Origin of the sequence: Streptomyces actuosus (genome assembly GCF_016921115.1) — a bacterium.
Classification (GTDB): domain Bacteria; phylum Actinomycetota; class Actinomycetes; order Streptomycetales; family Streptomycetaceae; genus Streptomyces; species Streptomyces actuosus_A.
On record NZ_JAFFZS010000051.1, the window covers coordinates 1 to 41720 of the forward strand.

Genomic DNA, 41720 nt, shown 5'->3' on the forward strand with positions numbered 1-41720 from the left:
ACCGCGGGAAGAACTCGTACCACGCGCCGTACAGCGCCCGCTCCCGCTCCACCAGCAACCCCAACGGCGCCGACGCCGTCACCAGCTCCCGCAACGGATGCCGCTCCAGCACCGCACCCACCTCCGGAGTGAGCGCCCCCGCCAGCCGGGCGGCGGCCGGCCGCGTCTCGTCCCGCAGCGCCGCCACGGCACCCAGCACGACCTCGCGCCGCCCGCCGTCGCGGGGCACTCCCGCCGCGGCCCGCTCGTACAGCCGGGCGCCCTCCTCCAGGACCAGGTCCGTGTCCATCCCCGCCGGGATCTTGATCTCGGCGTGGTGCCGCCAGGTCGTGATCGGATCGGCCCACGCCTCGACCAGGTACGTCCACCGGCCGGGAGCCCCCGCGGTGACCGCTGCGCCCCAGCGGTCGGTGCCGGGCGCGAGCTCCCGCATAGGTGTCCAAGGACCCGCACGGCCCTCGGGATCGCGCAGGACCACGTTGGCGGACACGGCGTCGTGCCCCTCGCGGAACACCGTGGCGGAGATCTCGAACGTCTCGCCCGTCACCGCCTTCGCGGGGCGGCGGCCGTGCTGCACCACCGGGCGGACATCGAGGACGGGTACGCGCCCGACGGCCGTGGTGCCCGGCGTGGAGGGTGGCTCCGGCGCGGGCGCGCGGGCCGCGGACGGGGGTACGGCAGCTGCGTCGGGCGTGCGTGTCGGGGGTGCTGACGAGTGGTGCGTGGCGGGCATGACCGCTCCTGTCCGCGTCAGACGTATGTGGGCGGATGTCTATGGGGAGGTGGGTCCTGCTGTGTGTGCCCGGAGGGGTACCCCCGGGCTACCGGAGGAGCCTTCCCACCCTATTCCGGTGGGCAATCCGGCACTTTGTTAACTACTCACGCGTATGTCTACACACAAGACCGGCCCCGTTCCACCGGAACGGTGCCGGTGCCGTCGGTCGGCCGTCGGAACGGCCGCTCCCGGAGGAGTTCGTTCGGCGAGCCGGGCTCTTCGCCGGACACCTTCCCGCGCGCGGAGCGCCCGGCGCGCGCCCCGGCGGTCGGTTCCGGTGCGTCCTTCGGGTGACCGCCGACGTTCCCGCAGGCCGAAACCGTGTGGGTCCGGCCCTGACGGGTACGGGAAACTTGCGGTGTTTTCCGGACGGAAACGGGAGAGTGCGGGACCGTTCCGGTCGAAAGAGGGGCCTGCTCGCCGAGCCCCCGGCGCAGTGGACACCGACGCCGGTACCGTCGTAGAAGACGACGCACCAAGGCTGTCCGCCGCCGCACCGAAGAGGTGGAATGTGAAGGCGATCCGTCGTTTCACCGTCCGTCCCGTCCTCCCCGAGCCCCTCCGGCCCCTGAGCGACCTGGCCCGCAATCTGCGCTGGTCCTGGCATGCCGAGACCCGTGACCTGTTCGCGTCCGTCGATCCCGAGTGCTGGGCCGCCTCGGGGGGCGACCCCATAAAGCTCCTCGGCAGCGTGCCCCCCGCCCGGCTCGCGGAACTGGCCGAGGACCACCGCTTCCTGCGCCGCCTCACCGGCATCGCCGGCGACCTGGAGGACTACGTCGGCGGCCCCCGCTGGTATCAGGCCCAGTCCGGGGACCTGCCCGCCGCGATCGCCTACTTCTCGCCGGAGTTCGGCATCACGGCGGCTCTGCCCCAGTACTCCGGCGGCCTCGGCATCCTCGCCGGCGACCATCTGAAGGCGGCCAGCGACCTCGGTGCGCCCCTGATCGGCGTGGGCCTGCTCTACCGGCACGGCTACTTCCGGCAGTCCCTGTCCCGGGACGGCTGGCAGCAGGAGCACTACCCCGTCCTCGATCCCAACGAGCTGCCCGTCGTCCTCCTCGAGGAGGACGACGGTGCCCCCGCCCAGGTCACCCTGGCACTGCCCGGCGACCGGCAGTTGCGGGCGCGGATCTGGCTGGCCCAGGTCGGACGGGTGCCGCTGCTGCTGCTCGACTCCGACGTCGAGGAGAACGACCTCGGCGAGCGCGGCGTGACCGACCGGCTGTACGGCGGCGGCAGCGAGCACCGCCTGCTCCAGGAGATGCTGCTCGGCATAGGAGGTGTCCGGGCGGTACGCACCTACTGCCGGCTCACGGGCCACCCCGAGCCGGAGGTCTTCCACACCAACGAGGGCCACGCCGGATTCCTGGGCCTGGAGCGCATCGCCGAGCTGTGCGACGGCGGGCTGGACTTCTCCGCGGCGCTGGAGGCGGTCCGGGCGGGCACCGTCTTCACCACGCACACCCCCGTCCCGGCCGGCATCGACCGCTTCGACCGCGAACTGGTCGCCCGCCACTTCGGTCCCGGTGCCGAACTGCCGCGCCTCGACGCCGACCACGTCCTGCGGCTCGGCATGGAGACGTACCCGGGCGGTGAGCCGAACCTGTTCAACATGGCCGTGATGGGCCTCAGGCTGGCCCAGCGGGCCAACGGTGTGTCCCTGCTGCACGGCCAGGTCAGCCGCGAGATGTTCGCCGGCCTGTGGCCCGGCTTCGACCCGGAGGAGGTGCCGATCACCTCGGTGACCAACGGCGTCCACGCCCCGACCTGGGTCGCCCCGGAGGTCTTCCGGCTCGGCGCCCGCCAGATCGGCGCCCAGCGCACCGAGGACGCGCTGACCGTCGGCGCCTCCGACCGCTGGGACGCGGTCGCCGACATCGCCGACCAGGACATCTGGGAGCTGCGCCGCGGCCTGCGCGAGCAGCTGGTCACCGAGGTGCGCGAGCGGCTGCGCACCTCATGGCGGCAGCGCGGCGCCGGCGCGGCCGAGCTCGGCTGGACCGACCAGGTCCTCGACCCGGACGTGCTCACCATCGGCTTCGCCCGCCGGGTCCCGTCGTACAAGCGGCTGACGCTGATGCTGCGCGACCGCGACCGGCTGATGGAGCTGCTCCTGCACCCGGAGCACCCGATCCAGATCGTGGTCGCGGGCAAGGCCCACCCGGCGGACGACGGCGGCAAGCGCCTGGTGCAGGAGCTGGTCCGGTTCGCCGACGACCCGCGGGTGCGCCACCGCATCGTCTTCCTGCCCGACTACGGCATGGCGATGGCGCAGAAGCTCTACCCGGGCTGCGACATCTGGCTGAACAATCCGCTGCGGCCGCTGGAGGCGTGCGGCACCTCCGGCATGAAGGCGGCGCTCAACGGCTGCCTGAACCTGTCGGTCCTCGACGGCTGGTGGGACGAGTGGTTCCGCCCGGACTTCGGCTGGGCGATCCCCACGGCCGACGGCGACGCCACGGATGCCGACCGCCGCGACGACCTGGAGGCGGCAGCACTGTACGACCTGCTGGAGAAGCGGATCGCCCCGAGCTTCTACGAGCGCGGCGCCGACGGGCTGCCCGAGCGGTGGATCGAGATGGTCCGCCAGACCCTCACCCACCTGGGGCCCAAGGTGCTGGCCGGGCGCATGGTCCGCGAGTACGTCGGCCGCCTGTACGCGCCCGCGGCCCACGCCCACCGGGAACTGACCCCTGCGGCGGCCCGCGAGCTGGCGGCCTGGAAGGCACGGGTGCGCGGTGCCTGGCCCGCGGTGACCGTCGACCATGTGGAGACGTCGGCGACCACGGCCACCGCCGAACTCGGCGGCACCCTGACGCTGCGGGTGCGCGTGGGCCTGGGCGAGCTGGCCCCCGACGACGTCGAGGTGCAGGCCGTATCCGGCCGTGTGGACGCCGAGGACCGCATCACCGATGCGACGGCCGTGCCGCTGAAGCCGGTCGGGGGGCCCGACCTGGAGGGCCGCTGGTCCTACGAGGGCCCGCTGTCCCTGGACCGCACGGGCCCCTACGGTTACACGGTCCGCATCCTCCCCGACCATCACCTCCTCGCGTCCGGGGCCGAGCTGGGCCTGGTGTCCGTGCCGGCGGAGGACGTCGTCGAGGGAGCCGGGGTGCTGCTGCGTTAGGCAGGACCCCTCGGGTGGTTCGACCACGGCCGGCGTCCGTTGCGGGCGCCGGCCGTGGCGCGGTACCGGCCCTCGGGGGGTGCCGGAACGGCGATGAGCGGTACCCGCCGACGCGGCCGGCTGTGTTCTTGTCCCCGCGGTGATGCGGGCCCTCGCTCGGTCGTTCAGCGGTTGCCGTGCGGTGAGGGCGAGCCTGGCCCGGATCGGTCCGCCGGGTTCGGCGAGCCGGATGCCCAGAGCCGCTCCGATCCGATCGAGTCGGCGGGCGACGGTGCGACGATCTGCTCACCGTGATCGCCGGTGCCGAGCGCGGGCCGCGGCGATTCGTCCTGCGTGCGTCAGGCATGGCCCCCCGCGCGCGCAGGCTGCCCTTTCCCGCCACCAGCGTCTACGAGGTGGACCGGCCTGGACCCCCGCGCCTGAAGGCCACGTCGCCGGCGGACGCGCACGAGCCCGTCCGCCGCCGGGTCGCGGTCGGCGCCCACCTCGCGGGCGACCGGCCGAGATCGTCGGCGCGGGAGGGCTTCCGGGCCGGGTCGCCCACGTGCCGGGTCGGTCCGGTCCCGGTCACCGGGACGCGCGCCCGTGCCCCTCCGCGCGGTTCCCGAGGCGCGCCCCCGCGGCGACCGGAAGCACAGGGGGCCCACAGGAAAGACACGGTTGGATCACAAAAACCGTGCCGTCCGGCGATCAGTTCATGATCTTTCTGCATTTGTCTCTTGTTGTGTCTCCGTAGCTTCCTGTTGGTCATATTCGTTGACCATGGCTTGTCAAAAGGGGAATCAAGAGCGTGAACGAGAAGACATCTCGGCCGTGGGGCAGGCACCCGTTGCCGTCCCGCACGCGGCTGAGACGCATAGCCCTGCTGGCGGCGCTGACGCTGTCCGCCGGGCTGGTCGAGGCGGGCGCCGCCGTCGCCGCGCCGCCTCGGGCCGCGGCAGAGCAGCCGAAGAAGCCGCTGGGCCCGGCCGAGGCCGAGGACGCGGCGTCGGCGCTGCTGATGGCGCGGCTGCAGAACCGCCGGATCGAGGTCACCGGGGAGCGCACGGACTCCACGACGACCTGGGCCGACCCGGACGGCACCACCACGGTGGACACCTACACCGGACCCATCCGGGTGCGGGACGAGCACGGCACCTGGCGGCCGGTCGACACCACCCTGGTCGAGGGCGGCGGCGTGGTCGCGCCGAAGCAGGCGGCGGCCGATGTGACGTTGTCCGACGGCGGCAGCAACGAGACCCTCGTCGAGGTCGAGCGCGGCAGGCACTCCCTGGGCGTCGGCTGGAAGGGCGCGCTGCCCAAGCCCGTCCTCAACGGCTCGACGGCCACCTACCGGGGCGCCGTCGAGGGCGGCGACCTGGTGGTCACGGCCCTTCGGGAGGGCTTCACGCACAACGTGGTGCTGCGTGAGCGTCCGGACGGACCGGTGGAGTACCGGCTCCCGGTGGACGCCACCGGGCTCCGGCTGAAGGAGACCTCCGACAAGCGGCTCGCCTGGCAGGACACCAAGGGCAACACCGCGGCGGGCGCTCCCGCCCCGGTGATGTGGGACGCCACGCACGACAAGGTCTCCGGGGAACCGCAGCACCTGGCGGCGGTCGACGTCGACATCGTCGACGCCCACGACGGCAAGGGCCAGGAACTGGTGCTCAGGCCGAGCGCCGCCTTCCTCGCCGACCCGCACGTGAAGTACCCGGTGACGATCGACCCGACGGACTCGCTGATGGGCCCGGTCACCGACACCTGGGTGCAGTACGACAACTACCTCACCTCCCAGCGCGGTTCCACCGAGCTGAAGGCGGGCACGTACGACGGGAGCCACAAGGCCCGGTCGTTCCTGAAGTTCAACGTCTCCAAGTACACCGGCAAGCACATCCTCGACGCCAAGCTGCGCCTGTACTCCTACTACTCCTCCACGTGCAGCACCTCGGGTGCGGGCGTGGAGGTGCGGCGGATCACGACGGACTGGGACCCGTCGGCGATCACCTGGTCGGCGCAGCCGTCGACGACGTCCAGCGGCGCGGTCGTCGTGAAGGACGCCAAGGGCTACAACTCCTCCTGCCCGGCGGGCTACAGCACCTGGGACGTCGACGGTATCGCGCAGGCGTGGGCGGCCGGGCAGGCCAACTACGGTCTGCGTATGGCGGCGGTCAGCGAGAGCGATCCGCTGACCTGGCGCCGCTACCGGTCGGCGAACTACGTCAGCGGCTCCCACGACCCGTCTTCCGAGCCGTCGCTGACGGTGCAGTACAACACCAAGCCGGGTGCGGCCGTGCCGCTGTCCCCACTCACCGGCGCGGCGACCAACGACACCACGCCCACCTTGTCGGCGAAGGCGACGGACGCCGACGGCAACACCGTCCGGCTGACGTTCGAGATCTGGAAGTCGGACGGCACCGCCGCGCTCCAGTCCGGCAAGTCGGTGTACGTGGCATCCGGCTCGGCGGCCACCTGGACCCCGGGCACCGCGCTGGCCGAGGGCTCCTACAAGTGGCGGGCCGCGGTCTACGACGGCACCGACTGGAACGGCACCTGGTCGGCGTGGCAGACGTTCACCGTCGACACCACCAAGCCGGGCGCACCGTACGTGTCGTCCACGGACTACCCGCAGGACGGCCTGTGGCACGGCGGCGCCGGCACCCCGGGCACGTTCACCCTCACCCCCGCCTCGGGCACCGGCGACCTGGCCGGCTACGTGTACTCGCTGGACGGGGCCGCGGCCACGACGGTCACCACGACCGGCTCGTCGACCGTGACCCTCACGCCGCCCGCCGACGGCCACCGCACCCTGCGCGTACAGGCCAAGGACAAGGCGGGCAACGTCTCCACGGCGGTGTCCTACGACTTCCTCGTCGGCCAGGGCGCCATGGTGCAGCCCGCCGAGGGCGCGGTCAGCGCCCGCCGGGTGAAGCTGGAACTGGACGCCCAGCCCAAGTACACGCGCGCAACCTTCCAGTGGCGGCGCGGACCGGGCGCCTCGGTGTACGACGTGCCGCTGGCGAACCTCACCAAGGCGGACAACACCCCCTTCACCGCGCAGAAGACCGCGCTGTCGGACATGGGCGCGCACGCCAACTGGTCGGTCCTGGAGACCCTCGGCCAGATCGGCGGCGTCGTCCAGGTGCGGGCGCTGCTCTACACGGACAGCGACGCCGACGCCGCCTACATCAGCGAGTGGCGCGGCTTCACCGTCGATCCCGACGCCGACGGCGCCGCCTCCGACGAGATCGGCCCCGGATCGGTGAACCTGCTCACCGGCGACTACTCCGTCGACGTCACCGACGCGGACGAGTTCGGCCTGTCCTCCACCCGCACCGCCTCCTCCCGCGGCACCGACCGCGGCTGGATGCCGCAGGGCGAGCGGCTGACCGCCAACGAGCGGGACGTCTCCACCGACACCACCGGCTTCTCCGCGACCACCGCGACCGTCAGCCGGGACACCACCCTCGGCCAGGACGGCTCGACCGACTCGCTGAAGGTCGTGCCCACCACCAACACCAGCGGCGACTCCTTCGCCATGGTCGGCGGCGACCAGTACGCCATGCGGCTCGGCATGCAGCCGGGCAGGACGTACCGCTTCACCGCCTGGGCCTACGTCCCGTCGGCCACCGGCCTGTCGCCGCAGCACGAACGCGGCCTGCGCCTGTACGCCGGCTTCAAGACCCCGGCCGGGTACGTGGAGACGACCTCCCGCAAGGTGCCCTACACCGACGCCTGGGCCGAGCTGACGCTGGACTTCACCGTCCCGGCGGACGCCACCTCGGCGTTCCTGCGGCTGTACAACGGCTTCGGCGCCAACTCCGGCAAGGCGGTCTGGTTCGACCACCTCTCCGTGCGCGAACTGGTCGCGCCGTTCGGCCCGGAGTGGGCGGGCGGCGTCTCGGGCGGCATCACCGACAACGAGTACTTCTCGCTGACCTTCCCGGGCAAGGACGTCGCGGTCCTCACCGCCTACGACGACACCACCGTCACCTTCGCCAAGAGCTCGGACGGTTCCTTCAGTCCCGAGCCCGGCGCCGAGGGCCTGCTCCTGCAGCAGTCCGGCGGCAGCTACCTGCTGACCGACGACGACGGCACGATCACCACGTTCAGCCGGCAGTCCGGCTCGGACGTCTACGTGGTCGCCTCCGTCTCCGGCACGGACGCGGCCTCCACCAGCCGGTACGTCTACGACACCACCGACAGCCGCGTCCTGGTCAAGCGGGTCATCAGCGAGGTCGAGCCGGGCATCGACGACACCGCGCAGTGCACCGGCGCCACGCCGGCCCGCGGCTGTGAGGTGCTGGAGTACGTCTACGCCACCGCCACCACGGCCACCCTCGGCACGCCCGGCGACGTCGTCGACCGGGTGAAGGCAGTGCGCGTCTGGTCGTGGGACCCGGCTGCCGGTGCGGAGACCGCGGTCGACGTGGCCACCTACCGGTACGACCTGACGGGCCGTCTGGTGGAGGCGTGGGACCCCCGCAAGGGCTCCACCGGCGACACGACGGTCTTCAGGACCGCGTACACCTACGACGGCGCGGGCCGCCTGACGTCGATCGACACCACCGGCGAACTGCCGTGGTACTTCGACTACGGCCCCGCGGGCGCCGACCAGGACCCCGGCCGGCTGCTGAAGGTCCGCCGTCCGGCGCTCCAGCCGGGCAGCAAGGACGTCGTCGAGGGCGAGACCGCCTCCCAGGTGGTCTACGAGGTGCCGCTCACCCGCGCGACCGGCGGCCCGTACGACATGGCCGGCGCGGACGTGGCCACGTGGGGCCAGGCGGACGCGCCGACGGACGCCACCGCGATCTTCGACGTGGAGTCCGACCCGGGCACCCACACCGCCACGGCCGGCGTGCCGGGCGCGGACGGATACCGGCAGGCCGGTCTCCACTACCTCAACGCCTCGGCGCAGGAGGTGAACTCCGCCACCTGGTCGCCCACCGGTGTCGGTGACGTCGACACCACCGAGTACGACCGGTTCGGCAACACCGTCCGCACCCTGGACGCCACCGGCCGCCTGCTGGCCCTCGGCAAGCTCGACGGCTCGGACGAGAAGGCGGCCGAGCTGGAACTGCCGGACGACTCGGCGGCCCGCGCCGCCCTGCTCGACAGCCGCAGCGTCTACAGCCGCGACGGCATGGACCTGCTGGAGGAGTTCGGCCCCGTCCACCGGGCCCGGCTCGACGAGGACGTCCCGGCACAGACGGACCCGCCGATGCCGGCCCTGAAGTCCGGTGACTCGGCGGTCGTCCGCTCGCACACGGTCCACGTCTACGACGAGGGCAAGCCCGACGGCGCGGCCTACCACCTGGAGACCACCACGCGCGACGGCGCCCGGATCGAGGGCTACACCGACGATGTCGAGGTGCGTGTCACGAGGACCGGCTACGACACCCCCCTCGGCGGCACCTCCGGCTGGACGCTGCGCGCCGAGACGTCGGTGACCACCGACGCCGTCGCCGGCGGCGCGAACCTCACCTCGACGATCAGGTACGACGCGTCGGGGCGCGCGATCGAGTCCCGCCGGCCCGGGTCCGACGGCGCGGACACCGGCACGGTGAGGACCGTCTTCTACACCGCCGGCGCCAACCCGGACGACGCGGCCTGCGGCAACCGGCCCGAGTGGGCGGGCAACCCGTGCGTGACGCTGCCGGGCGGCAAGGTCACCGGTGCGGACACCGCCCGCATGCCCGACACCCTGCCCGTCAAGCGGATCACCCGCTACTCCCGCTTCGGCGACATCGAGGAGGTCACCGAGACCAACGCGGGCAGGACCCGCAAGACCGTCACCACCTACGACGCGGCCGACCGGATCCTGTCCACGGAGATCACCTCCGACGTGGGCCAGGCCCTGCCGAAGGTGACCACCGAGTTCGACCCGGTCACCGGCAACGCCGTCAGGACGGTCGCGGGCAACAAGACCATCACCCGTGTCTTCGACGCCCTCGACCGCCTGCTGTCCTACACGGACGCCGACGGCGGCACCACCACCACCGAATTCGACAAGTACAGCAAGCCGGTCAAGGTCAGCGACAGCACCGGCTGGACGACGTACACCTACGACCGGGCGCAGGAGCCCCGTGGTTTCGTCACCTCGGTGACCGACAGCGTGGCCGGCACGTTCACCGCCAAGTACGGGCCCGACGGCCAACTGGTCGAACAGGCCTACCCGGGCGGCTACGTCCGCAAGGACACCTTCGACGCCACGGGCGCGGCCACCGGCCGCACCTACACCCGCGCCTCGGACGGCGAGATCGTCTACGGCCAGCACATCGAGCTGACCACCCAGGGCGCGATCGCCTCCGACACCTCCTCCACCGACAGCAAGGAGTACACCTACGACCGGCTGGGCCGCCTGACCAAGGCCGTCCAGTCCACCACCGCCGAGGGCTGCGTCACCCGCTCCTACGGCTTCGACGAGTCCGGCCGCAGCATCGCCGGCCGCATGAACCGCACCTCGAAGACGGTCGTCCCGGCCGCCGAGGACGGCTCCTGCGCCACGACCGGCGGCACCACCACGGCAAGCTCCTACGACAGCGCCGACCGGCTGCTGACCGCCGGCTACACCTACGACGCCTTCGGCCGCACCACGGCCACCGGCACCGGCTCGGCCGACACGTACTGGGCCAACGACCTCGTGGCCACGCAGACCGCGGGTGACACCCGGCAGAACTGGACCGTCGACCCCGCCCTGCGCTTCGAGGCGTTCACCACCGAGAAGAAGCAGGCCGACGGCTCCTGGGCCAACGCCACCAGCAAGCTCAACCACTACGGGGACGACTCCGACGAGCCGCGCTGGATCATCGAGGACACCACCCAGGGCACCCTGACCCGGAACGTGTCGGGTCCCGACGGCGACCTGGTGGCCACCACGTCCGCCACCAGCGACGTGGAGCTGCAGTTCGCCGACCTCCACGGTGACGTCTCCGTCGTCCTCGACACGGCGACGACGACGCCGAAGGTGCTGCTCTACGACGAGTTCGGGGTGCCCACCGGCGGGCAGGCGCCGCAGCGCTACGGCTGGCTCGGCGCCAAGCAGCGCTCCGGCGAGGCGCTGGACGGCGTCATCCTCATGGGTGCGCGTCTGTACAGCCCGGCCCTGGGCCGGTTCCTGCAGACCGACCCCGACCCCGGCGGCAACGCCAACACCTACGACTACTGCTCCGGCGACCCGGTCAACTGCGTCGACCTCGACGGGCACTGGGGCTTCAGTTTCAAGAAGGTGTTCCGCAAGGTCGCCAAGGTGGCGGAGATCGCCTCCTACATCCCGGGGCCGATCGGCAACGTCGCCTCCGCCGTGGGCGCCATCTCGTACGCGGCCACCGGCAACTGGCGCAAGGCCGCCGAGATGGGCGTGGGTGTCGCCTTCGGCTCGGCCGGCCGCCTCGCGGTCAAGGGCTTCAAGGCGGCCCGTGCGATCCGCAAGGCGAGCCGGGTCAGGCGCGCGTTCTCCCGCGCCAGGACAGTGTTCCGGCGCTCCAGGTGCAACTCCTTCACACCGGACACACAGGTGCTGATGGCCGACGGCGGCTACCTGCCGATCGGCGCCGTCGAGATCGGCGACCGGGTGGCCGCCGTCGACCCCGGCACCGGCGAGACCTACGCCGAGCCGGTCCTGGATGTCTTCGAGGGCTACGGCCTCAAGCACCTGGTCGAGATCGAGACCGACCACGACCCGGCGACCGGCCCGCTCCGGGCCACGGCGGACCACCCGCTGTGGGTCGTCGGCAAGGGCTGGGTGAAGGCGGCGGACGTCGCTCCCGGCGACCGCCTCCTGTCGTCCGACGGCACGACGAGGCCGGTCACCCGGACCGTCGACCGCGGCGAGGCCGACGACACCCTGGTCGTCAACCTCAACGTCGGTGACGTCCACACGTATGTGGTCGCGTCCGAGGGCGGCGACCTGGTCGTCCACAACAGCAGCTGCTCGATCTCCAAGGGCCGCTGGCACCACATCTGGGATCGCCACGTCAACACGAGCAAGCCCAAGTACGCTCACAAGAGCAAGTTCCATACGCGGAACAAGGCGAAGATCCACCGGATGATCCGGCACACGGTCAAGCACGGCCACCGCACGGGCTCGAGAGGCTCCCACGTCTACGAGCACGGCTTCGGTCACGTGATCGGCCGGGACCACCACGGATACCCTGCCCACCGGCTGAGGGTCGTGGTCCGGCGCGGCAAGGTGATCACAGCCTTCCCCGTCTACTGATCCCTCGTCCGACGGCCGGGAGGGGCTGCCGCCCCTCCCGGCCTTCCGCACTCTTCCCCCACCGGAACGGCCGACTCATGGGCTTCACCATCCAACTCGCCAGGAACACACCGGCTCCGGCGACGGACAGCACGGCGAGGAAGGGCACCCACAAGGCGCGGCGGAAGGCCGCGGTGGAGGTGCTCGACACCCTGATCGAGGACGGGGAGATCACCCGCGTCGTCGACCGCGAGGGACCCGACCGCCTGCCCGTCCTCGCCCGCCTCGACCCCTACGCCGACCACGTCCTCGACGCCTACTGGTGCGAGCTGCTGCTCGCGGAGCTCGGCCGGATCGACGACGCCGCGCTCACCCCGTCCGAGGCCTCGGTGCTCGACACGCTGAAGTCCTGGGCGCAGCGCTGCGCCCAGGCACCCGACGGCGGCCACACGATCCGCTTCACCGGCGACTGAAGCGACCGGCCCCCGAGGGCCCGCACGACCGGCGGCACCGGGGCCGCGACCCGCGGCCCCGGCAGCCGGTCACACCTCGGACGCGTCGCTGCACATCCGGCGCAGCACCGTCCCGCACCGGCGGGCGTAGGCCTGCTGCAGCCCGCGTGTCGCCGGGCCGCCGGCCTTCGCGTACCACTTCGCCGGGCGGCTGAACGCGGCGATGGTGAGCCAGACCGTGCCGTCCCCGGTCCGGTCCACGACGAACACCTCCTCGCCGCACTCGGGGTGGCCGGGCAGCGTGCCGTAGGCCCAGCCCGCCCGGCGGGTCTCCTCCACCGCCCAGACGACGCGGCACGGCGCCTTGATCACGCCGGCCAGGGTGACGGTGACATCGACGCCCTCGGACGCCCGGGGCGCGCTCGCATCGACACCGACGCCCAGCGCCCGGTGCATCTCCCAGGTGAGGACCGCCTCCGCGGCCCGGCGGAACAGCGCCACGCCCTCGCCGAGGCGGGTGCGGACGTACAGCGGGCGGAAGCCGGGCGGGCAGGCGGCGATGTCCTCGCGGGTCGCGCCGACGGCCTCGTACGTGAAGGACATGGGGCCCAAGGGTAGAGCGGCCACCGGGGCCGCCGTGGCTCCGGGGGCTGATTCGGGGACCGCTCTCACGCCGAACGAAGGGCTTTTCAGGTCACGTTGACCCCAGACCAGGCTGCCGCGACCGCCGAGTACTCCCGGCTGCCGGAGCCGTACAGCGCCGACGCCGCGCGCAGGGTCGCCGTACGGGCGCCCTTGTAGTTCGTCGTCGACGTCATGTACGTGGTCAGGGCCTTGTACCAGATCTGGAGGGCCTTGTCCCGGCCGATGCCGGTGACGGCAGCGCCGTCGTACGTGGGGGAGTTGTAGCGCACGCCGTTGATGGTCTTGGCGCCGCTGCCCTCCGACAGGAGGTAGAAGAAGTGGTTGGCGACGCCCGAGGAGTAGTGGACGTCCTTGTTGCCGACACCGGAGTACCAGTAGTCGGCGGAGCCGCCGTCCTTGCTGGGCTTGTCCATGTAGCGCAGCGGGGTGCCGTCGCCGTTGATGTCGATCTTCTCGCCGATGAGGTAGTCACCGACGTCGGAGGAGTTGTCGGCGTAGAACTCCACGCCGGTGCCGAAGATGTCGGAGGTGGCCTCGTTCAGGCCGCCCGACTCGCCGGAGTAGTTGAGTCCGGCGGTGTTGGAGGTGACGCCGTGGCTCATCTCGTGGCCGGCCACGTCCAGCGACGTCAGCGGGTGGGTGTTGCCGGAGCCGTCGCCGTAGGTCATGCAGAAGCAGCCGTCGTCCCAGAAGGCGTTGACGTAGTTGTTGCCGTAGTGGACGCGGGAGTAGGCGGCCTTGCCGTTGTTCTTGATGCCGGAGCGGCCGAAGGTGTTCTTGTAGAAGTCCCAGGTCACCTGAGCGCCGTAGGCGGCGTCGACGGCAGCGGTCTGGTCGGAGGAGGAACTGGAGGCGGTGCCGGTGCCCCAGGTGTCGTCCGCGTCGGTGAACAGGCGGCCGGTGCCGGAGGTGCGGTGCGCGAGGTTGTACGTCTTGTGGCCGCCGCGTGTGGTGTCGTACAGCTGGTAGGCCTTGCTCGCCTTGCGCGTGCTCAGGCCGACGGTGCCGGAGTACAGGCTTCTGCCGGTGCCGGTCTCGATGCCCTGGTACTCGTAGATTTTCTGGCCGGTGGCCGCGTCGGTGATGACGTGGAGCTCGTTGGGGGTGCCGTCGTCCTGGAGACCGCCGACGACCGTCTCGTAGGCGAGGACGGGCTTGCCGGTCGCCGCCCAGATCACCTTGCGGGGGGCCGAGCCGGCGGCTGTCTGCCCCGAGCCGGCAGCCCGGGCCGAGGCCAGCGCCTGCTTCTGCGCCGTCGCCACCGTGATACGCGGAGTCAGAGAGGCCACGCGAATGGTTGCCCCGACCGCCTTGGTCACCCCCTCGGCCGCGCCGGAGGGCGCCTGGTGGACGACGAGGTCGCCGCCGAGGACGGGCAGACCGGCGTAGGTGCGCTCGTAGCGGGTGTGGACGGTGCCGTCGGTGTCCTTGACGACGTCCCTGACGACCAGCGTCTCCTGGGTGCCGAGGCCTATCTCGCGGGCCGTCGCGCCGGCGTCGGCCTGCTGCTGCCGGACCAGGGAGGTCCGGGCGTCGGCCGAGAGCTGGACGGGGGCGGCGGCAGACACGGTCGCGGCGGCCTCCGCCGGGGTCTGCGCGGCGGCGGAACCTCCGGTCAGACCGGTGGCGAGCACGGCTCCGGCCGCGACCGCGGTGGCGACGGCCGTTGTGCTGCGCCGGTGACGCAGGGAGAGGGGGGACACACGAACTCCTTCTGTGGGGGGCGGTCGGGTGTGGGGCAGCCGACCGGTGTGGGGGTGAAGTTGTGCGGCGGGTGAGAGAAGCGTGGCATTGAAGTCGTGTGCATGTCAGGTCTCCCGGTGGTGTTGACCGGAAAGCGACTGCCCGGTGAACGCCTCCGGAACGCGGAAAACGGGCGCCGCCCCGGGGAGTCGAACCACCGGGGCGGCACCCTGTTCACGAGTCCGCGCTGCGTGCGGGACGGTCGGCCTACGGGAAGGTCAGCTTCCAGTCGTCGATGTAGCCCGTGTCGTACGACGCCACGTCCTGGACCTTCAGCTTCCAGGTGCCGTTCGCCGTCTCGCTGGAGGCGTTGACGGTGTAGGTCTCGTGGACGTCGTCCGCCGAGTCCCAGTAGCTGGAGTTCTTCAGGCGGTACGCCGTGCCGTCCGGGGCCACCAGGTCGATCACCAGGTCACCGCGCCACGTGTGCACGATGTCGACCGAGACCTGGAGGTCGGACGGGGCGTTGCCGGACACGCCGGACACCGTGATCGACGACGTGACGGCCGGGCCGTTGTCCGGGATGGACACGTTGCTGCCGTTCTCGAACGACGTGCCGTCGCCGCCACCGCCGCCGCCGGAGCGCGAGCCGACGTTCACGGCCGCCCACGCGTCCTGCACCGCCGCGTACTCGGCGCTGCTCGTGCCGTACAGTTCACCGGCCGCCGCGAGGGTGCCGGTGCGGGCGCCCGCGTAGTTGGTGGTCGAGGTGAACTTCGTGGTCAGGGCCTTGTACCAGATCTGGAGGGCCTTGTCCCGGCCGATGCCGGTGACCGGGAGCCCGTCCGAGGTCGGCGAGTTGTAGCTCACGCCGTTGATGACCTTGGCGCCGCTGCCCTCCGACAGGAGGTAGAAGAAGTGGTTGGCGACGCCCGAGGAGTAGTGGACGTCCTTGTTGCCGACACCGGAGTACCAGTAGTCGGCGGAGCCACCGTCCTTGCTGGGCTTGTCCATGTAGCGCAGCGGGGTGCCGTCGCCGTTGATGTCGATCTTCTCGCCGATGAGGTAGTCACCGACGTCGGAGGAGTTGTTGGCGTAGAACTCCACGCCGGTGCCGAAGATGTCGGAGGTGGCCTCGTTCAGGCCGCCCGACTCGCCGGAGTAGTTGAGTCCGGCGGTGTTGGAGGTGACGCCGTGGCTCATCTCGTGGCCGGCCACGTCCAGCGACGTCAGCGGGTCGGCGTTGCCGGAGCCGTCGCCGTAGGTCATGCAGAAGCAGCCGTCGTCCCAGAACGCGTTGACGTACGCGTTGCCGTAGTGGACCCGGGAGTACGCGCCCACCCCGTCGTTCCTGATGCCGGAGCGGCCGAAGGTGTTCTTGTAGAAGTCCCAGGTGGTCGCGGCGCCGTAGTGCGCGTCGGCGCCCGCGGTCGCGGCGTTGGACGTGCTGCCGTTGCCCCAGGTGTTGCTGGACTGCGAGAACAGCGAGCCGGTGCCGGACGTGCCGTGGTTCAGGTTGTACGTCTTGTGGCCGCCGCGCGCACCGTCGTTCAGCGTGTACGTCGAACCCGACTGGGTCGTCGTCAGGGAGACCTGGCCGCTGTACTGGGTGTTGCCGACGCCGGTGGCGTTCTCGATGCCCTGGTACTCGTAGAGCTTCTGGCCGGTGGCCGCGTCGGTGATGACGTGGAGCTCATTGGGGGTGCCGTCGTCCTGGAGACCGCCGACGACCGTCTCGTAGGCGAGGACGGGCTTGCCGGTCGCCGCCCAGATCACCTTGCGCGAGGAGTCGGCGGCCGACTTGGAGCTGCCGAGGGCCTTGGCGCGGGCCACGGCCTTCTGCTCGGCGGCGGCCTTGCTGACGTCCGGGGTGAGGTCGGGGACCTTCAGGGACGCGTTCGTCGCCCTGATCACACGCTGGGTCGCGCCCGACTTCGCGGTGTCGACGATCAGGTCGCCGCCGAGGACGGGCAGGCCGGCGTAGGTGCGCTCGTAGCGGGTGTGGACGGTGCCGTCGGCGTCCTTGACGACGTCCCTGACGACCAGCTTCTCCTGCGTGCCCAGGCCTATCGCGGCAGCCGTGCCGGAGGCATCGGCCGAGGCGTCGCGCATCAGCTCGGCGCGCTGGGAGGGGGAGAGCTTGAGGGCCGCGTGGGCCGGGTTCACCCGGCCTGCGGGCGCGTCGGCCGGGGCGGCGCTCGCGGCGCCCGCCTGGACGGCCGCGGCGAGGAGCGCGGCAACGCCCGCGAGGGCGACACCGGCCGCGCGACGGTGCGGGGTGTGGGAGGTGCGTCTGCGCGAGGAACTGCTGCTCAACACTGACTCCTTCTGCATGGCCGCGGGTCGCGCGGCCAGGGGAGACCGGACGGGGGGATGCGCCGACCGGGCAGAACTCGGGGTGGTACGCCGAACCACGTGCGGCAGTGCGGGTTCACGGCACAGCGATGGAACGGTGGGGTTGCTGTGACGTGGCCGTGGGAAGAGTGGCAGGTGATCACGACTTCTGTCAGGAGCGCGTCAGAAACTTGGCCGGAAATCGTTCGTTGTCCGGGTGTTCACGTCCGGTATACGGACATGTGGCCTGAGTGTGCGCTGTGGTGGGTGTGCTGGATATGCCGAGGATGTCGAACAGGCGCACCGAATGCCGGGGTGCGAAACGGTGGAAAGCGCCCCGGAACGGCGAAGGGGGACGGGGTATGCACATGGCGACTGAGGGCACCGGCGGCACCAGCCACCCCGCTCGCACCACGAGCACCGTGCTGCGAGCGGGGCTTGTTCCGGTGGCACTCCTGGCATGCCTCGCGGTGGGCTGCGGAACGCAGCGCACGGACGGCGACGCCGCGGCGGACGGCCGCGGACCCGGGCCGGCGGCGACGGCCCGCTCGGCGCCGGCCCGGCCCTCCGACGTGCCGTGCCCCCACGAGAGCACCGAGCCCGCCCCCGTGAGCGCGCCGGGGCTGCCGACCCCCACCAGAACCCCCGGCCCCTCGGGGCCGGCCGTGCCCGTCCCCGACCACTACGCCGAGAACCACGGCTTCATGCAACCCCTTCCGCTGCACGGGCAGGCCCGCTGCGACGGATTGGCCGAAGCCGCTCGCATCCGGCAGGCCCTGGAACCGCTCCGCGAACGCGGCGACTTCAGCCCCGCCGGCACCGCGGACGCCCTCGCGGCCCTGGGGCACACCGCGCCCGGGACCCGGACCGAGTCCCTCGGCCCCACCGGGGTCGCCTTCCTCGTCGACGCGGGGCGCGTGTGTATCGAGGGCCGGATGTACGACGGCGGCATCGACGTCGACGCGTTCGGCGGCTACCCCGACCACCCGGGCTGCGAGCGTCCCAGCGGCGGGCACTGACCGCCGCACCCCCGGCCGCCCGCGGCGGCCCCCGCGGGTGGACCGGCCGCCGCGCTCCCGGCGGGCGGGGGCGCGCACGCGCGGACGGCGCGCATACCGCTGAGCCGGTCCCGGGGGGACGGGAGTTGTGGCGCCGGTCCGCGGTGCAGTCGGCGGGGACGCCCTCCGCCTGGCCCCGGGGGAGCCGCCCGGCCACCCGCCCCCGGCCGGCCCGTCGGGGTCGCTCCGTCGGGTTCCTCGGCGCCCCCGCAGCCACAGCCGTCCGACGGCCCCGTCCTCCCGGCCCCGGTCGGTGCCCCGGCCCGTCGCGCCTTCCAGTGCCGCTTCAGGCAATGTTCGCCCGTCGAGGAGCGGCGTCCGGTGCGTGCTCCCGGTGTGCCGGCCGGAAGCCCTCGTACTGGATGTACTCGGGCTTTCGTCCGGTGCAGCGAGCGTGCGTGCCGGGCGTCGCGACGGGGCGAACGTTGCCTGATGCGGCACTAGTCGCCGGGTGCCCCGTCCCCGTGCCACGTCCGCCACAGCGCCGCGTACGCCCCGCCCGCCGCCACCAGTTCGTCGTGCGTGCCCAGTTCGGTGAGCCGGCCCTCCTCCATCACGGCCACCCGGTCCGCGTCGTGCGCGGTGTGCAGCCGGTGCGCGACCGCGATGACGGTGCGTCCCCGGAGCACGGCGGCCAGGGCCCGCTCCGCGTGGCGTGCGGTGGCCGGATCGAGCAGGGCGGTCGCCTCGTCGAGGATCACGGTGTGCGGGTCGGCCAGCACCACGCGGGCCAGGGCGAGCTGCTGGGCCTGCGGGCCGTCGGTCCCGAAGCCCCCGTCGCCCAGCACGGTGTCGAGGCCGGCCGGCAGCTCGCACACCCACGGGGCCGCCCCGACCGCGGTGAGCGCGTCCCACAACGCCTCGTCCCCGGCGGCCGGTTCGGCGATGCGCAGGTTGTCGCGGACGGAGCCGAGGAAGACGTGGTGCTCCTGGGTGACCAGGACGACCTGACGGCGCAGCCGTTCCGGCGAGAGCGAGGCCACCGGCACCCCGCCGACCGTGACGGCCCCCGCACCCGGCGCGTCGACGCCCGCGATCAGCCGGCTCAGTGTCGTCTTGCCCGCCCCCGACGGCCCCACCACCGCCAGCCGTTCCCCGGGGCGGACGCTCAGGTCGACGCCGCGCAGCACCTCACCACCGCGGTCGTAGGAGTGCCGGACCCCCGTGACGTCGATGCGGTCGCCCGCCGGGACCACCTCCCGGGCCCCCGCCGCCCGCGGAGTCTGCGCCAGGCCCTCCACACGGGCGAACGACGCGCCGCTGCTCTGGAGTTGCTCGACCCGCATCAGGATCTCGTCCAGCGGAGAGCCCAGCTGCTGCAGGTACACCGCGGCCGCCACCACCGAACCCGGACTCAGTGTCCCGTGCGCGTGCAGCACCCCGCCGGCCAGCAGCACCCCGGCCACGGGCAGGAGGTGCGACATCTCCACCACGGGGAAGAACACCGTCCGCAGCCGCAGTGTGTACAGGCGCCGCCGCCGGGACACGTCCAGCGCCTCACCGCAGGCTGCGTTCCGCCGCCGCTGCAGTCCGAACGCCTCCACCGTGCGCGCTCCGGCCGCGGTCGCCGCGAGCACCTCCGCGACGTCCGAGTCGGCTGCCCCCTGAGCCAGGTAGCCGTCCCGGGCCCGGCGCAGATACCAGCGCAGCACCACGGCGATCGGGACCAGGCCGCAGGTGCCGAGGAAGCCCAGCCGCGGGTCGACGGTGAAGACCGCCCCCAGGAGGAACAGCGCCTGCACGGTACTGATCATCAGCTCGGGACCGGCGTCGCGCAGCGTGGTGCCGACCGCGGCCACGTCCGCCGTACCCCGCGCCGTCAGATCGCCGGTGCCCGCCCGCTCCACCACCGACGCCGGCAATGCCAGCGCCCGGTCGACGAACTCCTCGCGCACCCGGGCCAGCGTCCGCTCCCCGAACCGGTGCCCCGCGTACCGTGCCCAGCGCGCCAGCAGCAGCTGCGCCACCGCGCAGGCGAGGAGGGCGAGCGCGGCCCGGTCCACCGCGTCGACGCCGGCCCCGGCCCGTACCCGGTCGATGATCCGGCCCAGCAGCCACGGCCCGATCAGCCCGGCTCCGGCGGCTGCCGCGTTCAGCGCCAGAACCCCGAGAAACGCGCGCCCGTCGGCCCGCACCAGGCGCAGGGAGGCCCGGCGCACCGCGCGGCGACCCGCGACGGGAAGGCGACCCCCGCTCATCCGACGGTCTCCTCGACGGTGGTCCCGGTGCTCCCGGCGGTCTTCTCGACGTCCCTGGCCACCAGCGCGCGGTAGCCGGGCTCCTCGGCCAGCAGCCGGGCATGGGTCCCGCTCGCGGCGACCTTCCCGTCGACGAGGTAGTGGACGGTGTCCGCCCGGTCGAGCACGAGCGGGGAGGTCGTGGTCACCACCGTCGTACGGCCGGCGCGCACCTCCCGCAGCCGGTCCGCGATCGCCGCCTCGGTGTGCGCGTCCAGCGCCGAGGTCGGCTCCACGGCCAGCAGCACCTCCGGGTCGGCGAGCAGTGCCCGCACCAGCCGGACCCGCTGCCGCTGCCCGCCGGAGAGGTTGCGGCCCTGTGCGTCGACGGCCGAGCCGAGCCCGTCCGGCAGCCCGTGCACGACGTCCTCGGCCGCCGCGGCCCGCACCGCCCGCCGGATCGCGTCGTCCCCGTGCTCCCCACGTCCCCCGACCAGTTCCCGCAGAGGCCCGGCGAACAGGTCCGCCTCGTGGTCGGCGACCAGGATGCGCGCCCGTACCTGCGCCAGGGGGATGTCGTCCAGGCGTACTCCGCCCCAGGTCGCCGCCGACGGCTCGTACCTGCCGAGCCGGTCCACCACCGACGCCGCGTGCGCGGGACGCCGGGCCACCAGCGCGGTCAGTCCGCCGGGCGGCACCCGCACCCCGGAGTCCGGGTCGTGCAGCGCGGAGGGCTCCGCGGGCGCCTGCGCGGTGCCGGTGTCCGCCACGGGCGACAGCCGTAGCAGACCGACGACCCGACGGGCGGCCACCACCCCCCGGCCGAGCAGGTCACCGCACTCCAGGAGGAACGCCACCGGGCGCACGAGGACCGCCACATACCCGTACACGGCCACCAACTCACCCACGGTGATGGCTCCCTGGGCGGCCGATCGGGCCGCGAGCCAGGTCACCACCGCCAGGAACAGCGTCGGCAGGCCCGTCCCCAGCGCCTGCATCCAACTGGTCACCGCCCCGACCCGGTACCCCTGCTCGCGCAGCCGCTCCGAGTCGTGGCGGAACGCCTGCGCGAACAGCCCCTTGCCCCCGAGCCCGTTGAGGACCCGCAGCCCGCCGGTGAGGTCGCCGATCCGGGCGGTCAGCACCCCCTGCCGCTGCCGGTACTCCGCCTCCGTGCTCTGGAGCCGCCCCAACAGCGACCCGACGACGGCCGTCACCAGCGGCACTCCGAGCAGCACCACCGCGGCCAGCTGCCCGGACACCGACAGCAGCAGGCCCGCGACCACGCCGTAGGCGACGATCGCGCCGACGCCGGGACCGACGATGGTGAGCGCCGTGCCGATCTGCTGCACGTCCCCCACTCCGATCGTCACGACCTCCCCCGCGCCGACACGCCGCGGCAGCGCGGCCCCGAGCCGTACCGTGTGCCCGACGACGACCTTCACCGTGCGGAAGTTGGCGTCCATCCGCACCCGGGTCATCGTCCGGTGCCGCATGACGCTCAGCCAGGCGTTCACCGCTCCCACGGCCACCATCAGCGACGTCCACCGAGCCAGTGCCCCCAGGTCGCCGTGCTCCAGGCCGTCGTCCACCGCCCGGGCCATCAGCCAGGGCGTCGCCGACAGCAGCACCATCCAGGCGCTGCCCAGCAGCGCCCCGGCCGCCGCCCGCCCCGGCTGCCGTGCCACCAGCCACCACAGGTAGCGCGGGCCGCTGCGGCGGTCGGGCGCGCCGGGGTCCTCGTACGCGTCGATCACCTGGGACAGTCTCCGTCCTCCGTGCGGTCTTCCGGTCCGCGTTCGCGCGCACCGCCTGACGATCGAACCACTCGGCCCTCGCAGCCCGTTCGGCGACCCGGCCGGTGCGGCCCGCGGTGCGGCGTTGCTCCGCGGACCCCGCCCGTCACCCGGCGCCCGGGCCGCCGAGGGGAACGACGCGGGACCCGCGCCGAGCGGCACCGGGCGACAGGGCGGATGTGGTCCGGGGGCGCCCAGGGATCCCGGGAGGCCGGCCGGCCCCGTCAGACCAGGCTGTCCCGCCAGGCCCGGTGCAGGTCCGAGAACCGGCCCGTCCCGGCGATCAGTTCGGCCGGGCCGCCGTCCTCCACGATCCGCCCGTGCTCCATCACCAGCACCCGGTCGGCGATCTCCACCGTCGACAGCCGGTGCGCGATCACCACCGCGGTACGGCCGTGCAGCACCGTCGCCATCGCCCGCTGCACCGCCCGCTCTCCGGGGATGTCCAGGGAACTGGTCGCCTCGTCCAGGATGAGCACCGCCGGATCGGCGAGCAGCGCCCGCGCGAACGCCACGAGCTGCCGTTGCCCGGCGGAGATGCGACCGCCGCGCTTGCGCACGTCGGTGTCGTAGCCGTCGGGCAGCGCGCTGATGAACTCGTGCGCCCCGATCGCCTTCGCCGCCCGCTCGATCTCCTCGCGGGTGGCCTCGGGCCGGCCGAGGGCGATGTTGTCGGCGACCGTGCCGGAGAACAGGAACGCCTCCTGCGTCACCATCACCACACCCCGCCGCAGCTCGGCCACGGCCAGCTCGCGCAGGTCCACCCCGTCGAGCAGCACCCGCCCGTCGGAGGGGTCGTAGAACCGGGCCAGCAGCTTGGCGAGCGTCGACTTGCCGGCGCCGGTGGAGCCGACGACCGCGACCGTCCGGCCGGCCGGCAGCGTCAGGTCGAAGCGGGGCAGGATCTCCCCGCCCGTGCGGTAGGCGAAGCGGACGCCCTCGAAGACGACCTCGCGGCCGGGCAGTTCACCCTGCGGTGCGGGCAGCTCCCGCGGGACGGACGGCTCCGGCACCGACGGCGTCTGGGCCAGCAGCCCGGCGATCTTCTCCAGTGACGCCGCCGCCGACTGGTAGGAATTGAGGAACATGCCGAGCCGGTCGATGGGGTCGTACAGGCGCCGCAGGTAGAGCACGGCCGCGGCCAGCACGCCCAGCGCCAGTGAACCGTCCGCCACCCGGTAGGCACCCCACAGCACGATCATCGCGACGGCCGTGTTGGCGACCAGCCGGGAGCCGACGACGTAGCGGGCCATCTCCAGCAGCGCGTCACCGTTGCTGCGCTCGTGGCGCCGGTTGAGCACCCGGAACTCGTCGTCGTTGGCGTTCTCCCGGCGGAAGGCCCGCACCGGCCGGATGCCGTTCATCGTCTCCACGAACTTCACGATCACCGCCGCGATCGCCGTGGACCGCAACCGGTACACCTCGCCCGCCCGCCGCTGGTAGACCCGCACGAGCAGGTACAGCGGCACGAAGGACGCCACCGCCACGGCTCCGAGCCCCAGGTCCAGCCACAGCAGCATCGCCGAGATGAAGACGAAGGACAGCACGACCGTCACGAGCTCCTGCAGGCCCTCGCTGAGCAGTTCCCGGAGCGACTCGACGTCCGTGGTGGACCGGGAGATCAGCCGGCCCGAGGTGTAGCGCTCGTGGAAGTCGACGCTCAGTGCCTGCGCATGGCGGAAGATGCGGCCGCGCAGATCGAGCAGGACGTCCTGGTTCACCCGCGCGGAGGCGGTGATGAACGCGTACTGCAGCGCCCCGCCGGCCGCCGCGCTCAGCAGGTAGCCGACGGCCACCGCGATCAGCGGGCCGCGGTCGTGGTCACGGAACGCCGGCACGGCGTGGTCGATGGCGTACGCCACCAGCAGCGGGCCCGCCTGTACGGCCGCCTGCTGGAGCAGCAGCAGGACGGTCGTCAGGGCCACCCGTGCCTTCATCGGCGCCAGCAGCGACCGCAGCAGGGCGGCCGTCGCGCCGGGCGGCGTGGGCAGGACGTCCCGGTCGAACGGGTCGCCGGAGTCCGCGCCGCGGGGCAGGTCCTCCTCGTCGGAGGGGGCGACGGACGTCGTGGTGGGGGCCGTCATCGATGGTCCTCCTCGTGGCCCGCGCCGTCGGCGTGGCTCTCGTGGTCCTCTCCGCCGTCGTGGCCCGACATGAGATGGGCGTACTCGGCGTTGGTGCGCAGGAGTTCGTGATGGGTGCCCACGGCGGTGATCCGGCCGCCCGACAGCAGGGCGACCCGGTCGGCGAGCAGCACGGTGGACGGGCGGTGCGCCACGATCAGCGCGGTGGTGTCGGCGAGGACCTGCCGCAGCGCCGCCTCCACGGCGGCCTCCGTGTGCACGTCCAGCGCGGACAGCGGGTCGTCGAGCACGAGGAACCTGGGCTGTCCCACGACCGCCCGGGCCAGTGCCAGCCGCTGCCGCTGCCCGCCGGACAGGCTCAGGCCCTGCTCGCCGACCTGCGTGTCGGTGCCCTGCGGCAGGGCGTGCGCGAAGTCGGCCTGGGCGACGGCCAGGGCGCGGTCCAGATCCTCTCGGCCGGCGTCCTGCGCGGCGCCCATGAGCACGTTCTCGCCGACGCTCGCCGAGAACAGCGTCGGCTCCTCGAAGGCCACGGCGACCATCGCGCGCAGCTCCTCGCGGCTCATCGCGGTGATGTCCTGGCCGTCCAGGGTGATCCGGCCCTCGGTGACCTCGTGCAGGCGGGGGACGAGCGCGGTCAGGGTCGTCTTGCCGCTGCCGGTCGCGCCGACCAGGGCCATGGACTCGCCGGAGCGGATGTGGAGGTCGATGCGGTCCAGGAGGGGCGGGGACCCGGACAGGGCGTCCGGGTAACGGAAGCGGACGTTGTCGAAGCGAAGGCCCGCCCCGTTCGCCGTCCCGTTCGCCGCGCCGGCGGCCGCCGCGGCCGGATCCTCCGGGGTCTCGTCCAGCACCTCGAAGTACCGCTCCGTCGCCGTGGCCGCCTCCTGGCTCATCGCCAGCAGGAAGCCGATCGACTCGATGGGCCACCGCAGCGCGAGCGCGGTCGACAGGAAGGCCACCAGGGTGCCCGCGGACAGGTCGCCGTCGGCGACCTGCACCGCCCCGACCACCAGCGCGGCGCCGACCGCGACCTCCGGCAGGGACACGATGACCGCCCAGATCGTCGCCAGCAGCCGCGCCTTGCCCAGCTCCGTGCCGCGCAGGGTCCTGGACAGCTCGCGGAAGGCGCGCGCCTGGCTGCGGTGCCGTCCGAAGCCCTTGATGATGCGGATGCCGAGGACGCTCTCCTCGACGACCGTGGTCAGGTCGCCGACCTGGTCCTGGGCGAGCCGGGCGACTCGGGCGTACCGCTTCTCGAACATCATGCACATGACGATCACGGGAGCGGCGGGGCCGAGGACGACCAGTCCCAGGGTCCAGTCCTGCGCCAGCATGATGCACACGCCGACGATGATCGTCACTCCGTTGACCAGCAGGAACGTCAATGGGAAGGCGAGGAACATGCGCAGCAGCATCAGGTCGGTCGTCCCCCGGGACAGCAGTTGCCCCGAGGCCCACCGGTCGTGGAAGGCGACCGGCAGGCGCTGCAGATGCCGGTACAGGTCGGCCCGCATCTCGGCTTCGACGTGCGACAGCGGCCGGGCCACCAGCCACCGCCGGAACCCGAACAGCAGGGCCTCGGCCACGCCCAGCAGCAGCAGATACAGGGCGCCGAGCCACACTCCCGCCGGATCCCGGTCGGCGACCGGGCCGTCCACCATCCACTTCAGCACGAGCGGGATGACCAGCCCCGTGCACGAGGCGATGATCGCGACGAACGCGGCGATCGACAGCCGGGCCCGCACCGGCCGCACGTAGGGCCACAGGCGCAGCAGCGAGCGCACGGCGGAGCGCCGAGCGGGTTCCAGGGCGGTCTCAGGTGTCGTGGACATCAGCAGTGAGCCTACGGTTCGCCACTGACATCGCCCACCGAGTTTTGGCCGGACCCCTCTCCGCCGATGGTCCTACGACCTGCGTGTTCGGTCCTGCGGTCGCCCGGCTCTCCCCGGGGCCGCGGTGCCGGGTCGACCGATCGGGCGATGCGGGGGCGAGCCGGACGGGCGATGCCACGTTCCCGGGCCGGCCCGGGAACCCGGGGACAGGCCGGCGTCCCGCAGGCCGGACTCACCGTGCGGGAGGTCCTGGAGTCGTACGCCTCCTTCCGCCCGCGTCCCCCGGACCGCCGGTCACCCGGTCGAGCGGTCGGGGCTCACCGGCCGGTTCGCCACCTGCCTCGTCCGGCTCTCCGGCGGCCGGAAACAGCGCCCGTTCGTCGCGCTCGCCCTCATCGGGGACCGCGCCGTCGTCGTCCTCGACCAGCCGACCACCCCCCGGACCCGTGCGCCCGCCGCGACACGTGGCGGATCGCGGACGAGGTCCGGGCGAGCGGAGCGACCGGTCAGGACGCGTCGTCGGCCGTCTCCGCGCGGCTCTCCACATTCTCGATGCCGGTCGGGCGGCCCGCCCGCACCCAGCGGGCGTACAGGGCCCCCGCGATCAGCAGCGTGGCCAGCAGCGACAGCATCGGCCACCCGCGCAGCAGGTTGACGACCAGGGTGAAGGCGACGGCGACGGCGGCCAGGCCGTTGAGCCAGACCAGCGCCGGCGTGCGCTCGCTGCGGGCGAAGCGGGCCATCGCCACCAGGCCCACCAGGAAGCTGACGAACACGGCGACGGCGTAGAACAGCACCAGCTTCTGCTCCTCGCCCGCCGCGGCCACGATGATCAGCGCGGCGGCGGCCAGGTAGACCACGACCGACCAGAACGGCGTGTGGTGCCGGTTGGTGCGGCCCAGCACCGGCGGCAGGACGCCCGGCGCGTCCATGGTCCCGGCCAGCGCCTTCAGCAGACCCGGCCCGGCCTGGAAGGAGGAGCTGGCCGCGGCGAGCAGCAGCAGGGAACTGGTCAGCTGGAAGGCGCCGTACAGCCAGCCGGGGCCGGCCGCGGCGTGCGCGATGTCGGCGATCTGGGTGGAGTCGGCGGCGGGGACGCCGATGTGCAGGCGTACCGCGAGCACGGTGAGCGCGAGGGTCAGCCCGCCGACGATCACCAGCAGCAGGGCGAGGGTGCCCCGGCCGAAGCGGCGGCGCCGGGTGTCGTCGAGCTGGCCCAGCTGGGCTATCGCCGTCGACGGCGCCTCCACCCCGGTGGCCAGCGCCATCGCCACCGGGAAGGCCAGCACCACGGCGATCGCGGCGGCGTGGCCCGGGGCATGGCCGGTGACGGCGTGGCCGGTCGTGTGTGGGGCGGCGAAGCCCAGCACGAGGACCGCCACCGACACCGCGACGAACAACACCGTCATCACCGCGAACAGCAGCCGTCCGCCGTGCCCGAACCAGGTCAGCCCGGCCACCACCAGCAGCAGGAGCAGTGCCAGCGGCACGCGCTCCGGTGCCAGGCCCGGGAAGAGCGCGATCACCGCGCTGGCTGCCGCGGAGATCGAGATGCCGATGGTGAGGACGAAGTCGACGACCAGCGCGCCGATCGGGAGGAACGTCCAGCGGGCCCCGAACGCGCGGCCCGCGGCCGCCGCGGCACCGCCGCCCTGCGGGAAGCGGCGCACCAGCTGCCAGTAGTTGGCGGTGACCACCACGACCAGACCGATCACCAGCGACATGGTGGGGATCAGCAGGGCCAGGTCGCCGTCCAGGGCGCGCAGCGCCGCCTCGATGGCGTAGGCGACGGAGGACACCGGGTCGGCGATGACCGCGAAGGCGAAGGCGAAGAAGAGGACCGCGCCACGCGGCGACCGTACGGTCGCCGGCACGGCAGCAGGACGAACCTGCCCGGTGGTGAGCATCATGGGCCCTTCGGCGAGGGACGCGGTGGAGACTGCGCGTCGTGACTGGAACAGTTCGCCGACCAGGCTTCCCGGCACACCAAGGACAAGATTACGTCGCAGGGGTTCACGGCGGCGTCAAGAAGTCGTCAAATCGGGGGCGTCGGCGCCGGTCACGCGCAGCAGCAGCACCGAGCGTCCGGGGACGGCGATCTCGGTCCCCGCCGGGTGCACGGCGCCCGGTGCCTCGGCCTGCTCCTCCCGCGAGGTGTCGACGACCAGCTCGTAGCCGTCCGCCCACGGCGGTCCCGGCAGTGCGAAGCGCACCGGTTCCTCCCCGGCGTGCAGCACGGCGAGGAAGCTGTCGTCGACGATCGGGGCGCCGCGGGCGTCGCGGCCCGGAATGTCCCGCCCGGACAGGTACATGCCGAGCGTGGCCGCGGGGGCGTACCAGTCGCCCTCCGTCATCTCCGTGCCCCGCGCGGTGAACCAGGCCAGGTCCCGCAGCCCGTCCGCCGAGTGCGCCCGCCCGGAGAAGAACGCCCGGCGGCGCAGCACCGGATGCCGGTGGCGCAGGGCGATCAGCCGTGAGGTGAGGTCGAGCAGGGCCCGCCAGCCGGCGTCGGACGGCAGGCTCCAGTCCAGCCAGCTGATCTCGTTGTCCTGGCAGTAGGCGTTGTTGTTGCCGCCCTGGGTGCGGCCCATCTCGTCCCCCGCGACCAGCATCGGCACGCCGGTGGACAGCAGCAGTGTGGTCAGCAGGTTCCGCAGCTGGCGGCGCCTGAGCGCCCGTACCTCCGCGTCGTCGGTCTCGCCCTCGACCCCGCAGTTCCAGGCCCGGTTGTCGTGCGTGCCGTCCCGGTTGCCCTCGCCGTTGGCCTCGTTGTGCTTGCGCTCGTACGACACCAGGTCGCGCAGGGTGAAGCCGTCGTGCGCGGTGACGAAGTTGACCGAGGCGTACGGCCTGCGCCCGCCCCAGGCATACACGTCGCTCGACCCCGACAGGCGGTAGCCCATCTCCCGGACATCGGGCAGGGCATGCCGCCAGAAGTCGCGGACGGTGTCGCGGTAGCGGTCGTTCCACTCCGTCCACAGGGGTGGGAAGGCGCCCACCTGGTAGCCGCCGGAACCGACGTCCCACGGTTCGGCGATCAGCTTCACCCGCCGCAGGACCGGGTCCTGGGCGATCACCGCCAGGAAGGGCGAGAGCATGTCGACGTCGTGCATCGAGCGGGCCAGCGCCGCCGCCAGGTCGAAGCGGAAGCCGTCGACGCCCATCTCGGTCACCCAGTAGCGCAGGGAGTCGGTGATCAGGCGCAGGACGTGCGGCTGGACCACGTGCAGGGTGTTGCCGCAGCCCGTGTAGTCGGCGTACCTGCGGGCGTCGTGCTGCAGCCGGTAGTAGCCGCGGTTGTCGATGCCCTTCAGCGACAGCGTCGGGCCGTACTCGCTCGACTCGGCCGTGTGGTTGTAGACCACGTCGAGGACGACCTCGATCCCGGCCGCGTGCAGCGCGCGGACCATCCGCTTGAACTCGCCGACCTGCTGGCCCGCGGTGCCGGAGGCGGCGTACGCGGCGTGCGGGGCGAAATAGCCGATGGAGTTGTAGCCCCAGAAGTTGCGCAGGCCGCGGCGCAGCAGGTGGTCCTCGTGCGCGAACTGGTGCACGGGCAGCAGCTCCACCGCCGTCACCCCCAGCTTCACCAGGTGCTCGATCGCCGCCGGGTGGGCCAGCCCGGCGTACGTGCCGCGCAGCTCCGGCGGGATCGCGGGATGCCGCCGGGTGAAGCCGCGTACGTGCAGTTCGTAGATGACCGAGTCGGCCCACGGCGTCTTGGGCCGCCGGTCGTCCGCCCAGTCGTCGTCGTCATGGACGACGACGCCCTTGGGCACGTACGGGGCGGAGTCCCGATCGTCGCGCACGGTGTCGGCGACGTTCTGGTCGGGCCAGTCCCGGACGTGCCCGTACACCTGCGGCGCCAGACCGTGCGGCGCGTAGTCGCCGTCCACCGCGCGCGCGTACGGGTCCAGCAGCAGCTTCGCCGGGTTCCACCGGCCGCCGGTCCACGGGTCCCAGCGGCCGTGCACCCGGTAGCCGTAGCGCTGCCCGGGCCGCACGCCGGGCACGAAGCCGTGCCAGATCTCGTGGGTGAGCTCGGTGAGCACGAGCCGGGTCTCGGCGCCCCGCTCGTCGAACAGGCACAGCTCGACGCCCTCGGCGCCGCCCGCCCACACGGCGAAGTTGGTGCCGGCCACACCGTCGGGGCCGGTCCGGAACCGCGCGCCCAGCGGCGTCGGCGCCCCCGGCCACACGGGCAGCGCCGGCGTCGCACGCGCCCGGCCGTTCACGACGGCGGCCGGGTGCCGCTCGCCGGCGGTACGCCCCTCGGGGACCGCCTCCTGCTCGGCTGCGCTGGACACCTGTCTCGGCCCTTCGTCGTCCGGCTCCTGGCACGGCGTGCGGGGGCTGCGGCGTCCCGGCCGCGGCACCCCTCCACGTCGTCCTTCTCACAGTTCTGCCCAGACGGGCGCTCGCACTCACGTTTCCCCCGGACGCCCCCGTCGTTGGGCACCCTGTGAGGCACGTACAGGGGCGCGCACGGCGCGTGGGGGCCGCTCTGGCCGCCGTACTGACATGGGCAGGACTGCTGGCCGGCGCCGCCGGCTGCACCGCGGAGGGCGCGGGCGGGCCCGACGGCCTGTTCGACAAACCCCCCGCATCCGAGGACGTCATCCGGATCACTCCCGACGACGGCAGCAAGGGCGTGCGCCCCGACCGGCGGCTGCGGGTGCAGGTGCCCAGCGGGCGCCTGGAGTCGGTGAAGGTGGTGAAGTCGCAGGACGCCCGGGAGTCGCCGGTGCGCGGACGCATCTCCGACGACGGACTGAGCTGGGAGCCCGCCGACCGCCGGCTCGCCCTGGCCGCCGAGTACACGGTCGACGCGGTCGCCCTCGACGGCCACGGCCGCCGCTCCGCCCGCCACGCCGTCTTCACGACCTACGTCCCCGAGAAGCGGTTCGTCGGCTACGTGACCCCGGAGGACCGTGCCGTCGTCGGCACCGGGATGATCGTCTCCATCGAGTTCAACCGTGAGATCGCCGACCGGGCCGCGGTCGAGCGCGCCATCGAGGTGAGCGCGGAACCGGCCGTCGAGATCCGCCCGCACTGGTTCGGTGACGGCCGGCTCGACTTCCGCCCCGAGCGGTACTGGAAGCCCGGCACGGAGGTCACCGTCGCCCTGCACCTGCGGGACGTCCAGGGCGCGCCCGGTGTGTACGGGTTGCAGGACCGGACGTACTCCTTCACCGTCGGCCGCAGCCAGGTCTCCCTGGTCGACGCCGCCCGGCACACCATGCAGGTGCGGCGCGACGGCCAGCTGGTGGCCACCGTGCCGGTGACGGCGGGCGCCCCGAAGACCACCACCTACAACGGGAAGATGGTGGTGATGGAGATGCTGGAGGTCACCCGGATGAACGGGGCCACGGTCGGCTTCAAGAAGGCCGACGGGAAGAGCGAGTACGACATCCCCGACGTCCCGCACGCCATCCGCCTCACCGAATCCGGCACCTTCCTGCACGGCAACTACTGGGCGGACCAGGAGGTCTTCGGCCAGGCCAACACCAGCCACGGCTGCGTCGGACTGCGCGACGTCAAGGGCGGCGGCGCGGACACCCCCGCGGGCTGGTTCTTCGACCGCAGTCTCGTCGGGGACGTCGTCGAGGTCGTGCACAGCAAGGACGGGAAGGTCGCCCCCGACAACGGCCTGAGCGGCTGGAACATGGGCTGGAAGGAGTGGAAGGAGGGCACCGCGCTCTCCTGACCCCGCGGGGTCGCCGGTTGGGACCGAACGGTGACAATTCCGCGACGTCGAATGCCCTGACCACGCAGTTAATATGCGCCCACGGTGCGCGCGCGGGAGACGCGGCGACGCCTGGTGCGGGCCCCGAACGGGCCCGGGGGAGGGGAGAGAAGACGTGAACGTGGGACCGATACGGGGGGCGTCGGCCGGCGCGCGCGGGAGGCGGCGCGGGCTCTCGGCCGTCGCCGTGGGCGTGCTGCTGACGGCGGTCACGGCATGCGGCGGAGGGGGTTCGCCGTCGGCGTCCGAGGACGGCGGGAAGCCCGCGGCGGACTCCGGTGCGGCGCAGAGTGCCCAGTCCGAGGCCGTCGTCACCATCACGCCCGAGGACGGCGCCGAGTCCGTGGACACCAGCGGCGTCCTCGGGGTCAGCGCCGCCAAGGGCAAGCTGACCGAGGTCGAGGTCAAGGACGACGAGGGCGCGAAGGTCGAGGGCAGCATCTCCGCCGACGGCTCCGGCTGGACGCCCGCCGCCCATCTCGCCGCCGCGACCACCTACCAGGTGCACGCGGTCGCCAAGGACGCCGCAGGCCGCACGGCGGCCGAGGACTCCTCCTTCACCACCCTGACCCCGAAGAACACCTTCGTCGGGACGTTCACCCCCGAGGACGGCTCCACCGTCGGCGTGGGCATGCCGTTCTCGCTGCGCTTCACCCGCGGCATCACCCACCCGGACGACGTCGAGAAGGCCGTCAAGGTCACGACCGAGCCGGCCGTCGACGTCGAGGGCCACTGGTTCGGCAACGACCGCCTCGACTTCCGCCCCGAGAAGTACTGGCAGGAGGGCACGAAGGTCACGGTCCGGCTCGACCTGGACGGCGTCGAGGGCCGCCCCGGCGTCTACGGCAAGCAGAGCAAGACCGTGTCCTTCACGATCGGCCGCAACCAGGTCTCCGTCGTCGACGCCAAGGCGCTCACGATGAAGGTCATGCAGGACGGCAAGGTCGTCAAGACCCTGCCGGTCAGCACCGGCAAGCCGGGCTACGACACCTGGAACGGCCAGATGGTCATCAGCGAGAAGCTGAAGGTCACCCGCATGAACAGCGAGACGGTCAACCTCGGCAGCGAGTACGACATCAAGGACGTCCCCCACGCCATGCGCCTGACCACCTCCGGCACCTTCATCCACGGCAACTACTGGGGTGGAGGGGCCTTCGGCAACTACAACTCCAGCCACGGCTGCGTCGGACTGCGCGACGTGCGCGGCGGCTACGACAGCGGGGTGCCGGCCGCCTGGTTCTTCGACCACTCGATGATCGGCGACGTGGTGATCGTGAAGAACTCCGACGACCGGACCGTCGCCCCCGACAACGGCCTCAACGGCTGGAACATGTCCTGGGAGAAGTGGAAGGCCTGACGGCGCCGCGACGTGCGGCCCCGGTGTGAGGTACGGCACCGGGGCCGCCGCCGTTAGTCCCCGTTAACCTGCTGGCATGACCGTGAATCTCGAAGTCGCGGACGGTGTCGGCACACTGCGCCTGGACCGCCCGCCCATGAACGCGCTGGACGTCGCCACCCAGGACCGCTTGAAGGAACTCGCCGAGGAGGCCACGCGCCGCGACGACGTGCGCGCGGTGGTGATCTACGGCGGGGAGAAGGTGTTCGCGGCGGGCGCGGACATCAAGGAGATGCAGGCCATGGACCACACCGCGATGGTGCTGCGGGCCCGCGCCCTGCAGGACTCCTTCACGGCGGTGGCCCGCATCCCCAAGCCGGTCGTGGCGGCGGTGACGGGCTACGCGCTCGGCGGCGGTTGCGAGCTGGCCCTGTGCGCGGACTACCGGATCGCGGGCGAGAACGCCAAGCTCGGCCAGCCGGAGATCCTCCTCGGCCTGATCCCGGGCGCCGGCGGCACGCAGCGGCTGGCCCGCCTGGTCGGCCCGTCCAGGGCGAAGGACCTGATCTTCACGGGCCGGATGGTCAAGGCCGACGAGGCGCTGACGCTGGGCCTGGTGGACCGGGTGGTGGCCCCTGAGGACGTCCACACCGAGGCGCACGCCTGGGCGGCGAAGCTGGCGCAGGGGCCGGCGATCGCGCTGCGCGCGGCCAAGGAGTCGATCGACACCGGTCTGGAGACCGACATCGACACGGGCCTGGCCGTGGAGCGGAACTGGTTCGCGGGGCTGTTCGCGACGGAGGACCGCGAGCGCGGGATGCGCAGCTTCGTGGAGGAGGGGCCGGGCAAAGCCACGTTCCTCTGAACCGGGAGCCGTCGGGCCTGGTTCCGTGAAATCTCGGCCGAAGGCCTTGCACTTGACGTGATGTCTCATCCGGGTCCCTCGATGGGGCGGATTATGGGAACCTTAACGCGACCTTAAGCCTGCCTTGTCGAGGGAGCCTGTCGATTGCCTCCGGCGGAGCCGTCACCGCAGGTCGGTCCGGCCGCAGCGAACCCTGAACTGCCTTTGTCATATGTCAAGCGCATCCCGCGCAGGGGTGGTGGACAGGGGGCGTATTCCTCCAGAACGCCTCCGGGGGCCGTTCCGGGCGGCCATGATGAGGGCATGGCGGGGCTGGAGGGCATCGAACAGCCGCGGGGACACGGCCGTGCTGCTGCGGCGCGCTGGTCGCCTGCGGTCGAGGACGAACGGGCGCTCAGAGCACTGGAGTTGTTCGGCAATCCGACGGAGATGGAGGTCCCGCTGCCGTCCCGCCCCGAGTCGGCGGCCACGGCCCGCCGACTGGCCCAGGTGGTGGTCCTGCGCCACTGGGGTCTGAGCCCGAAGCTGGCGGAGGACGCCGTCCTGCTCGTGTCGGAGCTCGTCGGCAATGCCGTACGCCACACGGGTGCCCGGGTCTTCGGACTGCGCATGCGCCGCCGGCGCGGCTGGATCCGCATCGAGGTCCGCGACCCCTCCCGGGGGCTGCCCTGCCTGATGCCCGTTCAGGAGCTCGACGTCAGCGGCCGCGGCCTCTTCCTCGTCGACAGGCTCGCCGACCGCTGGGGCGTGGACCTGCTGCCGCGCGGCAAGACGACCTGGTTCGAGATGAGGGTGGCGGACCGCTGACCGCCGGGCCGGCCCGGCGGGCGACCGGCTCTGCCCGCGCCGACCCGCCCCACCCCGCCGACCGGGTGAATAGGCCGTTCTGCACCTCATCGCCCCTTAAATGGTGGGGGTGACCCCGACCGACCGCCGCACCGCGCTCCGCACCGGCACCGGCCTGCTGACCTCGGCCGCGTTCGCCGTGGGCTGCGCCACGACCGGCGCCGTCGCCCACCCCGCCCCCACCCCGACCTCGACCTCCCCACCCACCCGCTCCTCCCCGTCCGCGCCGGGGAACGCGCGCACGGCGCCGGGCCCCCGCCGCTACCCCCGGGCCGCCGCCCAGATCACCCACGGCCCCCGCACCCGCCCCCGGGTCGCCCTCACCTTCCACGGCCAGGGCGACCCGGCCCTCGCCCGGGCCCTGCTCGACGAGGCCGAACGGCACGGCGCCCGCGTCACCGTCCTCGCCGTGGGCACCTGGCTGGACGAGCACCCCGGGATGGCGGGCAGGATCCTCGACGGCGGACACGACCTCGGTAACCACACCCACCGCCACCTCGGTATCAACGCGATGCCCGAAGCGGCGGCCCGCGCCGAGATCAGCGCCTGCGCCCACCGGCTCGAACAACTCACCGGGTCCATCGGCACCTGGTTCCGCCCGTCCCGGGCCGCCCGTGCCTCTCCCCTCGTCACCCGCCTGGCCCGCGAGGCCGGCTACCCGCACGTCCTGTCCTACGACGTCGACTCCCTCGACTTCACCTCTCCCGGCGCCGACACCGTCACCCGCACCGTCCTCGCCGCGGTCCGGAGCGGGTCCGTGGTGAGCCTGCACCTCGGCTACCCGGACACCGTCGCCGCGCTCCCCGCCGTACTGGAAGAACTCGACCGCCGCGGCCTGCACGCGGTCACCACCACGGAGCTGCTGAGCTGATGCACCCCACCCGAACGACCCGCGCCCTCCTCGCCGGTACCGCCCTGCTCGCCGCGGCGACCCTCGCCGCCTGCGGCGGCCGTACCGGGAACCAGCAGGTGGTCGAATCCACCAAGGCCGCCGTCCCCGCCCCGGCGAAGAAGAAGAAGCCGGCCGTCCAGGGCCTGCCCGGCATGCCGCCCGTCCTCGATCCCAAGGACGTCTACGCGGCCGACCGGCCCGACAAGCTCTCCCCGGTCGTCAAGGACTTCCCGTCCCGCGTCTACGTGCCCAACACCGGATCGGACACCGTCTCCGTCATCGACCCGAAGACGTACAAGATCATCGAGACCATCCCGGTCGGACGGCAGCCGCAGCACGTCGTCCCGTCCTGGGACCTGAAGACCCTCTGGGTCAACAACAACCGCGGCCACACCCTCACACCCATCGACCCGAAGACCGGCAAGGCGGGCAAGCCGGTGGACGTGCACGACCCCTACAACCTCTACTTCACCCCCAACGGCAAGTACGCCGTCGTCATGGCCTCCCTCGACCGCGAACTCGTCTTCCGCGACCCGCACACCATGGAGCGGGTGAAGACCGTCCCGGTCACCTGCTACGGCGTCAACCACGCCGACTTCTCCCTCGACGGCCGCTACTTCATCGTCTCCTGCGAGTTCAGCGGCGAACTGCTCAAGGTCGACACCGAGAAGATGGAGGTCGTCGGCCAGCAGAAGCTCCCCTTCCACGGGGCCATGCCGCAGGACGTCAAGATCTCCCCCGACGGCAAGCTCTTCTACATCGCCGACATGACCGCCAACGGCATGTGGATCCTGGACGGCGACACCTTCGCCACACCCAGCCTGCTGCCCACCGGCAAGGGCACCCACGGCCTGTACGTCGGCCGCCGGTCCCGCGAGATGTACGTCTCCAACCGGGGCGAGGGCACCATCTCCGTCTTCGACTTCGCGCAGCACAAGGTCACCAAGAAGTGGCGCCTGCCGAACGGCGGCAGCCCCGACATGGGCGGCGTCTCCGCCGACGGCAAGGTCCTGTGGCTGTCCGGCCGCTACGACGCCGAGGTGTACGCCATCGACACCCGCACCGGTGAACAGCTCGCCCGCATCAAGGTCGGCTCCGGCCCGCACGGCCTCGCCGTCTACCCGCAGCCCGGCCGCTACTCACTGGGCCACACCGGCATCTTCCGCTGACCGGCACCACACCGGGCGCGCAGCAGCGCCTCCGCGCCCACCTGCCGGTATCCGGCCGCCTGGAACGCCCGTAGGCTGCGGGCGTTCCCGGGCGCCACCTGCGCCCACAGCGGCTCGCCGGCCAGCTGCCGGGCCGACCGGACCAGGTCCCGCCCCAGCCCCCGGTGCCGAACCCCCTCGTCCACCTCCACCGACACCTCCAGCCGTCCGGCGACCCCGCGCCCCATCACCAGCACCCCGCCCCGCGCCACCCAGGCGCGCACGTCGTCGCGACGCTCGCGGGCATAGGCGATCCGCGGATGGCCGCCGTCCACCTCGTCGAGCGCCGGCGACGGCTCGCCCGGCAGCGGAGTGCCGACGAGGACCGCGTCGACGGTCTCGGCCGTGCGTCCGGTGCGCTCCATGAACGCCGCGAGGAAGCCCGGATGCAGGGGGGCGGCGAGCGCGTCGCACTCCTGTGCCCTCAGGGTCTCGCGCACCCATCTCGGATCCTCGTCGGTGAAGACGACCGAGTGCGCGGTGAAAGCCATCACCCCCGCGTCCCGGGGCCCGTGCTGCGGCACCACGGTGGTGCCGCCGTCCGCCGGGGGAAAGACGCCCCGCGCCGCCGCGTCCAGGATGTCCCGCAGGGTTCGCCCCGCCGCCTCCGCCGTCACCGTTCCAGCCCTCCCGCCGGCCGCCCACCGAAAGCCCCACACTCACACACCCGATCCGCCCCCGGCACCGGAGTTGCCGCCGCCGCGCACCGTCGGGACCTCGGGGTCCGTCCGCCCGGTACCGCGCGGCGGGTGCCCCCGGGTGGCCGCCGCACGCCCGGCCCGCCCGGGCCGTTAATCTGACCTGCGGCACTACGCCGGAACGACATGTACAACGCGACACAGAGGGGCGGATCGGTGGCGGACATCGAGGAAGCACGCAAGCAGTTCGAGCGGATCGACGCGGACGGGGACGGTTTCATCACCGCCGCCGAGTTCAAGAGCGCCCTGGCCCAGGGGGGCGACTGGAACGTCACCGAGCCCGTCGCCGAGGCCCTCATCGCCCAGCGCGACCTCAACGGCGACAAGGTCCTGTCCTTCGACGAGTTCTGGACCTACCTGAACAAGTGAGCCGCGCACGCCGGGCCCCGGTCGCGGCGCGTGCGTCACGGCGAGGCCCAGGCACGCAGGGCCGCCGCGCTCGGGAAGTCCGCCACGTTCCTGTCGTGCGGGACGGACGTGTACTGGTGGAACCGCCACGCCGCCCTGATGCGGGGCCTGCCGGCCGGGACGTAGTCCGCGATCCACAGGCCGTCCCCGGCGTACGAGGTCGTGTCCACCGTCAGCCAGTAGTGGCGGGAGCAGTACAGGACGACCCGGTGGTGCGGGCGCAGTTCCTTCACCTTCCGGATGAAGCGGTCCTTCTCGGCGTTGGTCGCGTGCGTGCCCTCGCCCGTCGTCTCCCAGTCGACGGCGAGGATGTCACCGTGCCGCTCCGGCGCCCGGCCGACGAAGTACTCCGCCTGTGCCGTCAGGTTGCCCGGCCACAGGAAGTGGTAGAAGCCGACGACCAGACCGGCTGCCCGGGCCCGCTCGGTCTGGGCGGCGAGTCTGGGATTGACGTACGAGCGGCCCTCCGTCGCCTTCACGAAGACGAACGACAGGCCGCAGGTGTCGTAGGAGGACGGCTGGTACGCGCTCACGTCGATGCCGTGCAACAAGGGAACTCCCGTATGCGCAGGTGGGGGACGGGAGTTGTGGTATGCCCGGCCCCCGTCCGGCCGACGCACGCGCGGGAGGGGGGTGCGGGAGCGCTTCGGCCTGCGGTGCCGACCACCGCGAGCCTGCCGCGCGCTGTTTCCCACGTGCTGTTTCCCGCGCGCCGTTACCCGCGCGGCGGTCGACGCGGCGGCGACCCCTGCCCGCCCCGCACGCTCGCGGCGATCACTCCCGGGCGAGCGGGTGAGCGGCGCGGGACATCACGCCGTCGGGCCCGTGCCGTCCTCGGCGGGCGGCGCCGTGCGATGCCGGACCATGTCCGTGGGGGCCGCCGGCGGCTCCTCCTGCGGACGGCTCTCCCGGGGGATCACGGGCGACGCGCGTCGTCCGCGTCCGCCTCACGGTGGGCGGGTGAGGGGACGGAGTGCGTGCGCGTGGAGCAGGCACAGAGCCCGGGAGCACCGCGGGTGCCGTCCGCGGTGCCGGTGCCGGCGTCGGTCGGCCCGTCCGCGGGGGCGGACGGTTGCGCGTCGCGCCGGCCGTGCAACTCGTCGCGCAGTCGGCGCACCTCCTCCGTCAGGACGGCGATCTCGCTCGTCGTCTGGGCCTCGGTGGCGCGTAGTTCGGAGAACCGGTCCATGAACCAGGAGGCGAGGGTCGCGGTGACGAGACCCGCGAGCGCGATGCCGCCGACCATGAGCGCGATGGCGATCAGGCGCCCCTCCGTCGTCGTCGGATACAGGTCGCCGTACCCGACGGTCGTGACCGTGGTGATGGACCACCACAGCGCGTCGCCGAACGTCGTGATCGTGGCGTCCGGGTTGCGTCGTTCCACGTCGAGGATCGTCAGGCTGGACAGGAACAGCAGCAGCGCCGTGCAGGCCGCCACGTAGGTGCCCAGGCGCACCCGGACGCGGCCCAGGGTGGAGGCGTTGCGGCGGACCACCATGAAGATGATGGTCACCAGCCGCAAGGGACGCAGCGGCGGAAGGAGCAGGGTCGCCACGTCGAACAGGCGCACCTTCAGGAAGGTCCACCGGCTCCCCGCCAGGACGAGGCGCAGGACGAACTCGACGGCCAGCAGCGCCCAGATCGCGAAGGTCACCGTCGCGGCCGTCCGACGCCAGGTGCTGGGCAGGGCGGGAGCCAGGATCGGCACCGCGTAGGCCGCGAGATAGACCATCGCCAGGGCGATGAGCCAGCCGCCGGTGCGCTGTTCCCAGCGCCGCAGCCGTTGGTCCCTGAGGGCAGGTGTGGCAGACATGGCACGCCATTGTGGCACCGCCTCCCGTGCACCCGTCACGGCGACGCACGCGGACGGGGCGCCGACCCGCCTCCCACCGCCCCGCGGGTGCCCGCCGGCCCCGCGCGCAGCGGGCGCCCCGAACACCACGGGACACGGAGAGGACCCGACCGCACTCGAGGACGCGAAGGCGCGGTCAGGGCCTGCCTCCTCAGCACTCGATGATGTTCACCGCCAGACCGCCGCGTGCCGTCTCCTTGTACTTCACGCTCATGTCCGCGCCGGTGTCCTTCATCGTCTTGATGACCTTGTCCAGGGACACCTTGTGCGAGCCGTCGCCGCGCATCGCCATCCGCGCGGCCGTCACGGCCTTCACCGCGGCCATGCCGTTGCGCTCGATGCACGGGATCTGGACGAGGCCGCCCACCGGGTCGCAGGTGAGCCCGAGGTTGTGCTCCATGCCGATCTCGGCGGCGTTCTCGACCTGTTCCGGGGTGCCGCCCAGTACCTCTGCCAGCGCGCCCGCCGCCATGGAACAGGCCGAGCCGACCTCGCCCTGGCAGCCGACCTCGGCGCCGGAGATGGAGGCGTTCTCCTTGAACAGCATCCCGATCGCGCCGGCCGCCAGCAGGAAGCGCACCACGCCGTCCTCGTCCGCGCCCGGCACGAAGTCCATGTAGTAGTGCAGGACCGCGGGGATGATCCCGGCGGCGCCGTTCGTCGGGGCGGTCACCACCCGGCCGCCGGCCGCGTTCTCCTCGTTGACGGCCATCGCGTAGAGGGTGATCCACTCCATGGCGTGCGCCAACGGGTCCCCCTCCGCGCGGAGCTGACGTGCCGTCACCGCCGCGCGACGGCGCACCCTCAGGCCGCCCGGCAGGATGCCCTCGCGGGACATGCCGCGCGAGACGCACGCCTGCATCACCCGCCAGATCTCCAGCAGGCCCGCCCGGATCTCCTCCTCGGTGCGCCAGGCCCGTTCGTTCTCCAGCATCAGCGAGGAGATCGACAGGCCCGTCTCCTCGGTCAGGCGCAGCAGTTCGTCACCCGTGCGGAAGGGGTGCTTCAGGACCGTGTCGTCCAGTTTGATCCGGTCCGCGCCCACCGCGTCCTCGTCGACGACGAAGCCGCCGCCCACCGAGTAGTAGGTCTTCGACAGCAGCTCCGTGCCGTCGGCGTCGTACGCCCACAGCGTCATGCCGTTGGCGTGGTACGGCAGCGCCTTGCGGCGGTGCAGGACGAGGTCCGCGTCGAAGTCGAAGGCGATCTCGTGCTCGCCCAGGAGTCTGATGCGGCCCCCGGACCTGATCGACTCCACCCGCTCGTCGGCCGCCTCCACATCGACGGTGCGCGGCGAGTCGCCCTCCAGGCCGAGCAGGACGGCCTTGGGGGTGCCGTGGCCGTGGCCGGTCGCCCCCAGGGAGCCGTAGAGCTCCGTGCGGACGGTGGCGACGTCCTTCAGCAGCCCCTCGTTGCGCAGGCGCCGGGCGAACATCCGCGCCGCGCGCATCGGGCCGACCGTGTGGGAGCTGGACGGGCCGATGCCGATCGAGAACAGGTCGAAGACCGAGATGGCCACGGTCACTCCTCAAGACAGCAGATCAGGGGGTGGTGGGGCACCCGCGCCGGGGTGCCCCACCGGGGGACTTAACTGTTGAGACCGGGGTAGAGCGGGTGCTTGTCGGCGAGCGCACGCACGCGCGCCTTCAGGGCCTCGGCGTCGGCCTCCCCGAAGGACGACGGCGCCTTGAGGGTCTCCGCGATCACGTCCGCGACCTCGGCGA

Annotated in this window: 25 protein-coding genes and 2 pseudogenes; 12 read left to right on the forward strand and 15 right to left on the reverse strand. The window is 72.6% G+C overall.

Annotated features, from left to right (window positions below):
• Window positions 1-733: maltotransferase domain-containing protein (locus JS756_RS33415; RefSeq protein ID WP_205387025.1), on the reverse strand; the 733-nt coding region annotated here is incomplete at its 3' end.
• Window positions 734-1286: 553 nt separating this feature from the next.
• On the opposite strand from JS756_RS33415, the gene glgP reads away from it, so the two are divergent.
• From glgP to JS756_RS33435, 4 genes and pseudogenes are all read left to right on the forward strand, one after another.
• Window positions 1287-3905 carry an alpha-glucan family phosphorylase gene (gene glgP, locus JS756_RS33420; RefSeq protein WP_205387026.1) on the forward strand — a complete coding sequence of 873 codons (2619 nt, stop codon included), beginning with the start codon at window positions 1287-1289 and terminating at the stop codon, window positions 3903-3905.
• 278 nt (window positions 3906-4183) lie between these two features.
• A pseudogene (locus JS756_RS38160) lies at window positions 4184-4606 on the forward strand (class I SAM-dependent methyltransferase); the annotation flags it as partial.
• 89 nt (window positions 4607-4695) lie between these two features.
• Window positions 4696-12102, forward strand: coding sequence for a DNRLRE domain-containing protein (locus JS756_RS33430; protein ID WP_205387028.1), 7407 nt, complete (start codon window positions 4696-4698; stop codon window positions 12100-12102).
• A 77-nt stretch (window positions 12103-12179) separates the two neighbouring features.
• Window positions 12180-12554: a hypothetical protein gene (locus tag JS756_RS33435; protein ID WP_205387029.1), complete on the forward strand. Its 375-nt coding sequence runs from the start codon at window positions 12180-12182 to the stop codon at window positions 12552-12554.
• Window positions 12555-12623: 69 nt separating this feature from the next.
• Here JS756_RS33435 and JS756_RS33440 read toward each other — a convergent pair whose 3' ends face one another.
• The 3 genes from JS756_RS33440 to JS756_RS33450 form a co-directional block, all read right to left on the reverse strand.
• The gene (locus tag JS756_RS33440) at window positions 12624-13136 is read right to left on the reverse strand and encodes a DUF1990 domain-containing protein (protein WP_205387030.1); all 513 of its coding nucleotides are present in this window, start codon (window positions 13134-13136) and stop codon (window positions 12624-12626) included.
• An 86-nt stretch (window positions 13137-13222) separates the two neighbouring features.
• Window positions 13223-14881 (reverse strand): M4 family metallopeptidase, encoded by a 1659-nt coding sequence (locus JS756_RS33445; RefSeq protein WP_205387031.1) that lies wholly within the window; start codon window positions 14879-14881, stop codon window positions 13223-13225.
• A gap of 247 nt (window positions 14882-15128) precedes the next feature.
• Window positions 15129-17177 (reverse strand): M4 family metallopeptidase, encoded by a 2049-nt coding sequence (locus tag JS756_RS33450; protein WP_205387032.1) that lies wholly within the window; start codon window positions 17175-17177, stop codon window positions 15129-15131.
• 380 nt (window positions 17178-17557) lie between these two features.
• On the opposite strand from JS756_RS33450, the gene JS756_RS37350 reads away from it, so the two are divergent.
• Window positions 17558-18214, forward strand: a complete 657-nt coding sequence (locus JS756_RS37350; protein WP_240204755.1) for a hypothetical protein — start codon at window positions 17558-17560, stop codon at window positions 18212-18214.
• A gap of 479 nt (window positions 18215-18693) precedes the next feature.
• Here the strand turns inward: JS756_RS37350 and JS756_RS33460 are convergent, their stop codons facing one another.
• The 6 genes from JS756_RS33460 to glgX form a co-directional block, all read right to left on the reverse strand.
• Window positions 18694-20451, reverse strand: a complete 1758-nt coding sequence (locus tag JS756_RS33460) for an ABC transporter ATP-binding protein (RefSeq protein WP_205387033.1) — start codon at window positions 20449-20451, stop codon at window positions 18694-18696.
• Entirely contained in the window at window positions 20448-22187 is a 1740-nt protein-coding gene (locus tag JS756_RS33465; protein ID WP_205387034.1) for an ABC transporter ATP-binding protein, read from the reverse strand. Before JS756_RS33465 ends, JS756_RS33460 begins: the two co-directional genes overlap by 4 nt.
• Before the next feature lie 263 nt (window positions 22188-22450).
• On the reverse strand, window positions 22451-24310 hold the full coding sequence (locus tag JS756_RS33470; protein WP_205387035.1) for an ABC transporter ATP-binding protein: 1860 nt from the start codon (window positions 24308-24310) through the stop codon (window positions 22451-22453).
• Window positions 24307-26145: an ABC transporter ATP-binding protein gene (locus JS756_RS33475; RefSeq protein ID WP_205387036.1), complete on the reverse strand. Its 1839-nt coding sequence runs from the start codon at window positions 26143-26145 to the stop codon at window positions 24307-24309. The genes JS756_RS33470 and JS756_RS33475 overlap by 4 nt, the downstream gene beginning before the upstream one ends.
• A 506-nt stretch (window positions 26146-26651) precedes the next feature.
• Window positions 26652-28130 (reverse strand): APC family permease, encoded by a 1479-nt coding sequence (locus tag JS756_RS33480; RefSeq protein ID WP_307791358.1) that lies wholly within the window; start codon window positions 28128-28130, stop codon window positions 26652-26654.
• Between the two features lie 39 nt (window positions 28131-28169).
• Window positions 28170-30452, reverse strand: a complete 2283-nt coding sequence (gene glgX, locus JS756_RS33485; RefSeq protein WP_205387037.1) for a glycogen debranching protein GlgX — start codon at window positions 30450-30452, stop codon at window positions 28170-28172.
• A gap of 155 nt (window positions 30453-30607) precedes the next feature.
• Between glgX and JS756_RS33490 the strand changes: the two genes are divergently transcribed.
• From JS756_RS33490 to JS756_RS33515, 6 genes are all read left to right on the forward strand, one after another.
• Complete coding sequence (locus JS756_RS33490; protein WP_205387038.1) at window positions 30608-31852, forward strand: L,D-transpeptidase; 1245 nt, start codon at window positions 30608-30610, stop codon at window positions 31850-31852.
• A 154-nt stretch (window positions 31853-32006) separates the two neighbouring features.
• Window positions 32007-33248, forward strand: a complete 1242-nt coding sequence (locus JS756_RS33495; RefSeq protein ID WP_438817365.1) for a L,D-transpeptidase — start codon at window positions 32007-32009, stop codon at window positions 33246-33248.
• A gap of 76 nt (window positions 33249-33324) precedes the next feature.
• Window positions 33325-34092 carry an enoyl-CoA hydratase/isomerase family protein gene (locus tag JS756_RS33500; protein ID WP_205387040.1) on the forward strand — a complete coding sequence of 256 codons (768 nt, stop codon included), beginning with the start codon at window positions 33325-33327 and terminating at the stop codon, window positions 34090-34092.
• Window positions 34093-34395: 303 nt separating this feature from the next.
• Window positions 34396-34899, forward strand: coding sequence for an ATP-binding protein (locus tag JS756_RS33505; RefSeq protein WP_205387041.1), 504 nt, complete (start codon window positions 34396-34398; stop codon window positions 34897-34899).
• Between the two features lie 100 nt (window positions 34900-34999).
• The gene (locus tag JS756_RS33510; RefSeq protein WP_205387042.1) at window positions 35000-35809 is read left to right on the forward strand and encodes a polysaccharide deacetylase family protein; all 810 of its coding nucleotides are present in this window, start codon (window positions 35000-35002) and stop codon (window positions 35807-35809) included.
• Complete coding sequence (locus JS756_RS33515; RefSeq protein WP_205387043.1) at window positions 35809-36999, forward strand: YncE family protein; 1191 nt, start codon at window positions 35809-35811, stop codon at window positions 36997-36999. Before JS756_RS33510 ends, JS756_RS33515 begins: the two co-directional genes overlap by 1 nt.
• Here the strand turns inward: JS756_RS33515 and JS756_RS33520 are convergent.
• Window positions 36966-37655, reverse strand: a complete 690-nt coding sequence (locus tag JS756_RS33520; RefSeq protein ID WP_205387044.1) for a GNAT family N-acetyltransferase — start codon at window positions 37653-37655, stop codon at window positions 36966-36968. The two genes, JS756_RS33515 and JS756_RS33520, sit on opposite strands and share 34 nt — an antisense overlap.
• A 237-nt stretch (window positions 37656-37892) precedes the next feature.
• On the opposite strand from JS756_RS33520, the gene JS756_RS33525 reads away from it, so the two are divergent.
• Window positions 37893-38105, forward strand: a complete 213-nt coding sequence (locus JS756_RS33525) for an EF-hand domain-containing protein (RefSeq protein ID WP_205387050.1) — start codon at window positions 37893-37895, stop codon at window positions 38103-38105.
• Between the two features lie 35 nt (window positions 38106-38140).
• Here the strand turns inward: JS756_RS33525 and JS756_RS33530 are convergent, their stop codons facing one another.
• The 4 genes and pseudogenes from JS756_RS33530 to JS756_RS37355 all read right to left on the reverse strand — a co-directional run.
• Window positions 38141-38695 (reverse strand): glycoside hydrolase family 25 protein, encoded by a 555-nt coding sequence (locus tag JS756_RS33530; protein ID WP_205387045.1) that lies wholly within the window; start codon window positions 38693-38695, stop codon window positions 38141-38143.
• Window positions 38696-39060: 365 nt separating this feature from the next.
• On the reverse strand, window positions 39061-39957 hold the full coding sequence (locus tag JS756_RS33535) for a potassium channel family protein (RefSeq protein ID WP_205387046.1): 897 nt from the start codon (window positions 39955-39957) through the stop codon (window positions 39061-39063).
• 190 nt (window positions 39958-40147) lie between these two features.
• A complete protein-coding gene (locus tag JS756_RS33540; protein ID WP_205387047.1) occupies window positions 40148-41515 on the reverse strand; it encodes an L-serine ammonia-lyase in 1368 nt (455 codons plus the stop codon).
• Window positions 41516-41583: 68 nt separating this feature from the next.
• Window positions 41584-41720, reverse strand: a pseudogene (locus JS756_RS37355) (serine hydroxymethyltransferase); the annotation flags it as partial.

Excerpts from the sequence above, each read along its gene's own strand:
- JS756_RS33440 (WP_205387030.1), bottom strand. The coding sequence starts at position 13,136 with ATGTCCTTCACGTACGAGGCCGTCGGCGCGACCCGCGAGGACATCGCC.
- JS756_RS33505 (WP_205387041.1), top strand. The coding sequence starts at position 34,396 with ATGGCGGGGCTGGAGGGCATCGAACAGCCGCGGGGACACGGCCGTGCT.
- JS756_RS37350 (WP_240204755.1), top strand. The coding sequence starts at position 17,558 with ATGCACATGGCGACTGAGGGCACCGGCGGCACCAGCCACCCCGCTCGC.
- JS756_RS33470 (WP_205387035.1), bottom strand. The coding sequence starts at position 24,310 with ATGACGGCCCCCACCACGACGTCCGTCGCCCCCTCCGACGAGGAGGAC.
- JS756_RS33460 (WP_205387033.1), bottom strand. The coding sequence starts at position 20,451 with ATGAGCGGGGGTCGCCTTCCCGTCGCGGGTCGCCGCGCGGTGCGCCGG.
- JS756_RS33435 (WP_205387029.1), top strand. The coding sequence starts at position 12,180 with ATGGGCTTCACCATCCAACTCGCCAGGAACACACCGGCTCCGGCGACG.
- JS756_RS33515 (WP_205387043.1), top strand. The coding sequence starts at position 35,809 with ATGCACCCCACCCGAACGACCCGCGCCCTCCTCGCCGGTACCGCCCTG.
- JS756_RS33510 (WP_205387042.1), top strand. The coding sequence starts at position 35,000 with ATGGTGGGGGTGACCCCGACCGACCGCCGCACCGCGCTCCGCACCGGC.
- JS756_RS33500 (WP_205387040.1), top strand. The coding sequence starts at position 33,325 with ATGACCGTGAATCTCGAAGTCGCGGACGGTGTCGGCACACTGCGCCTG.
- JS756_RS33535 (WP_205387046.1), bottom strand. The coding sequence starts at position 39,957 with ATGTCTGCCACACCTGCCCTCAGGGACCAACGGCTGCGGCGCTGGGAA.
- JS756_RS33475 (WP_205387036.1), bottom strand. The coding sequence starts at position 26,145 with ATGTCCACGACACCTGAGACCGCCCTGGAACCCGCTCGGCGCTCCGCC.